Consider the following 43300-nt stretch of genomic DNA (forward strand, 5'->3'; position numbering starts at 1 on the left):
TATTGTAATAGTATTAACGGGAAACCTGAGCCTTAAAGCATTATTATATTCAGCTGTTGCGACATTTGCATTTGCTTTATTTGTTCCCGTATACCTGCTGCTTCTTTTTTATATAGCGGATAAAAAGGAAAAAAGGTTTTTTTCCAAAAGTCCGTACAACTATATTGAACAAAACCTTATTGAGTATAGTTACGATAAGAAGAACAGGTTTAGTTTCTGTAAAAAACAGCATGTATTTAATCATAAAGGTTTAAAATACACAGCTGTATTTTATACAAATGTGTATAAAACTATTTATGGTGATCTTTTGCTAATAATTAAGCATGAGGATAACGACACTAATATTGTTTCTTCAATTGAATACAAAAAAGAAAAATTGAGTGAAAAGGAATTTATTGAAGAGCTTGAAAATATAAAAACTGATGAAAGTAGGATTGTACTTCGGGACATTTAATCCCATACATACAGGACATTTGATAATCGCCAACCACATGGCCGAGTTTACCGACCTGGACCAGGTATGGCTGGTGGTTACCCCACACAATCCGCTTAAAAAGAAAAGTACGCTACTGGAAGACCATCACCGTTTGGAAATGGTTTTCCTGGCAACCGAAACTTACGACAGTCTAAAACCTACCGATATTGAGTTTCGACTGCCACAGCCTAACTATACCGTGCATACACTGGCACACCTGCAGGAAAAATTCCCGTCGTATGAATTTTCCCTGATTATGGGAGAAGACAACCTTAATTCCCTTCACAAATGGAAGAATTATGACGTAATACTGGAAAATCATGATATTTATGTATATCCGCGTATTAATAACGAAAATGCCAACGAAGAGCTTATAAACAATCATAAAATCCATAAAATTGATGCTCCGGTTATTGAGATCTCCTCTACTTTTATTCGTAACAGTATAAGAGACGGTAAAGAGGTAAGACCTTTACTGCCTCAAAAGGTTTGGGAATATATAGACCATAATCTTTTCTACAAAAAATAGCTTCTGTTTAAAAACAGCTATAAAACAGACACTTAACATTCCATTATCAGCAAATCTTAAGGTATTTCGTAACTTTGGGTAAAATACATTTATAATCATGCTGAATTTTGAACTTTATAACCCTGTCAATATGGTATTTGGCAAGGGACAAATTGCAAAACTATCTAAACTTATACCTCAAAATGCAAAAGTACTTTTAGCCTATGGTGGCGGAAGTATTTTTAAAAATGGTGTACACGCTCAGGTTACCGAAGCATTAAAAGGACATGAAGTTACCGAGTTTGGCGGTATTGAACCAAACCCGCGTTATGAAACCCTGATGAAAGCCGTTGCCCTAATCCGTGAAAAGAAACTGGATTATATACTGGCAGTAGGCGGAGGATCGGTAATAGACGGGGTAAAATTTATCTCGGCTGCCGTAAACTTTGAAGGTGACCCGGTTGATATTCTGGTAAAAAGAATACGCATTGAAAACAATGCTATGCCATTTGGCACCGTGCTTACCCTTCCTGCCACAGGCAGCGAAATGAATTCGGGGGCAGTAGTAACTATTGAAAAAACACAGGAAAAACTATCCTTTGGAGGTCCGGCTGTATTCCCGCAGTTCTCTATTTGTGATCCAACGGTTATAGCATCACTACCTAAAAGACAGTTACAAAACGGAGTAATAGATGCCTATACCCATGTAATGGAACAGTACTTAACTTATCCGCATGATGCTTTGCTTCAGGATCGTTTTGCAGAAAGTATACTGCAAACATTAATCGAGATAGGTCCTGATGTTGTTGAAAACCCAACCGATTATAAACTGGCGTCTAACTTTATGTGGAGCTGTACCACGGCGCTTAACGGACTTATACAGAAAGGCGTCCCTACCGATTGGGCTACGCACATGATAGGTCATGAACTTACTGCTCTTTATGAAATAGACCATGCCAGAACACTTGCTATAATAGGCCCTAACCTGTACAGAGTAATGTTTGACTCTAAAAAGGAGAAACTGGCACAGTATGGTAAAAGGGTTTGGGGCATTACCGCAACCGAAGTGGATGAGGCAGCAACAATGGCAATTGAGAAAACCGTTCAGTTCTTCCATACTATGGGCATGGAAACCAAAATATCAAACTATACGGCAAACTATGAGAATACTGCCGAGTTTATCGTAAAACGTTTTGAGGAACGTGGCTGGAAAGGGCTTGGGGAACGCCAAAACGTTACTCCCGAAAAAGTGAAGGCCATTGTTGAAATGAGTTACTAAAAAAATAAAAGGCATTCCGGCTACACCGTGAATGCCTTTTAAAACACCAAAAACAAAAAATTTAACTAACCTTGTTGTAAACTTCGTCTAAAACAAAATTCTATTAAATAACGCACCCGTCTCAACTTAAATTGTATCGAAAGCACTTAATTATATGTTAATATTTACGAATATCTCATTTACCATTAACGCTAACCTAAAAAGCCATTGGCACATGCCTTATTTTTAAGTACATTTGGGCTTTGCAAAAAACAAACAAACAAAATGAATGATACTCCCAAGTTCGCTGTAATAGGTGGTGGAAGCTGGGCAACAGCAATCACAAAGATGCTTTGTGAAAATGTTTCTGAGGTTGCCTGGTATATGAGGAGCACCTATGCCATTGAACACATAAGGCTGCAAAAACACAACCCGAACTACCTTAGCTCGGTTGAATTTGACACCGAAAAACTTAAACTTACAGATGATATTAATGAGGCGGTAGCTTATGCCGATTATATAATATTTGCTATCCCGTCGGCTTTTTTAAGTACCGAACTGGAGAAGCTTACCGAAAGCCTTGACGGAAAAGTTGTTTTTTCTGCCATTAAAGGTATTGTCCCGGAAACAAGCCTTATTGTGGGTGAACACTTCCATGAAAAATACAATATCCCTTATGACAATATAGGGGTTATAACAGGTCCATGCCACGCCGAAGAGGTTGCTTTAGAGAGACTTTCGTATCTTACCATTGCCTGCGGCGACCAAAAAAAGGCTAAGGTAATGGCTAAAAACCTTAACAGCTATTATATTAAAACCAAAATATCTGACGATATTGTAGGTACCGAATATGCAGCCATGCTTAAAAACATTTATGCTATTGCTGCCGGTATTGCACATGGGCTGGGTTATGGAGACAACTTCCAGGCGCTGTTAATGAGTAATGCCATAAGGGAAATGAAAAAGTTTATACGCAAAGTGCATAAAATGAAGCGTAACATAAACAATTCGGCTTACCTGGGTGACCTTTTGGTTACAGGATATTCTGTTTTTTCTAGAAACAGGATGTTTGGTAACATGATAGGAAAGGGCTACACGGTAAAATCGGCCATGATGGAAATGAGCATGGTTGCCGAAGGATATTATGCCACAAAAAGTGCTTATAACCTAAACGAGGAATACAAAGCAAAAACCCCTATTATAGATGCTGTTTACAGTATTTTATATGAAGGAAAAGACGCTAAACCCGTATTTAAAAAGCTTACAGATAAACTGGATTAAAACAACTACCCATGAACCATGACCATCTTATAAATCATCCGGGGATATTAACCGGGTTTACCATTCTTGTTGTCGTGATGCTACTGCTTGACCTTGGTGTTTTTAACAAAAAAAGCCACGAAATAAGCAACAAAGAAGCGTTAACATGGTCTATTGTATGGATATCGCTGGCTATGGCCTTTAGCGGGGTAATTTATTATTTAATGGGTTTCCAGCAGTTTGCACAGTTTCAAAGTGCTTACTGGATAGAAAAAGCCCTATCAGTAGATAACCTCTTTGTATTCATTATGGTTTTCGGGTTCTTTAATGTTCCAAAGTATCTGCACCACAAAGTACTGTTTTGGGGTATTATTGGTGCACTTGTATTCCGTGCCATATTCATATTCACCGGCGTAGAGCTTATAAACATGACCTATTTGCCCGAAATGGAAATTTTCGGACAAATGGTAAGCGTTAATGTAGTTTTAACCTTATTTGGCTTCTTTTTGCTTTTTGCCGGAATCAAATCGTGGGGAGCCCATGAGGATGACGACGAAAACAAAGATTTCTCCAAGAGTCCGGGTGCCAAACTGATATACCGTTTCTTTAAAGTAACTAAAGACTTTGAAGGCGATCGTTTTTTTGTAATAAAGGAAGGGGTAAGAATAGCCACTCCCCTTTTGGTTGTGGTAACCGTTATTGAGTTTACCGACCTGCTTTTTGCAGTAGATTCTATACCTGCAATTTTTGCCATCGCACCGGATGATCCTTTTATTCTTTACACCTCAAACATTTTTGCCATACTTGGATTAAGAGCTCTTTACTTTTTACTGGCCAACTTTATGTATATGTTTAGCAAACTACATTACGGCTTGGCTGTTATCCTGGCTTTTATTGGTGTAAAAATGCTAATCAGTCCGTTTTACCATATTTCCTCTCCGGTATCATTAATGGTAGTAGGCGGTGTATTGCTTATATCAGTAATAATATCGTTTATGTTTCCGGGAGAGCATGAGGAAAAAACCGAAGAGGCTGTAAACAAAGAAGACGGCAACTAGGCCATCTTCTTCATCTATTCTTATTACTTAACAGTTATTTCGTCTATAAATATAAATGCTTGCCCTCCGGCACCCTGATGCCATTGCGGCAGTACCCCGAAGTTATAGGCTTTTACTTTTACGTATCGTGCAGTTATATTATTAAGTTCTGCCGTGAAATGTTCTATCACACTATCCTGCCTTGCCTCTGTTTTTGTCTCAATGGTTTTTACTAAGGTAAAGTCACTGTTGTTATCAGATACATAGTACTCAACTTTTACCGGCATTAATATCCACGAACGGCTATCCTGCAGGAAGCCCGCCTCAATAGTATTTACAGATATTTCTTTCTGTAAATCGATTACTGCTTCAAAATCCTGATTTTGATACCCCTGCCAGTCACCTTTACGCCAGTTGGTAGTACCCTCTATCCCGTCTATAAGTCCTTCAGGACCTCCGGCATGATACATACTGTTGAATTTCGACTTGATGTCAATGGTATAATCATTTGTTTTTTTTACAAATTCAGCATACACATATTTACTTTTTTCTCCGTTTTCATTTTTAGCATAAGCATTTAAAATATGCCATCTTTTTATGACCAATGGCTCTTTATACTCGTTAATTGCCGATTCTCTTTCAAAATGATAATAGACTTTTCCTCCAAAAGGTGCTTTTAAGGTTACTGTCGCTTGATCTTTAAAAGATTTACCTTCAGCCTCAATAACCGGTACCGGGACTATTTTAGTGTAGGGCTGAGCCTGAGTACCAACAACCGGATCAACAAATTTCAAATCTTCCCTGTAATCAGACTTCCTAATAAAAGCTGTTTTTCCGTTTTCCAAATACACTTTTGCTTCTGTAAAATACGGTTCAGTTTTTTGCCAGTAATTATCTCCCGGAGTCACATCATACAGCCCTAAACTGCTTAACACATACCAAGCACTCATTTGCCCGCAGTCCTCATTTCCTATAAGTCCGTCGGGTGTGTTTTTATAAAACTCATTCAGTATATAATGTACTTTTTCGGTAGTCTTTTCAGGTTTGTCAATATAGTTATACAGGTAAGCCATATGGTGGCTTGGCTCGTTACCGTGTGCATACTGACCTATAAGCCCTGTAACATCTACCTGATGACGACCTGTAGTTTTACTTGGCAGGCTAAACATCTCGTCCAGTTTAGTTTCAAATTTTTCATTTCCGCCAAAAGCAGCAATAAGCCCCTCTATATCCTGAGGCACAAAAAAGCTGTACTGCCAGCTGTTACCTTCGGTAAAGTTATTGTTGATTTCACGCGCATCAAAAGGCTTGTCCCAACCTCCGTTCTTTTTAGGACGCATGTGCCCCGTTACAGGATCAAAAATATTTTTCCAGTATTGGGAACGCTTCATAAAGTAGTTATACTCATCTGTCTTACCAAGTATCATTGCCATCTGGGCAATACACCAGTCGTCATAAGCATACTCTACGGTTTTAGATACACTTTCGTGCTCGTCATCAATACTTATAAATCCGTTTTCCTTGTAAGCCTCCAGCCCCAAATGATCCAGCATGGCACTGTGCTTGGCGGCTTCAAAAGCCTTTTCGTAATCAAACCCTTCAATCCCCTTAGCCATAGCATCGGCAATAACCGAAACAGAGTGATACCCAATCATACAATCGGTCTCATTGCTTGCCAGTTCCCAAACCGGAAGCCTGCCGCCCTGCTCATATTGCTTTATAAACGTATTTATGAAATCTGACGTGCGTTTTTTATCAATAAGGGTATATAATGGGTGTGCCGCCCTAAAAGTGTCCCATAGCGAGAATACAGTATAATAATCAAATCCTTCTGCTTTGTGGATGGCATTATCACGCCCACGGTACATACCATCTACATCCATAGCGATGTTAGGCTGCATCATAGTATGGTATAAAGCTGTATAAAAAATAGCCAGTTTTTCACTGTCATCTGAAGTCACTTCAATTTTAGAAAGTTCCTTATCCCAAAGTTTTTTAGCCGCCTTTAGGGTCTTTTTAAAGTTGAAACGCGGCATTTCCTCCTTCATATTTTTGGCAGCTCCTTCATAACCTGTTGGCGATAGTGCTACTTTAACCAATAACTTCTCCCCTTTTTTCACCTCTTTACTAAAACTGATGGCTAATAGTGAACCTGCAAAAAATTTATCGGTCACTTTAGCCGGGGCAAAAGCATTATTGTTTACCGCCGTTACTTTTACCGGAGCACTAAACTCAATTCGGGCATACACATACTGGTCGCGTGCCCATGCCGAACTCTCTCTAAGCACCTCAATGGTTTTCTCATCTATAATTCTTACCTCTCCCATTAAGAGCTTGTCACGATGGTTAAGATCCAGTATAATATTAGCCTGACCTTTTTTAGGAAAGGTATATTGGTGCAAACCTACCCTTGTTGTTGTAGTAAGCTCCGCCTTTATGCCATCGTCATCAAGTATTACCGAATAATATCCGGCAGAAGCAGTTTCATTATCATGCGAAAATAGAGAAGAGTATTCTTTTGCATCCAGTTTAGGTTCGCCCATGGTAGGCATGAGCATAATATCTCCAAAGTCTGAAACCCCTGTACCGTTAAGATGGGTATGTGAAAAACCGTAAATAACCGAATCAGAATAATGGTAACCCCCGCAACCGTCCCAACTACCGTCAATACGGGTATCAGGACTTAACTGCACCATACCGAAAGGCACTGTAGCCCCCGGAAAAGTGTGGCCATGACCACCTGTCCCTATAAACGGATTTACATATTGAGAATAATTGCCCGACTGGGAAAAAACAGCAGTAGTAAACAGCAGTAAAAGCAGTAATGATGATTTATTCATTTTTTAGCTAAAAATTTTGATAAAGATGGAAAAATTAGCTCATAAAAGCAACGCTTACTGTCTATAATAAAAAAGCTCCGGGGATTCCGGAGCTTTTTTATTATGTTTTGCATGCTTATTTGCTAAGAATACCTTTTTTCTCAATAACAGGCAGTTCAACCACTTCATCTTCAGTAATAGATCCTGCTATGAAAATATAGTCCTTCTCATACATTACATTGTCTTTAAAATAAGTTACCATAAACTTATTGTGCAACTGTAAAACGGTTTTGTCCATCATTTCGATCTTTACAGCCGAATTTCCCGGTACTTCCTGGTAAGCATGGCGCATCATGGAAGTTTTGCGTTGTTCACCATCAATTACACCATTAGCGTTTGACACCACTATGGCTGTTTCAATTTTGTCTTTGTTATCATTAATCAGATAAGCATACCATGTGTTCTCATTAAAATCTTCATTCCACTCCTGCATTACTGCAACATAAACATTTTCTACCACAGGTATTGTAATATCTTTCCTCATTTTAGTACCTTTAAATTCCTCTAAATTTTATTAAACATTATTAAACCAAAACACCATGAAAAAATTTTCAGCACTAGCTATTTTGGCCCTATTGGCTTTTACATCATGCAAAAATGGGGAAAAAACGCCGGATGAACAAACCCAAACTGAAACTGTTACCGACTCAACCGGCACAGAAGATGCCTCAACCTCAGTACCTACAGGGGATAACAGTCAAAATTCTTTAGACTGGACAGGGGTATATAGTGGTACTGTTCCCTGTGCAGATTGCCCCGGAATTGAAATTGAACTACAGATAAACGACAACAACACCTATTCCCTATCCGAACATTATCTTGAAAAACAGGAAACAGCTAACATGAATACGGGAAGCTTTACCTGGGATGATACCGGAAGTATTATTACCCTGGATCAAAACGGGATGGGAAGAAAGTTTAAGGTGCAGGAAAACAGTATTAAAGTACTTGCCCCGGACGGCACTGCTATAGAAGGAGAACAAAAAGAAAAATACAGCCTTAAAAAAGTAGGATAAACAAAAAGGCCCGCAACTGCGGGCCTTTTAATTATATGCTTGATTTGAATTGCTCAAGGAAACGTACATCGTTCTCGTAGAACATCCTGATATCGCCAATTTGGTATAACAGCATCGCTATTCTTTCTATACCCATACCAAAGGCAAAACCATTGTACTTCTCGGCATCAATACCACAGTTTTTAAGTACGTTTGGATCTACCATACCACAACCGCCTATTTCAAGCCATCCGGTACCTTTAGTGATCCTGTAATCGGTTTCTGTTTTTAGTCCCCAGTAAATATCCAGCTCGGCACTTGGCTCAGTGAACGGGAAATATGACGGACGTAGACGTATTTTGGATTTACCAAACATCTCTTTTGTAAAATAAAGCAGGGTTTGCTTCAAATCGGCAAAAGAAACATCTTTATCAATATACAAACCTTCAACCTGGTGGAATATACAGTGAGAGCGTGCAGAAACAGCCTCATTTCTAAATACCCTTCCCGGAGAAATGGTACGGATAGGCGGTTTATTCTCCTCCATATAACGCACCTGTACTGATGATGTATGTGTTCTTAAAAGCACATCAGGATTGGTTTGGATAAAAAACGTATCCTGCATGTCTCTTGCCGGATGGTATTCCGGAAGGTTAAGTGCCGTAAAGTTATGCCAGTCATCTTCAATCTCAGGACCTTCAGACACATTGAACCCAATGTTGGCAAATATATCTATCATTTGGTTTTTCACAATAGATATTGGGTGACGTGATCCTACCTGGAAAGGCTCTCCCGGACGCGAAAGGTCGCCATAAACGCCTTTAGCCTCCTCTTTGCTTTCCATAGCATCCTGAAGTTCGGTAACTTTGTTTTGTACTGCTGATTTGAAGGCGTTAATAACCTGTCCGAATTCTTTTTTCTGCTCGTTTGGAACATTTTTAAATTCGGTCATAAAGTCATTTACAATACCTTTCTTACTCAGAAACTTAATCCTGAATGCTTCCAGCTCTTCCTTGTTTTGGGTTTGAAAAGCTTCGGCTTCAGCAATATAACTTTTAATCTTTTCTATCATCGTTGTTCAGTAAAAGTGTGCAAATTTATGCATTTTAAAAATGATGTGCCACCTATTTTTAGGGTATATTTAATATTTATGGATTATAAACCCAATTATGAAATAAGTCCCTTTTCCAAAAAGTAGTCTACAATAGCACCTTTCATTAAAACAGACTGCTCCCCTGCCTTTAACGGCGGAAGCTCTTCCTTAACCGTATAATGCGGCCATCCGTCTTCGTCAAAATAATCAAACTCATAATAACCATAAGGCTCTAACAGCCTGCAAATGGCAATATGCATAAGGTTTATTTTATCGTCTTTTTTAAACTTGCGTTTAAATTTGCCCAGTTCCTGTACCCCTATAAGGTAAATTATGGCATCCAGATCCAGCATTTCACCATCGGCAAAACGTTTGGATAATATATCTACAAGCTGATCCCAGCGTATCTTTAATTGTTCGTCCCTTGACATTGTATCTCTTTTAAAGCGCAAATATAGCTACTTGCTTTGTAATTATAAGTAACAGTTGTATTTGGATTATTACCAAAGTCTGCTAACTTTGTTTTCAATGAGTGTTATTGATATTATATTGGGCGGATTACTGCTTTACGGACTTATAAAAGGACTGTGGAGAGGCTTATTTGTAGAACTGGCCTCACTGGTTTCGCTAATTGCCGGAATTTTTATCGCCCTGAAATTTTCGGGCTTCCTCGCAGATGTGCTTAGCAAGTATGTGGAATGGGAACCGCGCTATATATCCATAACCGCATTTTTAATCACTTTTATAGGTGTAGTGGTGGGAATAATACTTCTTGCCAAGTTTTTTACCAAACTGGCCGATTTTGCCAGCCTGGGACTGCTTAACCGAATTTTAGGCGGGGTGTTTGGCTTCCTTAAAATGGTTTTGATACTAAGTGTATCCCTTAATTTTTTCCTGAAACTGAACAGCAATAACCTACTGGCTAAGGAAGAAACCCTGAAGGAATCCATCTTTTTTTACCCGATGCTGGAAATATCAAACACCATTTTCCCTATTCTGGAAGAATGGTTTACCGACTTTAAAGAACAGCAACTACCGGAAGAAAAACCGGAAGTATTTAGTGAAGAACAGACTATTTAGTTTTTCAGCTCTTTAATATCAGCATCGCTAATCCAGCCTGTGGTCTCGTCTGCAAGTTCGATTTTTTTCCATTTACCCAGTACCTCAACAACGTTTACTTTAGAGCCTTCATGAAGGATAAAGGCATCCGGAGCGTTTGTTAGCGGTTCGCTTTTAACCGATGCTACTTCACTAAACACTATGGCAGGACGCATTTTAGACTCCTGTGTTTTTACAAAAACAGCCGATATTATACTGATAACTATAATTAGCAACGAAACGAATATCCCGGCAAAAAACACTCTCTTTAGTGCTGTAGAACCCACAAAGTAATATCCTATAAAAAACAGTAATACCCCAAAGGCAAAAGCTACTGCTATCCATGCCCAGGTATCATAATGATAAGTACCCACCATACCGTAAAACAATTTGGTAAAGCCCACCTTTGGCACTTCCTTAATATCGTCAATAACCATTTTATGGGCATACCCAAGGTTTATTTTTACATCCTTATCATTAGGTTTTAACAGCAGGGCTTTCTCATAATTGTAAATAGCCGGAGCTACCTCATTAAGTTTATAATAGGCATTACCCAGATTAAAGTATACTTCGGCCGACTCCTTACCTTCCTTAAGGATGCTCTCATAATTTTGTACGGCTGCCTGATAATTGCCTTCTCTGTACTGTTCGTTACCTTTATCAAATACCGACTGCGCAGCCATTAACTGCGTAAAAAACAATAGTATATATGCTAAATTTTTCATTGTATCTCTACTTTGCCTGATTCAAAAAACACGTTACACCTGTTTCTCTAAAGCGGTTATTACCGTTACCGCACTTTCATAATCCTGTTGCATTGCCGTACCCGATGACGGTGCATAACGGGCAAACTCACAACTATCCATTATCTTAATGAAATCGGTTACCGTTTGTGCATCTGCTTTTCGGTTAAGCAACAGTTCCTCTATATTTTGTTTACTCATTTCGGAAGTCTCAATGCGCAGCTTGGCTTTAAGGAAATTATGAAGGGCTTTTTCAAGCGCTACATAAAATGCCTCTTTATTACCCAGCTCTTTTTTGGCTGCCGAAAGGTATTTTTTAGCCAGTTTGTTGTTCTGTCTTATTTTGTTACCTACCACATCACTATCATATGCCTCTTTTTTCTTCCTTGCCAGTACAATTACCGGTATTAACAGGAACGGAACAAAAAGTAACGAGTAAAACAGTCCCGAACCGAAGAAATCTTCTCTGTCCATAGCCACCAGTTTGGTATCCAGATCTACAAACCTAAACTGCTGTGACGACTGTACCGATTGTTTTTGAACAGAAGTACTGTCGGATGGTGTATTTGAAGCCACGGCATCTCCTGTAGCTTCAATCATAATATCCTGAGAAGTTATGGTTTTATACTTACCGGCCTTTGGATCAAAATATGAGAACGAAAGCGGCTTAATAGGGTATTTACCCCTGTTTTGCGGTACTATGGTATAAACATCGGATATTTTACCCGTCATACCCGTTAATGGCACCGATACGTTTTCCTTATGCTCAGGATCAAACATGTCAAGAGCCGATGGTACTACCGGTTTAGGCAGTGTGAACAGCTTAAGGTTACCTTTCCCGCTAACAGTTACATCAAGCTGTAATGATTCTCCCGTTTCTAAATTCGTTTTGGAAGGTGTTACTTTAAAATCAAAACTACCTACAGCCCCTGTAAAATCGTCCGGCCTGCCTTCATCCGGCAAGGCTTTTACATTGATGTATTTACTACCTGAAGATACTACCTTGTCCTCGTTAGAATAACTCACAAAGCCAAAACGGTTACGCTCTGTAGGTACCTGCAAGGTTACATTAAGCAATAAAGGCTCTATTTCCAGCTTACCGCTTTTTTGCGGATATAGCACTGTTTTTTGTAATACCACATAACGATACATTTCCCCGTTATACATTCCTTTTTCTATCTTAAGGTTTTGCGGATCGGTACGATCTGTCTGACTCCAAAAATCGTTGAATTTAGGATTTTCGGTTTCATAGAAATTGGTTACACTACTATTTTGGCTAACGTATAGTTTATACACCACGCTAACCGGTTCGTTAATGTATGGGCTACTGTTGCTTACCTCAGCCACAAGGTGAATACCCTCGGCAGCACTTTGCTTAGCCGCTTCAAACGGATCTAAAATCTTAACCGCATCCCCTATGGTAATAGTAACCGGATCTGTTTTATATATTTTACCCTCTATCTCAATACTAGCCGATCCTATGGTAAAAGTACCCTTTGAAGTAGGTATAAGAGTATAATCGTAGCTTTTGGTGTACGTATGCTTACCGTTTACCCATGAGTTTCTTATACTTTGCATAGGCCCCTGCGCCCTGAATCCATCAAAGGATGGGGGTACAAGGTTATCTCCGTCCTTGTTCATGGTAAAACTTATCCTAAGGCGCTCGTTTACCCCCAGTTTGGTTCGGCTGGGCTCGGCTTTAAACTCAACGTCCTGGGCAAATATACCCTGCGCAAATAACAATAGTATTAGTAAGATGTATCTTTTCATCGTTTTCAATTCCTTAATCTGAACAATATACATTTTTCAAATAAGTATCCAATCTTTTTAAACTGTTACCAGTCTTTTTCTTCCCTGTTTCTTGGTACGCCTTTTACTTTTTCGGCGTTTATCTTGTCCTGAACTTTTTTCTCCTCGTTGTTCATGGCATCAAGCAGGTTTTCCATTCGTTGTTTTGAAGGACTAGCCTGTTGCGGTTTCTGATCCTGATCTCCCTGCTGACCGTCGCCCGGTTTGTTTTGACCTTTATCGTCCTGCTTGTCCTTATCTTCCTTACCGCCTTTATCCTTCTGGTCGTCTCCCTTATCCTTTTTAGGGTCGTTACCTTTATCCTCAGGTTTTTTGTTCTTGTCGTCCTTATTATTTCCCGACTGGTTTTTATCCTGATTCTTGTCGTTTTGATCTTTATTCTGATCCTTATTTTCGTCGTTCTTATCCTCGTTCTGGTTTTGATTTTGCGGCGGATTGTTTTTCAGCATTTCCTTCGCTAAAGCAAAATTATAACGCGTTTCCTCATCATAAGGATCATTTCGCAAAGCATTACGATAGGCCTCTACAGCCGTTTGGTAATCCTTTTGCTCCATGAACATATTACCCAGATTATGATAAGCCCTGTGCTTGTCTTTCTTGGTTTCAGCCTTCTCTATGGCATCAAAATAAGCATACATGGCTTCACTGGGTTTACCCTGCCTGTAAATAGCATTACCAAGATTATACATTGACTGCGGGTTGGTAGGATTTTTAGACTGCGAAATCCTGTAATCTGCCTCAGCCTCTACATATTCCTTTTTAGAGAATTCCTTATTTCCTTTTGAAAGGTATTCGTCTTTTTTGTCCTTCTCCTTTTCCTGAGAGAAAGCCACAAGCGAGCATAAAAGCAAACTATATGTTACTAATCCTTTCATTTATTCTTTTTCGTTAAAAAGGTTTAACTTCCTTATCCATGCCGTTTTCCTGTCTAAAAGGAAAACATCTATAAACAGCAGTAAAAATGCTGCCCCTAAAAACCACTGGTACTGTGAATCGTAAGTAGCAATTTCTTTCGACTCAAATTCGGTTTTCTCAATATTATCCAGTGCTTTCTTTACATATTCTGTTACGTCCCTGGTATTTCCGCCATAAATATAACCACCGTTAGAACGTTCGGCAATAGTTTTAAGCGCATCAGGATATAATTTAGTAATCACTACCTCTCCATCCTTATCTCGCTTGTAACTCTCGGTCACCCCGTTACGTTTTAGCGGAATGGTTCCTCCTTTTTCGGTACCCACACCTATAGTGATAATTTTTATTCCTTTTTCCTTAGCGGCTTCGGCAGCTTCCATCGATCCTTCCCCATGATCTTCACCGTCACTTATAAGTACCAGCAGTTTACTGGTTTGCGGATCATCATAATAAGTGGTGGCCAATTCTATAGCCTGACTAAGGGCTGTTCCCTGGGATGAAACCATATCGGTATTCATGTTTTGGAGGTACATTTTTGCCACACTGTAATCAGATGTAATAGGTAGTACCGGGTAAGCACCTCCAGCATATCCTATTATACCAATCCTGTCGGTTCCCAACTGATTGATGATTTGTGACACTATCTGTTTGGCTTTTTCCAGCCTGTTTGGTGCAATATCTTCGGCAAGCATACTTTTGGATACGTCAATTGCAAAAACAATATCAATACCTTCTCGTTTTACAGTTTCGGTTTTCGTCCCTATTTTAGGGTTTACCAATGCCAATATAATACCCGAAAGTGCCAGCATAAGTACTACAAACTTAAGCACGGGTTTAAACACCGATTTTTCAGGAGTTAGCCGTTTAACCAAATCGGTATCGCCAAACTCACGTTGTTTTTTTCTTTTCCAGTATAAGTTAAAAAGGAACAGCAGTACCAAAACCGGCAGCACCCCAAACAAATACAAATATTTTGACTCGTCTAATTCGTACATAATTAAATAAAACTTCTGTAAACCGTTTTTCTTACAATGATCTCAATAAGTAGCAACCCGAAAGCAAACCACAGGTATGGTCTGTACTTTTCGGTATAATTATAATACTTAAGCTCTTTTATTTCGGTTTTTTCAAGCTTATTGATCTCGTCATAAATTGCTTCCAGCTTGCTGTTTGAGTTTGCCCTGAAATACTGTCCGTCTGTCTTCTCGGCAATCTCTTTCATTAATGCCTCATCAAGCTCTACTTTCATGGTTTTATATACCCATTCTCCGTTTGGTCTCCTTGCAATAGGCATTTCTGCATTGCCGTTAGTACCAAGCCCAATGGTATATACCTTTATTCCGTATTCCTTAGCAATATCGGCAGCCATCCTCGGGTCAATAAACCCGGCATTGTTCACACCATCGGTAAGTAATATTATGATACGGCTTTTCGCCTTACTTTCCTTTAACCTGTTAATCGCTGTGGCTAGCCCTACGCCTATACCGGTACCGTCTTCCAGTACCCTGTCGTCATACTTAACCGATTCTATAGCTGCCTTTACCATTTCTTTATCACTGGTAACAGGGGTTTTGGTGTAGCTCTCCCCGGCGTAAACCACTAGTCCAATACGGTCGTTAGCCCTTTCGTCAACAAACTTCTCGGCAACGGTTTTAAGTGCCTCAAGCCTGTTGGGCTTTAAATCTTTTGCCAGCATACTCCCCGAAACGTCTATCGCCATAACGATATCAATACCGCGGGTAGTTTTTGTTTTACTGTCCACATCTACACTTCGTGGTCTTGCCATTGCTACAATCATAGCACTTAAAGCCAGTACCCTAAACACAAACAGCATTGGTTTTAACCTTGCCAGCAGTGAAGGCTTCACTTTAAATCCGTTTACCGAACTTATTTTAAGCGTAGCCGTTTGCTGTTTTCTTTTCCATATATACCATCCAATAGCCAGTGGCAGTAATGTAAACAGCCAAAAGAAACCGGGATGTAAAAAAGTGACATCTTTCATCTTAGTTTTGTTTTCTGAATTCGACTGAGTTTTTAATCCTGTCCACAATTTTAGGTGCATCCTCATCCGTTGCCGGATACATCATTACTACCTGTTGTATACCGTTTGCCTGTTTAAAATACAGTATCTCATAGTCGTATTTCACACCACCATCACTTAACGGGTTTGGCATCGTCATACTACCATAAGCCCTTAAGCCTTCGGCTCCGTCTGGCGTGGTAAAACTTTCCTGTTTTACCAATATGTCTTTTGCTTTTAAGCCTTCCCATTGCTTGGACATGTCGTCAAAAAGCATATCCAGTTTTACATCAGTAGGTTTCCTATAGCTAAGTGTAGAAACCGCAACATAAAAATTACTAAACATCATACCGTAAGTAAACATTTGCATCTCTTTCACAACAGCAATAGCTTCTTTAGGCAGGGTTTTCTCTACATCTACCCTTTTAAGCACTTTAGGTGTTTCTATATTAACCCCCGGGTTACCATACTGGCTTTTTACCCATTCGGCTTTTAGCAACTGGTTTGTAGGCGAGAAGTTATCTTTAATAAAACCAACTCCTTTAAACACTAAAAAACCTGCAATAAGAAGTACCACTACCCCTATTGAACTGCCAATAACGATATTCTTTTTCCTTTTAGCCTCTTTTTGGCGTTGTTTTTCAAGCCATGCCAGTGTATGCTCTTCATCTTCCTCCTTCTCTTCCGGAATAGATTTATCAATAACCACGATGGTTTTTTCTATTTTCATACGGTCTTCTGCCACTTCAAAATCAAGCGGTTTAGACTTGGCAAATTTTACCATATCTGCCGTGCGGAGTACTTTTTCAAGTTCTTCAAAAGTTTCTCTTGTAAGTGCCATACGTTTACGCAATACCGCAGTACGCATTGCCTCTATAAGTTCACTGGTGGTACTTTCCATTGCAGGCACGTGTATCGCTTCTTCAATGTAAGTACGGGCAATATCGGTAAGTTCACTGTAGTAATCTTTTATGGCACCACGCTGTAAAAGATCTTTCTTCTCTAAATCCTTAAGCTTAACGGTAGCTTTTTCTATAGGGCTTGCAAATACAACAGGTGCCTCTTTTGGAGTGACCTTCCTGTTTTTAAGATATCTGTAAACAAAATAACCGGCTGCACCAAGTGCTGCCAGCCCTAACAGTACATACAGCCACCACCAGCTCATTTTAGATTCGGCTGTGGCTATATCCTTAATGTCATACATTTTTTGTTTCAGCGTATCTACCTTTACATTGGCTACCTCTATACTAAGCGAATCGGTTTGATATGGCTCATTATTAATAATAACCGGAAGACTTGGTATTACATAGCGCCCTGAATCAAACTGTGTAAGTCCGTATTTTTTAATAAGCTCATACAGCGCACCCTTCTTTATCGTATCTGTAGGATAGGATTCCAGCACCTCCAGCTGCCCGAAGTTTTTCCCTTCAGGAAAACCTACGTTAGCTGCCGTATCTACAGTAGTTTTTAAAGTAAGGTGAAATTGCGACCCTATTTTGATTTTAGTGGAGTCGATACTAGTTTCCACCTGCTTTTGCTGTGCAAACGCATTAACCGCAAGCAGCATCAGCAAAAACGAAAATAATTTTGTTTTGGTCATCTTTATCATGATTATTAACCCAAACTATCGTGATTTAAAATAGCCCAACAGCTTAGTAACATACGACTCGTCTACACGGGTACTTAACGACCCGGCACCACATCGGCTAAAGGTTTCATTAAAGTACTTTACCTTACCCTGATAGTATTTTTCATACTCCAGCCTTACCTGTTTTGAGCCGGTATTAACCAGCATGGTCTGTCCGGTTTCGGCATCGGTCATGTTTACAAGGCCAAGGTTTGGTATTTTTTCCTCACGTTGGTCGTATACTCTTACACCGGTAATATCGTGTCTTTTGGCTGCTATTTTCAGATTGTGTTCATAGTCGTCCGACATAAAATCGGATATAAGGAAAACAATGGCTTTTTTCTTCAGTACGCCCGACAGGAATTTAAGCGCCTGCGAAACATCGGTTTTTTTGCTTTTTGGCTGAAACTCTATAAGCTCACGAATAATACGCAGTACGTGTGATTTTCCTTTTTTAGGCGGAATAAAAAGTTCTATTTCATCTGAAAAAAGGATAAGTCCTATCTTATCGTTGTTTTGAGTTGCCGAAAACGCCATAGTTGCAGCAATTTCGGTTACAATTTCCCTTTTGAACTGGTTTTTGGTACCAAAGCTTTCAGATCCACTTACATCGGCCATAAGCATCATGGTAAGCTCGCGCTCTTCCTCAAAAACCTTAATATAAGGCTCGTTGTAACGTGCGGTAACATTCCAGTCTATAGCCCTTACATCGTCCCCAAACTGATACTGGCGTACCTCACTGAAAGTCATACCACGCCCCTTAAAGGATGTATGATATTCCCCCGAGAAGATATGATCACTCAACCTTCGGGTCTTAATCTCTATTTTACGTACCTTTTTTAATATCTCTTTTGTATCCATAATCTTTACAGTCTAAAAGTCTAACGTTTTTAAAGTCATAAAGCACAGCGACAACGCTTATCCTTTTATGACATTTGACTTTATGACGGTTTATGGCACCTCTACCTGGTTTACTATCTTATTGATAATATCCATAGAAGTTATGTTTTCGGCTTCAGCCTCATAGGTAACACCAATTCTGTGACGAAGCACATCGTGTACTACAGCCCTTACGTCTTCAGGCACTACATAACCTCTTCTCTTGATAAAGGCATAACATTTTGATGCCAGTGCAAGGTTGATACTACCCCTTGGCGATGAACCGAAGCTTATAAGTGGTTTCAGTTCGCTTAAGTTGTACTGTTCAGGGTAACGTGTAGCAAAAATCAGGTCAAGTATATACTTCTCGATTTTTTCGTCCATATACACTTCACGAACAGCCTGTTGCGCCCTTAATATCTGCTCCAGCGATACTACCTGGTTTACCTTATCAAACGAACCCGCAAGGTTTTGGCGTACTACCATACGCTCGTCTTCAATTTTAGGATAGTCAATAACGGCTTTCAGCATAAAACGGTCAACCTGCGCTTCCGGTAACGGATAGGTACCTTCCTGCTCTACCGGGTTTTGGGTTGCCATTACCAGGAACGGTTTTTCCAGTTTAAAAGTGGTTTCCCCAATGGTAACCTGTTTTTCCTGCATCGCCTCAAGTAATGCCGACTGCACTTTTGCAGGAGCCCTGTTAATCTCATCGGCAAGGACGAAGTTGGCAAAAATAGGTCCCTTCTTAATACTGAATTCGTTTTCTTTTATGTTATAAATCATGGTACCCACTACATCGGCAGGAAGTAAATCGGGCGTAAACTGTATACGGCTAAAGCTTCCGTGTACCGCCTGCGAAAGGGTATTAATAGCTAAGGTTTTTGCCAGTCCCGGTACACCTTCAAGCAAGATGTGACCCTGACCCAGAAGTCCTATTAAAAGACGTTCTATCATATACTTTTGTCCCACAATAACCTTGTTCATTTCCATAACAAGCAGGTCTACAAAAGCACTTTCTCTTTCTATTTTCTCATTAATTGCCCTTATGTCTAAAGCGGCAGTATTTTCTTCCATAGTATATAGAGTTTAGAAGTGTGAAGTTAATAAGCTTTTTTTACATTACAAATTCATTGCCGAAATTGCGTTTTTGTTGTTAACGTAGTGTTAATGCTACATCAAAACATCCAAGTTATAACAAATCGGTTCATTGTTTTTATAATTTTAAGCCAAAAGAACTGTAAAATCGATAAAAATTGCAGCAATTAAAACGAACACACCGCAGTTTAAGTATATAAAAACGTAAATTTATCACAATAAAAATCTTATTAAAAATATATGGATATTAAGATATCTCCCATTATAGCCGGTGCTATGAACTGGGGTGAGTGGAGCAGGAAGTTCAGTACTGCCGAAATGTCAGAAATGATTCACAAATGCATTGAGTACGGAATCACCACTTTTGACCATGCCGATATTTATGGCGGTTATACTACCGAAGGTGAATTTGGAAAAGCCTTTACCCATAGCGGGGTAAAAAGGGAAGATGTACAAATCATCTCTAAATGCGGTATTCAGCACACTATAGGTACACGCAACAATAAAGTAAAGCATTACGATTATTCTAAAGATTATATTATCAAATCGGCCGAAGGTTCACTTAAAAACATGGAAACCGATTATCTTGATATACTGTTGCTGCACAGGCCGAGTCCGCTTATGGATGCCGATGAAATTGCAGAAGCAGCCGAAAAGCTGAAAGCCGAGGGAAAAATACGTTTCTTCGGGGTTTCTAATTTTACCAATTCCCAAACCGAGCTTATCAAATCGAGAACTGAAGTGTTTTGCAACCAGATAGAGTTTTCGGCAACGCATATCGAGCCTATGCTGGACGGCTCTCTGGACTATATGACACTTAACAATATAAAACCTATGGCATGGAGCCCTATAGGCTGCATTTTTAAAGAAGATACCGAGCAAACCCAACGCCTTAAAAAACTACTGTTGGAACTGGTTGCCAAATATGAGGTAACTGCCGATGTGATTTTACTGTCGTGGATATTAAGGCATCCGGCGGGGATTATACCAGTGTCAGGTTCTACTAACCCTGACAGGCTTAAAAACCAGATGAAAGCCATAGATGTACAACTGGAGCTGGAAGACTGGTTTGCCATTTGGACAGAAAGCATAGGAAATAAAGTACCTTAATAAATAATACAGAAACTAAACAAGAATAGCATAACATTAACTACTTACCACTATGAAAACAGCATTAATAACGGGAGCTACCAGCGGTATAGGCAGAGCCACGGCAACCTACTTCGCAAAAAATCATTTCAGGCTTATTTTATGCGGAAGGCGTGAAGAACGCCTGGCCGAGCTTCAGGATGAGTTTTCCGGATTAACACAAGTACACACACTTAATTTTGACGTTAGGGATAAAGAGGCTGTTGCCGAGGCAATACAGTCAATCCCGGATGATATGAAAAACATAGACATACTGATAAACAATGCCGGTAATGCCCATGGCCTAGACCCTATTGAAAACGGAGATGTAGACGACTGGGATGCCATGCTGGATATTAACGTGAAAGGGCTACTGTATGTTTCTAATGAGGTTATACCGGGCATGGTGGAACGTCGCAGCGGACATATTATAAACATTGGCTCTATAGCAGGGAAAGAGGTTTACCCTAACGGTAACGTGTACTGCGCTTCAAAACATGCCGTTGATGCTATTAATCAGGGTATGCGAATGGATTTAAACCAATATGGTATTCGAGTGGGAGCAATAAACCCGGGGCTTGTTGCAACAGAATTCTCTGAAGTACGTTTTAAAGGAGATACAGAACGCGCCGAAAACGTATACAAGGGGTACTCTCCGTTAAAAGCCGAAGACATTGCCGATATTATCACCTTTGTAGTAACAAGACCATACCATGTTAATATAGCCGACCTGTTGGTACTGCCAACTGCACAGGCAAGCGCAACTATTTTAAACAAAAAAGTGTAAACCAGAAACAAGGAACAAGTAACCTCAAAAACAATGATTAACAAACGACTTCTCATAAAAAACCTGCTGGCTCACAACGATGAGAGCAGTTTTTATGACAAGAAGCGTCAGCTTAATCTTCATACGAAAGAAGGGAAAGCCAAGTTTGTTAAACACATATGCGCATTATCTAACTCCAACCCATCTAACAACTCTTATATTGTTGTGGGTGTGGAAGACCATGATAACGAAATAACAGGGACTGATTTTTATGATGACAGCCGCATTCAAAATTTAGTGAATGCCTTTTTGGAAAACCCACCCCGCATTCAGTATGAAAATGTACCTTTCCCACAACTCTCAAAAGAAAAAGTGGTGGGACTGGTAACCATACGCCCCAACAACAAGATTTCTTACTTTAAAAAGAATATTTACACCATACCTATGGGTACGGTTTTTATGCGACTGGGCAGTAATTCCATTCCGGTAGAGGAAGTCCCTTCATTAAACTATCAAAATACATCTACGGTTATTGATATAGAGAACAATTCCCGCAACAGTATTGCCCATACGTTAGAAGGTGTACTCGATTTTCTCAACACCCGCCATAAGGATATGACATCGGGCTATAAAGTGTTCAAAGAACTGTTTATAGTGTGCTGGGCAGGAAATAAAAAAGTGGTTAGAGGCAAAACCTATTATTCCAGAGTGGATATAGAACTGATAAACGAACAGGTAAAGCTGTTCTATTCTGCTCTAGATGAAGTGAGCATTGACCATACCGATGATACTTTTTCCATTACCGAATACGTATCACTTGGACTTAATGACAAAACCAGTTATTATCCGCTGGAAGAAGTAACCATTCGTTTTCATGATAATGGATACTACAAGATTGATTCTAACCTGATATTCGATCCGCCACAGTACAATCGTAAAATGATGTATCATATTTACAATTCCAATCTCTCCCTTTTGGCAAAACTGGAAAAAGGCATATCACTATCAGAAAGGGAAAAAAGGGATATGAATAACCTCCCTTCCACTTTTATGATTTGCTATCTAAACGGATTTGAAGATGCTAAAGACAGACTGGTAGACGCTAAACCGCTACTAAAGGCTTATGAAGACCCATCGGTATATGTTTCCTTTAAAGAAGCCATGCGCGTATTACGAAAAATGAAATACTCATAAATAAAAAAGGCAGGTTTAAAACCTGCCTTTTTATTATTACTTCTTAATAAATTTCATGTTTTGTACTTTAGCCTGAGTACTGAGCTTTACAAAGTATAAGCCCGGCTGAAGGGTTTGTACATTTATATCTCCCTGCGGATTATTTTGCTCCATGCAAAGTTTTCCGTTTACATCATATACCTGTATCGATGTTAGTTCCTCTCCGTTTTGTGAACCAAAATAAAGCCTGTCACTAACCGGATTAGGGTATAAAACTAAATTATTGGCAGTATACTGATTAACATCTAAAAATTCTACTATTTCGGTATTAGCGGTATTAGTTACAATAGCCGGATTAAAGTCAAAATAAATATCGGCAGTACTATCAAACATATCTCCTAAGACTACCGAACTGTTTGGTTTAACCCTATAAGTTATATAACCATGACTTCCTGGCTCGTTTGATGTACTATCGGCAAGATAAATACCGTCAAAACGAAATTCCAGTGTGTTTCCCTCTCTGGTTACAATATAATCATGGCTCGATGTTAATGGTTCAAAAGTGCTCCAGTCAAAATTATCGTCAAGTACATTTTCCAGTCTTACATTTACAGCAGGAGCTGTTCCGGTATTTTGAAAACGAATAGTATAATGTAGATAACCTTCTGCCTGATCTATTGTAATTTCATCTCCTTCATGTGCTGCAATATCATTCGGATCAAAAGAGTTAACTATTATCTGATTTAATACCGTTGTATTATCTTCCGGAGTATTTTCTGTTTCTGCTACTGTAATTTCAGATGTAAAAACAAGTTCATCGTCTGCCTCATTATCCGGCGGAGGTAACACATAAAAAGAAACAGGGATATTTTGAATTGAAAGCGGAGATAAATCGGTAAGATTAAAACTTAAAACATTATCTGTAAGCGTATAATCGACAGGAGAGCTTTCAAAACTCAACCTTTCATCATCAAATGTTACAGTAACTGTTGCCGAAGACACACCTACTGTTCCGTTATTTTTTATTGATAAAATATAATTGCTGTTAAAGCCAGGTTGAGCCTGCAATGTAGGAACAAGAACGACAGCTAAATCAGTAACAGCGATAGGCATACCATAACAAAAACCTACCGTAACATTATCACTACTAAAGTCAATATTTTCTTCATACAAAGGCATCACTTCAAACCCTTCAGGAGCATTTACCTGTATAGATACATTTGCTGAATCATAGGCAAGTTGCCCTACATTATAATGCCCGTTACCATCTGTGTAAACAGATATTTGTTCGTCTCCAATAGTTACAACAACTTCTGCCCCCATAATAGGCGCATCGCATAATTCATCACCATCACTATCGTAAGTTATAACCCCTTCAAAACCGTTTAGGTTGTCAAAATAATAAGGACCAACCCATGAGCTATATACACCTTCAGAACATACAGATCTTAAATAAAACTTATATGCTCCAAGCGAAATATCATCAATAACAAATGTACTTTCATTAGTCACTACACCACTTCCTGTAGGTTGAGCATCTGCAGGCAAGATTTCTATTTCCCATTGTGTTTCGTCATTTCCAGTCCAGGTTACTGTTGCCGATGTATCAGTAACCTCAGCAACTGTTATGTTTTCAGGTGGTGTGCAATTATCTGCAATCAATACATTGTCTATTATCCAAGTGTTACCATCTTCTCCCGAATTTATTTCTGCAACAAAAGCAATATAAAAATCCTGACCTACCATATTTTCAGGAAAATTAACCTGAACACCGGTAAAAACTTCAGCAGAAGGTTCTATTGTCTGAAGTAGCATATAGTTAGATAGTAAAGAAGGATCTAAATCAGCCGGACATACTCTTACAGAACAAGACCCTCCCTGCGGACCAAAATCGAGATACATTGATTTAAACTGTAATGATGTGCCCGAAACAATATTAACAACCGGAGTAACGAGCCAGTCTTGCGCTACACCTGACTCTGGGGCATACAAGTTAACATAAGCAGAATGATAACCTCCATAAGCAGGTATTCCATTCATTATTTGGTCACCGTGTTTCCAGTAAAAGTTATTGCCAATTCCATTATCATAAGTAGCCCATCCTTCTGGAGGGAAAGTATTTTGTTCAAATCCTTCCACATACTGCTGGGCAAAACAGCCCATTGACATTGCTAAAAACAATGTAAGTAATTTCTTTTTCATAAGCGGTTAAATTGGTTTTAATCCAAAATTACATTTTTATACAATATGAAAATAAGTATTTGCTTACATTTTACTAAATCCTAAAAATTTTAATTTATTGAATTAATTGTAGTTATACAAAAAGAGCAGGCTGTAAACCTGCTCTTTTTTTATTGTTTAACGAACTTCATATTTTTTGTCCCTGTTGCGGTACTCATTTTAATAAAATAAAAACCGGGCTGGAGTTTGCTCACATCTACATTATCCAGTGGATTATTCTCTTCAATGCAAAGTTTACCGTTTATATTAAATACCTGCACAGTTGTTAACTGTTCATTACTCGGCATTTTAAAATAAAGCCTGTTAGTAACGGGGTTAGGATATAAAATAATATTATTAAAATCTTCAAACTCATTGTAACCTAATTGGTCAATCAACTCAACAAAACAAACGTCAACACTTACTTGTGGCTGAGTATTAAAATTAACAGGCATATTAATTGATTCAATATCTTCAAACCCTTCAGGAGCTTCCACGCTTATAGATATATCAGCTTCTGTAAAAAGTAGCGGATAGAAAAGATAATATCCGGAACTATCTGTAACACTTGTAACCTGAGTACCACCATTAATTGTAAGTGTAACCTGCGCACCTTCATACAGTGTATCACATACTTCATCACTATCACTATCATAACTTACCACGCCATATATACCATTATGAAGTGTAATAGTATATGGTCCGGACCATAAACTTTTACTGGTTTCTGAACACAAAGCTCTTACATAAAATTTATAATCTCCTGTTGTAAGTTCTGTTACAGTATAATTAGTTTCGTTCACCTCAAAACCGGTGCCCGTAGGAGCTTCGCCTGACATAAGAAATTCTACTTCCCATGCAGATGCTTCGTCATCAGTCCAACTTAAATTAATTGAACCCGGCACTGTTACGGTGGCATTAAGATCATACGGTTGCGGACAATAGTCTTCTACAAAAGAGACATTATCTATTAACCATCTGTCTCCATTATCTGCCTCCATTACAAAAGCAAAATAGACCTGCTCACCAACAAAATCAAGAGGAATAGGAACATATAATTCATTATAATACATTTGCTCTGGGTTTATCTCGTACTCAGTCCATTCCATAACAACGGTATAAACCCCTAAATCAGACGAATCAGAATCTGTACTCATCATTAATCTTAAAATTGAGCCATCATCACCATTAATAGACAATCTGGAATAGAAGTGGATAGCAGGTCTTTCTCCCGTAACTGTGATTAAAGGCATAACAAGCCAGTCTTGTGGTAAACCATCGGTGTCTAAAACATTTTCGCGATCTAAAAAGGCGGCATGTTCCCCTTCATAAGCAGGTGTAAAAAGATTTTCTGTTACGCTTTGTTCCCATGACTTTATTTGGCCAATACCATTATCATATACAGCCCAACCCTCAGGAGGAAAGGTCTCGCCTTCAAAGCCTTCTACAGAATTTTGTGCAAAACATCCCAGCGATGCTGCTAAAAATAAGGTAAGATTTTTTTTCATTAAGGTGATTTTAAATTGGTTTGAGCGATAAAAATACATTTTTAAGTAATTAAAAACACCTCTTTTACTTTACATTTTTTTTAGTATTTCCTGTCCTGTATTTTTTTGTAAACTTGTAAAATGAGCAGAACACTTGTAATTGGCGATATACATGGTGCTTTTAAAGCACTGCAGCAAATACTGGAAAGGGCAGCCGTAACCCGAAATGACCTCCTTATTTTTTTAGGGGATTATGTAGACGGATGGGGACAGTCTCCCGAGGTTATTGATTTCTTAATAAAACTTAAACAGGAGTACCAATGCATATTTATGCGTGGTAATCACGATGACCTACTTACAGACTGGCTTAAAACAGGCAGCCATACTGAACAATGGTTTATGCATGGCGGCAGGGTGACAACTCAGTCTTACCTCAAGGTTACTAATAGCCAAAAGGAGCAGCATATCGACTTTATGGAAAGTCTGCAAAACTATTATCTGGATAACGATAACCGATTGTTTGTACATGCCGGGTTTACCAACCTTAACGGTGTGCAAAACGAATACTTCAGTAAGATGTTTTACTGGGAAAGAACCCTTTGGGAAACGGCTTTAGCACTGGATGAAACCATGCCGAAAGACGATCCTTATTACCCAAAACGTTTTACGCTGTACAGGGAAATATTTATTGGACACACTCCCGTTACTCGAATAGGTGAAACCACCCCCATAAACAAAGCCAATGTTTGGAACGTGGATACCGGAGCAGCTTTTAAAGGTCCTTTAACCATAATGGATGCTAACACCAAAGAATACTGGCAAAGCGAACCAGTGCATTTACTGTATCCTGATGAAAACGGACGCAACTAATCACAATGATTTATAAATAACAAAAGACGGCACAAGGCCGTCTTTTTTGCATCAGGAGCTTTTTTCAGATTTCTTTTTCTTCTCCTTCTTTTTGTCTGATTTATTTTTAACAGACTTCTTCTCGAGGTCTTTTTTGTCTTTAACCCTTTTAATGTGTCCGTCCATATCATCCATGAAATAGTTATTGAGACATATTTTCTTAGCATCAGTATAATACTGTATAGCCGTAGCATACATGTCATATTTTTCATAGAGTAAACCTTTAAGGTAAATTAATGAGGCCTCATCTATACCCGGCACTTTCATCCCGATATCAATAATGGTCTCTGCCTCTTTAAATCGTTTAAGGTTTATTAAAAGACCTGCAAACTGGCTGTAAACAGGAGTATAGTCTCTATCGAGATATAATGTCATCCTGTAATAATATTCGGCCTGTTTAAAATCTTTAAGCTGCTCTTCATAAATACGCCCCATAAGGCAATGTGCACCCGCGTGCTCATCATCTCCGGCTATTACATATTGCAGCTTTTCTATACATTCTTCCACATTATAAGGGTAATTGTCCAATGCCTGGATATACATCACCTCATAGGTACTAATTCCCATTGTTATTGTTTTATGGCTACTATCGTAGCCGTTATTTAATTATCCTTTGTCCATACGGACGATTTTTGGCGTAAACATCCCAACCACATCTATAAGGTTGGTTTGATGCGCTATTACTCTATTGATGTCCTTGTAAGCCATAGGCGCTTCGTCCATACCGGCTCCTATAAGTGTAACACCATGATTTTTAAGTACTTTTTTAAGATCACTTCTGGTAAGTGTCCTTTTTGCTTCGGCACGCGATAAAACCCTTCCGGCACCATGTGATGCCGAACTTAACGACTGCTCATTACCTTTGCCCTTCACGATATAACCCAGCGCTGTCATAGAACCCGGTATAATACCCAGCACATTTTTTTGTGCAGGGGTTGCTCCCTTTCTGTGCACAATAAGCTCCTGTCCGTTAATAATTTCTTTCCAGGCAAAATTGTGATGGTTTTCTACCATGGCAAGCGGCCTTGCTCCAAGCTCTTTTGCTATCCTTTTATGGATATCATGATGACATGCCGATGCATAATCTCCGGCAAGGTTCATGGCAAGCCAGTACTCCTGCCCATCGTGTGTATTTAAATCCAGCCATGCCAGGTGCTGCGCCTCTTTAGGAAGCGGGGTTTGCTTAGTTGCTAAATAAGTATAGTTCTTGGCAATATTAGCACCAAGTCCTCTTGATCCACTGTGCGAAAGCACCCCTACATACTGACCGGGCGGAACTTTAAGTACATCATCCTGAGTAGTAACTTCAATGATACCAAACTCTACAAAGTGGTTTCCGCCACCCGATGAGCCCAATTGTTTATAGGCCTTATCTTTAAGCTTTTTCACAAAAGGTATATCCCTGAATTCAGTACGTTCAAAAATCTCGTGGTCATTAGGTTTATAATGCACCTCATTCATCCCGAAGCGTGTTTGCTTTTCAAGGATATTTACATACTTATCCTTATGCCCTTCAATAAACGAAGGGTTAATATCATATATGCTAAGGCACATACGGCAACCTATATCTACCCCAACACCATAAGGTATTACGGCATTTTCTGTTGCAAGCACCCCGCCTATCGGTAGTCCGTAACCGTGGTGACCATCAGGCATAAGTGCCCCCGCTTTTGCCACAGGTAATTTAAGGGCAGTATACAACTGGTCTTTAGCACTTTTTTGTATTTCCTCTTCTCCAAAAATGGTAAACGGTGCCCTTGTGGCATTAAGGTGCCTAAATTCGGTTTTCCTTACATCAGTAAGTGCTTCAGCTATTTTACCGAAAACACCATCCTGTTTATAATTTTCGGGTGTAAGTAGCACTTCTTTAAGCATCTTAAGTACTTTTTCTTTAGGTTCCCGCTTGTAATGTTTAAGCATCGCCTCCATGGCAATACTTATTGATTTGTTTTGCGGATATCCTATAGCTATGAGGTCTTTGCCTCTTAATTTTAATTTTCCCATAATTTTAAATTTTACATTTTGCCGGTATTAATGCATCCGGCTGCATTTTGCCATAAGTAAAACCATCTTTAAAATAAAGAAGATGATATAACGTATTTCAACATCTTCAATACTAAAATTAACACCCCTATAAGGGTTAAACGGTTTGTATGGCTCATAGTTTTCAACAGGCCTTTGTTGTTCTCTGGGCTGCACGACTAACACCTGTTGTTGAACCTGTGGTAACGGCTGAGGTATAGGTTCAGGTTCGGCGTCATAAGATTCTAAATTAAATACAATACCCTCCTGTTGAGCCCATTTTACAATAACATCATGAGCTTCCTGACTTATCATATCATTGTATTTTGCCTGAGCCTGAACTATCTCTTTCTCTTCAGGAAGCACCTCTATAGTAGCAAGTGTTTCATAAATAGTATCACCTGCTGTAAACTTCCTTAATGAGAAAATCGCACTCTCACCTACAGAGCACTGATACACATAATCGGCGACGCAGTGTTCCATTTCCTCACCTTCATCATACAATGCTTCAGAGCTTGTAAGCTGACTGATAACAAAACGGGCTTCATCTTCTTCCATACAAAAGTTACCTATAGCGGCAGGTTTCCATTGATTATTGCTTTCGGCTGCTTTCTTTTTAAGCATATCTCTATGCCAGCCCAAAGCCTGTACATACAAAACATCCCAGGTTCTGCCTTTCATTGTAAAGGCATCATTTTCAGCCTTCATGTAAAACAAATAATCAAGGGTTATCTGGAACAAGTCCAACCTCATATCACCTTCGGCAACAGCAAAGAACTTTACCAATTCTGTACGGAACGCCTCATTATCAAAGCTTTCAGACAAGGCAGACCATGCAATAAGTTCGGCACGTTCATTAGTCGCATTAAAACCCAAAGCCTGAGCCATCCTTATAGCCCTTGGTATGGTTAATGCCTTTTTAATATTCCTGAACTCGTGAGCCATCCTTTTGGTAAACTCTACCGGGAAGCCACTAAGTTTCTGCACACTATCACCCCTGCCTAACTGTATATACCATAACATATGTACTTTATTTTCACCACCAAAGGCGTTTTCCATAAACTGGGGTACATCATAATTGGTAAAACAGTGTTTTATGAAAGACCTCAACTGATCTTCGGCCACAAAGCTTTCTTTTTTCCATGAATCAACACTCCTAACCATCATTTTACCAAAGGCACTCATGTTAGCCAAGACCTCAATAAAATCAGGACTCTTTAACAAGGTGTAGCAACCTTCACTGTATAAATGAAGTAATACACTCCTAAAAGTTTCCCTTTTCCAGGTATGATTAACAGCGCTCATTGTTGAGAAATGATAGCAAATAACACTTTCTATAGTGTTTTCTTTCTCTAAAATTTGCTGCGGCTGCTTAAAGGCCCTGTTTACAAGGGCTACAAAACCTGCACCCCTTAATTCGGCTGCTGCCATAGCCATTGTAGTTTGTGTTTCCATAGTTTACTGCTTTGCGGCAGCACTGTTCTAGGTGATGCCAGTTTTTCTGATTCTGATCATTTATCGATTTTAAATTTTATGCTTAAATAAAAAAGCCCGGTCCTTAACAAGAACCGGGCTTATACCTACAAAAAAGGCACTATTCCTCCTTTCAGGAATTATCCGGTTCATAAAATACAGTATCCCCCCATAGGTTTTGGGCACTGTAAAGTGATATGTTTACATTACTTTTTTTCATTGCATAAAAAAACCCGGAGCTTTTCAGTTCCGGGTTGCTATATTTAGAAATGGTTGTGACTATCTAAAAATATTGTGCGCAATAAAACCCGGCACTGCATGAAGGAAACTTCCTCCAAGCTCAAGCTGATATGTAGATTTTATTAAACGCATTTTTACTTTTGTTTTAACTGTTATTTTTATTTTGTGGTGCAAATGTAGAGTATTTTCTTAATAATCAAAACAGTTAGTGTTATTTAAATTTAGAATAAATAACTTATTTACAACAACATACAGTAAAACCTATCCAAAAACACCTTTATTTTCCCCCTTTTTATAAAAAAACTATTGTTATAATTTGGTTAAAAGCATCGCCAAAAAGCCTGCCTCATTAACATTCTTCGTAAATTAGTATAAACTCTTGTTATCCAGTAATGAACATAACAGAAATATATAACCATGTACGCAGGCAAAGTGAAGAAATATGCAGTTTGCTGAATACCGAAGACTATGTCCCGCAACCCGTAAATTTTGTGAGTCCACCTAAATGGCATCTCGCACACAGCAGTTGGTTTTTTGAGGAATTCCTGCTTAAAAAACACCTGCCTGACTATAAAATTTACGATGAGGACTTTTGTTTTCTGTTCAATAGCTATTATAACACGGTAGGCAATCGCTCCTTTAGAGCCGAAAGAGGCCATATAACGCGTCCTACGGTTGCACAGGTGTATGATTACCGAAATTATGTAGATATGCACATACAGCTGCTCCTGCAGCTTAAGGACCTACAGATACACGAGCTGGTAGAACTGGGTATAAATCACGAACAGCAACACCAGGAACTGTTACTAACCGATATCAAATATATTTTGGGCTGCAATCCCATTTTCCCTGTATATGACGAAAACATTAATTGGGAAAACCAGCAAAACTCTGATTCCGGATTTTTGACCTTTTCTGAAGGTATTTATGAAGTGGGGCATAATGGTGACGGATTCAGTTTTGATAACGAGCATGGCAGACATAAGATATACCTTGAAGAGTTTGAAATATCGCAAAGCCTTATAACCAATGCCGAATACCTTGAATTTATTGAGGCAGGAGGTTACAGCAATTTTAATTACTGGCTGGATGAAGGCTGGGCATGGGTTAATGAAAATGAGATTAAGGCACCGCTGTACTGGCACAAAATAGATAACGAATGGCACATGTTCACCATGGCCGGAATTCAAAAAGTAGACCCAGAAGCTATAGTAACCCATATCAGTTTTTATGAAGCCGCCGCTTTTGCCGAATGGAAAGACATGAGACTCCCTACCGAATTTGAATGGGAGGCCGCATCCTTTAAACTGGACTGGGGCAAACGCTGGGAATGGACCAACAGTGCCTACCTACCCTACCCTAATTTTAAAAAAGCAAAAGGCGCCATAGGCGAATACAACGGCAAATTTATGATCAATCAAATGGTTTTGCGCGGAGCATCGTGCGCTACCGCAAAACACCACAGCCGATCAACCTACAGGAATTTCTTTCACCCTAACGAACGCTGGCAGTTTACCGGAATACGTTTGGCAAAAAAATAATAAAATGAACACAACTGCACTTACCCCCTTTGCAGAAGACATACTGCACGGACTAAAATTGGATGAAAAGCACATCCCGTCCAAGTATTTTTATGATGACAACGGCAGCCGCATTTTTATGCAGATTATGAAAATGCCCGAATATTATCCCACAGGTTGTGAGTTTGAGATACTCACAGGGCAGTCGGGTAATATACTGGACAGCCTTAATTTTGAAGGTCCGTTTAACATTGTAGAATTTGGATCGGGTGACGGAATGAAAACCCGACAAATGCTAAAAACCTTTTTAGACCGTAAAGCCGATTTCACCTATATCCCTATCGATATATCTCAGGAGGCCCTTAACGCCCTTGAAAAGAATATTAAAACGGCACTGCCTGATGTGAAGATGAAACCCAAAACAGGCGATTATTTTGATGTGCTTAAAAGCATGGCCGATACTAAAGTGCCGAACCTGTTCCTGTTTATGGGCGGTAACATAGGCAATTATCTTATAGACGAAGCTAAAGACCTGCTAAAGAAGTTTAACGACGGTATGAAAAAAGGCGATATGCTGCTTTTAGGCATGGACCTGCGTAAAAACCCGCAGGTTGTACAAAAGGCTTATGATGATCCTCATGGTATTACCAAGGCATTTAACATGAACCTGCTGAAAAGGATAAACAACGAACTGGATGCAGATGCCAACCTGGATCAGTTTGATTTTTACAGCTTTTACAATCCCGAAAACGGAGAGGTACACACTTACCTTATCAGCTTAAAAAAACAGCATTTTCACAGCAATGTACTGGATACTGATTTCAGCTTTGAGAAAGACGAGCTTATATGGACAGAGCTTTCCAAAAAATTCAGTTTAGACGAAATAAATAAACTTGCTAAATCAACCGGATTTCAGGTGGTCAAGAATTTTATGGACTGCAGGCATTATTTTACCGATTCTCTTTGGGTTAAATAATACCTAGTCGTTAGTGGTAACAAAAGCTCCTTTATCACTTACAACACTATTACCCCATTGTATGATAGCGTCCAGTACGGGAATAAATGTTTTGCCGAAATCAGTTAGGCTATACACCACCTTTATGGGTGGTTTTTTACCATATACCTTTCTGGAAATAAAGCCGGCCTTTTCCAGTTGTTTCAATTGCAGGCTAAGGGTCATTTCGGTCACGGTAGGCATTTCCTTTCTCAGTTCGCTATATCTTTTCTCAGCATCTTTGAGATGATAGAGTATAACCGTTTTCCATTTTCCTCCTACCAAATCCATAGTAAGACTTACCGTACACGGATATTTTTTACCGTTTAGAAGTACATGATCCCCAATACATTCCTTTTTCATACCACATTGATTTTTAACCTATCGAAGTTGATAGTTATTGCAAATCTATAGTACTAAAAATAATTTTGCAACTATAATTTTTATAGTATAAAAATGGCATTAATAATTTTAGCACACCCCAACATTAAAAAATCTGTAGCAAATAAAACCGTTATAGATGAATTACAGCAAAACAATCCGGATATCGAAGTAAGAAACATATATAAACTCTATCCTGATTTTAAAATTGATCCTAAAGCCGAACAGAAAGCCTTACTGAAACACAACACTATAGTATTTCAGTATCCTTTTTACTGGTATAATATGCCTGCCATATTAAAACACTGGTTTGATGTGGTATATGAATATCAGTTTGCTTTTGGCTCAAAAGGAGACAAACTAAAAGGGAAAAACTTTTTATCAAGTTTCACCATTGGCGGAGCCGAAAATGAGTACAAAACTTTTGGCGAACATAATTTCAGAATTCATGAGTTTTGCAAAAACCTGGAACAAACAGCCTATAAAAGTAAAATGACTTACATAGATCCCATTTACTTTTACGAAACCTCGCTAACAGCAGGATTTAGCAGTAGTGATATAAAGGTAAAAGCCAAAAATCACGCACAGAGGCTACTTACCCTTTTAGAAGAATTGGCTTAATGAACAATAAAAAAAGGCTGCCTATTGGCAGCCTTCTTAACACATAACACTTAAACAGTTTATTAACTATAAATCAAATCGGATTCCTTGTGCCAATGGCAGTTCAGATCCGTAATTTATGGTGTTGGTCTGTCTTCTCATATAAGCTTTCCATGCATCAGATCCACTCTCGCGGCCACCTCCGGTTTCTTTTTCACCACCAAAAGCACCACCAATCTCTGCACCCGATGTACCAATGTTTACATTGGCAATACCACAGTCAGATCCTGCATGTGAAAGGAATAATTCCATCTCTCTCATATTACTTGTAAAGATAGAAGACGATAATCCCTGAGGAACATCGTTTTGCATAGCAATAGCTTCCTCTAAATCATTGTATTTCATTACATACAATATTGGAGCAAAGGTTTCATGCTGCACAATTTCAAAGCTGTTTTTAGCTTCAATGATACAAGGCTTAACATAGCATCCGCTTTCATAACCTTCACCTTGCATAACACCACCTTCTACAATAACATTACCACCTTCCTGTTTTGCTTTTTCAATAGCATCAAGATAGTTTTGAACCGAATCTTTATCGATAAGCGGCCCAACGTGGTTATTACTGTCTAACGGGTTTCCTATTTTTAACTGACCGTAAGCACTTTTAAGCACCTCTACAGTCTTGTCATAAACACTTTCGTGAACTATTAATCTTCTTGTTGTAGTACAACGCTGACCTGCAGTACCTACAGCACCAAATACAGCACCTACAAGTACCATGTTTATATCAGCATGTTCAGATACTATAATAGCATTGTTACCGCCTAACTCAAGGATAGTGTTACCAAAACGCTCGGCAACGGTTTTAGATACGTGACGTCCTACACGGGTAGAACCTGTAAACGATACCAATGGTAAACGCTTATCGGTATTCATACGGTCACCGTTATCTCTACCGTTTATAAGGCAGCTAACACCTTCCGGTATGTTGTTTCTTTCTAAAACTGTTTTTATGATGTTTTGGCAAGCTATACCACATAGAGGAGTCTTTTCACTTGGTTTCCAAATACAAACGTCACCACAAACCCAAGCAAGCATAGAGTTCCAGCTCCATACCGCTACCGGGAAGTTAAACGCAGATATGATACCTACAATCCCTACCGGGTGATACTGTTCGTACATGCGGTGCATTGGTCTTTCACTGTGCATTGTAAGTCCGTAAAGCTGGCGTGATAAACCTACTGCAAAGTCACAAATATCTATCATCTCCTGTACCTCACCTAAACCTTCCTGAAGGCTCTTACCCATTTCATAAGAAACAAGTTGTCCCAGTGGTTCTTTGTACTTGCGTAGTTCTTCACCCATTTGGCGTACAATCTCACCTCTTTTTGGTGCCGGTACAAGCCTCCATGATTTAAAAGCTTCCTGAGCTTTAGCCACAGCTGCTTCATAATCCTCTTGAGTAGATGCTTTTACCTTAGCAATAAGGGTACCGTCTACCGGAGAGTATGATTCTATAATTTCTCCGTTAGCAAAGCTGTTGCTTCCTGTAGAAGTACCTTCGTTTATTTCCTGTATGCCCAGCTTAGAAAGGGCTTCCTGAATACCAAACTGATCAGTAAGTGTTGCCATTTTTTAACTTTTATGCTTTTAATTGTTATATTTTACAAATATATGCCTTTTTTAATTTTAATCATTAAAAGAGCCATTTTGTTTATAAAATAATAATACTCAGCCCTCAAAATAAGATTAAAACAAATTTTTATCCCTGAAAGCAGGTACTCCCGCAAAAAATTAATTTGGTAAATAACCTATGATTATAACAAATCAACAACCTGTTAAATACTATTTTTTAGCCACAAATCTTGGATCGGCTTCCATTACTGTTCCGCATTTATCGCAGGTACGCATTTCTTCACTGTTATAAAAATGCTCAAAATGCGGTAAAAAGTCTTTTTCAATATCATGCAGTTCAAAATACACCTCATGCAGTTTGTGGTTGCAGTTTTCACAAAACCATAAAAGTCCGTCGGTAAAACCTCTTCCTGCACGCACCCTTTCAATCACAAGTCCTATAGAGCCTTCACTCCTAACCGGCGAATGCGGCATTTTTGCCGGATGCAGGTACATATCCCCGGCGTTAAGTTCCATTTCCTTGCGTTGTCCGTCTTCCTGAACTATGACCTTAATACTTCCTTCAAGCTGATAGAACAGTTCTTCGGTTTCATTATAGTGATAATCCTTTCGGGCATTAGGCCCTGCGACTATCATTACAATATAGTCGTCTGACAAAGGATAAATGTTTTTATTGCCTACCGGTGGTTTTAAAAGATGACGGTTTTCTTCGATCCACTTATTAAGATTAAAGGGTTTCATGGTTGCCATGATAAGGTATTTAAAATTCTACACTAAGGTACGGAAAATAGGGACTGAAGAAACTTATTTTCCTATCTCTTTAATAAGATAAATATATACCGGAAAATGATCGCTGTAACCTACCTCGCCATCCCATGTTCTAAGCGGATATCCCTTATACTTTCCCGAGGTTTGGGTAATATATGTTTTATTATAAACCCCTGCTTTCCAAAATTCAAGTGTATTGAAATCGTCATGAATTATGGGTTCTGAAAGTACTATCTGGTCAAAAATATCCCAGTTATCCCTGTAAGCTACAGATCCCATCCCGTTACGCGCCAGTTCTCCCATTGGGTTATACAGTTCCAAAGGCTTAACCTGTTCTTTCCTGTCCTTAGCACCAAGTTCCTTGCGAACACTGTTGTTATAAGGACCATCGTTAAAATCGCCCATAGTAACAATCTTAGCATAAGGGTCTAAGTCATAAAGCGAATCTACTATTTTACGGTTAAGTTTGGCTGCGGCTTCCCTGTAAGGACGTGTTTTCTTTTCACCTCCTCCCCTTGATGGCCAGTGACTCACTATAAAACTGAACTCCTCTCCCTCTAAAAGCCCGGTAACCAGTAGCTGACTGCGGGTAAAATACTTCCTGTATTTTGTATCTGTTATGGTGTCGGATGCATTTTCAACTATCTTGCCTTTCTCATCAACAGTAAACACAAGTGGTAGGCTTTTATAACTTTCGGGCCTGAACTTTTTCTTGTCATACAACAGGGCAACATCAATCCCTCTTCTGTCGGGCGAATCAAAATGGATAATACCATAATCAATTTTTGCCAGTTTCGGGTTTTGTACCAAATCTTCCAGCACCTGCCTGTTCTCCACTTCAGCAAGCCCTATTATACTCGGCAGATCGGGATTAGTATCAGAGCCTATATCTGCAAGAACCTCTGCTATATTATCCAACTTATCCTGATATTTCCCGGAATTCCAAAAGTATTCGCCTGCCGGTAAAAACTCCTCATCGTTGGTTTTTGGATTGTTTATGGTATCAAAAAGGTTTTCGGTATTGTAAAAGGCTACTGTATGCACAATAAAACTCCTGTCCTGTGCCGAAAGGCAGGAAAACAGTAATAAACCCAGTATAGTTATCGTAATTTTTTTCCTCACATGTAAATTTTATAACAAGCTTACTTTCAAAGTTAAAATTTTATTGTCAAAAAATATATATTTACGTTTTAAGAAATTATTTACCAATCACCTTACCTTTCATGAAAAAACTATTCTTTAGTTTTTTACTGCTTTTGTATACCTGTATTTGCGCTGCACAACAAAGCGCAATGGTACAATGTAGAGTAATGGACATGCAAAGCGGCTATCCTGTTGAGAATGCCGTTGCCACACTGCAAAGCACTAACCAAACAGCCATTACCAATTCTGAAGGGATACTGGCCATCGAGGTCCCAGCCGGAAAACAAACCCTTATAATAAGCAGTAACGGATATGTTTCCCAAACTTTTAATCTTACGGTTATCCCCGAAAGGAATCTCGACTTAGGGATTGTATTGCTGGAACTGGATCTTACTACCGAACAGCAACTCAACCTTATCACCCTTACCGAAAACGACCTGAATGAAAGTATAGTAACCGATAATACATCGGGACTGCTTCAGGCTTCTAAAGATGCATTGCAACAGGCGGCAGCCTACAGTTGGTCTCAGGCACGATACAAAACCCGCGGACTGGACAGTCGCTATGCCACTACCATGATAAATGGTGTAACAATGAACAAAATAAGCGATGGCAGACCGCAATGGAACAACTGGAGCGGACTTAATGATGCGACCCGCAATCAGGAATTCAATCTGGGTACTACCCCTTCTGACTATAGTTTTGGCGGACTGCTGGGAACACAGGAAATAAACACACGCGCATCGCAGTTCAGAAAAGGAACAAGAATATCATTTACGGCAACCAACACCTCCTACAACTGGAGAAGTATGGCTACCTACGCTTCGGGCATGAATAAAAAAGGTTTTGGCTATGTAATATCAGCCTCACACCGCTGGGCGGAAGAAGCAAACTTTGACGGTACTGACTACGGGGGCAACTCGCTTTTTGTAAGTATGGAGAAAAAGTTTAACGACAATCACAGCATCAACTTTACCGGTATCTATGCACAAAGCAGTCGTGGCAAGAATTCAGCAAACACTCAGGAAGTAACCAACCTTATGGGTAAAAAATACAACTCCTACTGGGGTTATCAGGACGGTAAAAAAAGGAACAGCCGTGATATTGATATTGCCGAACCTGTTTTTATTTTAAGTCATTACTATAAAATCAATCCCCATAATACCCTTCAATCTAACGTTGCTTATCAGTTTGGTAAAATAGGTAACAGCAGGATTGATTTTCAAAACGTACCAAACCCCGACCCTTCCTATTACCGAAACCTGTCCAGCTACTATACTTCACAGTATGAAAACAGTCCGGCTTTAGTGCCAAACAATGCCTATCAGCCAGGCTGTCTGGGAGGTATTTACACCGGTAACAGTCCCGAAAATACACTACTGGCACAACAGGCTTTGGGAAGTTTTACAGCAAATCCGCAAATAAACTGGAACAATATGTATTTGGCTAATACCCATGCAGTGACAAATACTAATAATATTGAAGCAGGCAGGGAACCATCGGTAAGCAGGTATGTTTTGTATGAAGACCGCAATGATGATAATACACTTTCCATAAACTCAACATTACAGTCGCAACTATCGCCGCATATTGTTTTTAACGGAGGTGTTTCCTTTAAGCATTTAAAATCTCATAACTATAAAAAACTACTGGACTTACTGGGCGGAAGCCATTATAATGATATTAGTCCGTTTTTTAGCGGGAGTCAGGCTCAGTCAGACCTAAACAATCCTAACAGAACTGTAGGAGTTAACGATACCTATGGCTATAATTACAATTTGTTTGCCAGTCAGCTGGATGCCTTTACGCAGTTTAGGTTTACCTATCGTAAAACTGATTTGTACCTATCACAAAGCTATTCCCGTTCTGATTATCAAAGGGAAGGTTTATACCGAAACGGAATTTATGCCAATTCTTCGCTTGGTAAAAGCAACAGGATAAGCTTTGATAATTTCGGTTTTAAAGGTGGAGTGCTTTACAAAATAACCGGGCGTGTGCTCTTTGCAATAAACGGAATGTACATGACAAAAGCACCTGCTCTGCGCAATACCTTCCCTAATGCCCGCCTAAACAACAGTATTGTTCAGGGTATAGAAAGCGAAAACATAGCCTCGATTGATGCCAGTTATATTATCCGTGTGCCGAAGTTTAAAGTACGCCTTAGTACTTTTTATACACTGATTAATAACGCTACCGAAACCTCTTTCTTTTTTGCCGAAGGGGTATATCAGGGAGAGAATACCGAAACCAATGCTTTTATTGCCGAAACCGTTACAGGGATTAATAAAAAGCTTATGGGTACGGAGGTTAGTACCGAATATAACTTTAACACCATGTTTAAAGTGCTGTTTAGTATGGCATATGGTCAATACACCTACAACAGTAACCCTACGGTTTATATTAATAACGATGCCTTTGCTTCACTACAACAGGAAGTTAATACACCGGGCAGCATTACCGGACCAACAACAAGTTTTGGAACTTCCAGACTTAAAGATTATAAACTGCCGGGAATGCCACAGCAGGCGCTATCTCTTGGATTTGAATACCGTGACCCAAAATACTGGTGGGCAGGAATAAACGCCAATTACCTTACGGGGAGTTACCTGGACATCTCGGCACTACTGCGTACAGATAACTTTTTGAAGAATCCGCAGGATGTAAACAGCTTTCCTTTTCCCGAAGCCACACAAAGTCGCACCCGTGAACTCCTGAAGCAGGAACAGTTTGATGATATATTTCTGCTTAATGCCGTAGGCGGAAAATCGTGGCGGGTTAAAAAGAAAACCTACTTAGGCTTTTTTGCCAGCATTAATAATATATTCAACAGCATATATAAAACCGGAGGTTACGAACAGGCCAGGAATGCCAATTACAGACAGCTTAATCAGGATATTTCCAGCGGAACACCTTTCTTCGGGCCCAAATACTTTTACAGCTACGGTCGCACTTTTTACCTTAATATTTATTACAATTTCTAAGCATGAAAAAATATATCGCACTATTGCTCTGTATTACAATAACAGCCTGTATCAATGACGATGATTACAGTGTACCCAACCTGGAATGTATCGAAACTTCTTTGGTGAAAACAATAGAAGTACAGGACATTAATGCTACAGAAAACATACAGGAATACACCAATGATGATGTGATTGAAGCCTACGTTACATCGAGCGATGCGTCAGGAAATTTCTATAAAACTCTTTCACTGCAAACCGAAAATGGTGATTTCGGGTTTAGTGTTTTGGTTAATGCTACTTCTACATTTATTAATTATGAACCGGGACGAAAAGTACTCATCAAACTTAAAGGTACGTATTACCGAATTTACAATAGTTCACTGCAAATAGGCGACCTATCTGTTTACAATGGTTTTGCTACCCTTACCGGATTTTCGCCTACTGAATACACCAATATACTTAACCGCTCCTGCACTGTAATAAGCGAAGAAAATATGATTCAGTACACTTCGTTAACCCAACTGCAAAATGACAATTACCTGCATCGCCTTGTGGAAATAAACAATGTACAGTTTGCCGATGATGCTGTAGGACTTCCTTTTTATGATTCAGCCAACGATATTGGTGGAGGAACCAACTATCTGCTAACCGATGAAAACGGAAATACCCTTACTTTTAGAACCAGTAGTTTTGCTTCCTTTGCAGGAAATAGCATCCCTCAGGAAAGCGGAAAAATAAGGGGTATCTTAACCAAATATGGCGATACTTACCAGCTTATGATCCGTACACAGGAAGACATACAACTTACCGAAGAACGGTTTTAAATAAAAAAGGCTGCTAAATGCAGCCTCTATTAATTATTCTATACCTAAAAATTTAAAGGGTTTACTGTCCTTAAAGTCTTTTACAGCATTACCGGCATAGGTTTCCCCTCCGGCAACGGTAAGTTTTTTTACTTTTCCCTTTTCAGAAAAATCGATATCCTTAAAATCAACCCAAAAAACATTTGGCGTGAGTACCGACTCGTAATAGTACACCAGATTCTTATGATCTGAGACCGTTCTCCAGCGCGTAGAAGAGATATTCGGCTGATTTGGGGTAGATATACCATAAGGCACAGAACAGTTCCTTATAACGCTGAAAACACTCGCTACAGCTACACGGGTATTATCTGTTTTAGGAACAGCATCAGCATAAAAAGAAGCTCTTACAAAACGGTCGGCAGCCCTATTGGTTCCCGGTAGCATAACAGTACCTCCTATCTCTCTCCAGTATTCGTTTAAAGCCAGTTGTTTATCAAATACAGGCGAATTAGTCATTACCGTGTAGGAAGCGTCATGATGAACAACCAGTTTTCCGTTTATGTATTCAAAAATAGCACTGTCACCCTGAGCATCCGATATTGAAAGGTGTAGAGTTGCCTTACGCCCCTGTCCGGGTACATTATCGGTTACCACAACAAACTCCTCTTTAGACAGACCTTCTACCGCCTCGCTTACCGTAGCATAATTATCCAGTACATACTGTACCCATACCGATATGGCAAGCCCCGGTTTTGTATGATCCCATTCGGGGTATTCCGACTCCACCAACCAAAGCAGGTTAGCTACCAGCCCTTTCTCGTTCATACCATCGGTACTGCAAATTTCGTAAGCACTGGCAACAACACTACCATATTTTGATTTCCAGCTTACCGTGTTTTTACCCGTCTCCCCTGTTCTTTGCATCCCTTTTGGAAAAATCCACAGGTTTGTCATTATATCCTCGCTCCAGTCCATAGACCTTGCCGTAAGGTATAAATCATTTTTCCCTTTATAAACTACCCGTGTACAGGCAAATAAGTTATAAATACTACCTGTAAAAAACAGCAGTAATACATAACCTAATAAAGATGTTTTCTTAGTCATAATCAGTTGGTTTAATCAGTTACCTTAAATTTAGTCAAAAAAAGATAACCTATTACAAACCAACATACTTATATAAAAAACGAACAGCCTGTACCAAAAGGCACAGGCTGTTTTGTTTTATAATTATGAGGAAATATTATTTCTTCACGATAATAAACTCAGATCGTCTGTTTTGAGCGTGTTGCTCTTCAGTACAGTTTTCTTTACAGTCCACTTTAGGCTCGCTCTCACCATATCCCTGTCCGGAGATACGCTCTTTAGCAATACCTTTTGA

Annotated in this window: 39 protein-coding genes (1 of these 39 cut by a window edge); 16 read left to right on the top strand and 23 right to left on the bottom strand. The window is 39.2% G+C overall.

Annotated elements, in window-relative coordinates; translation table 11 throughout:
- The 5 genes from GN157_RS17605 to GN157_RS17625 form a co-directional block, all read left to right on the top strand.
- Window positions 1-454, top strand: the 3' portion of a protein-coding gene (locus GN157_RS17605; protein ID WP_157484782.1) for a hypothetical protein. Its footprint begins 83 nt before the window's first position; only the last 454 of its 537 coding nucleotides appear in the window; its start codon lies off the left edge, out of view; the stop codon is at window positions 452-454.
- The gene (gene nadD / locus GN157_RS17610) at window positions 423-1004 is read left to right on the top strand and encodes a nicotinate (nicotinamide) nucleotide adenylyltransferase (protein WP_157484783.1); all 582 of its coding nucleotides are present in this window, start codon (window positions 423-425) and stop codon (window positions 1002-1004) included. The genes GN157_RS17605 and nadD overlap by 32 nt, the downstream gene beginning before the upstream one ends.
- A 97-nt stretch (window positions 1005-1101) precedes the next feature.
- Window positions 1102-2262 (top strand): iron-containing alcohol dehydrogenase, encoded by a 1161-nt coding sequence (locus tag GN157_RS17615; protein WP_157484784.1) that lies wholly within the window; start codon window positions 1102-1104, stop codon window positions 2260-2262.
- A gap of 264 nt (window positions 2263-2526) precedes the next feature.
- Window positions 2527-3522, top strand: a complete 996-nt coding sequence (locus GN157_RS17620; RefSeq protein WP_157484785.1) for an NAD(P)H-dependent glycerol-3-phosphate dehydrogenase — start codon at window positions 2527-2529, stop codon at window positions 3520-3522.
- A gap of 11 nt (window positions 3523-3533) precedes the next feature.
- On the top strand, window positions 3534-4559 hold the full coding sequence (locus tag GN157_RS17625; RefSeq protein ID WP_157484786.1) for a TerC/Alx family metal homeostasis membrane protein: 1026 nt from the start codon (window positions 3534-3536) through the stop codon (window positions 4557-4559).
- Window positions 4560-4582: 23 nt separating this feature from the next.
- On the opposite strand, the gene GN157_RS17630 is transcribed toward GN157_RS17625, so the two are convergent.
- Both GN157_RS17630 and GN157_RS17635 read right to left on the bottom strand, forming a co-directional pair.
- Window positions 4583-7378, bottom strand: a complete 2796-nt coding sequence (locus tag GN157_RS17630; protein ID WP_157484787.1) for a GH92 family glycosyl hydrolase — start codon at window positions 7376-7378, stop codon at window positions 4583-4585.
- A 115-nt stretch (window positions 7379-7493) separates the two neighbouring features.
- Complete coding sequence (locus tag GN157_RS17635; protein ID WP_157484788.1) at window positions 7494-7901, bottom strand: hypothetical protein; 408 nt, start codon at window positions 7899-7901, stop codon at window positions 7494-7496.
- A 55-nt stretch (window positions 7902-7956) separates the two neighbouring features.
- Here GN157_RS17635 and GN157_RS17640 point away from each other — a divergent pair, with 55 nt between their 5' ends.
- The gene (locus tag GN157_RS17640) at window positions 7957-8433 is read left to right on the top strand and encodes a copper resistance protein NlpE (RefSeq protein ID WP_157484789.1); all 477 of its coding nucleotides are present in this window, start codon (window positions 7957-7959) and stop codon (window positions 8431-8433) included.
- Window positions 8434-8464: 31 nt separating this feature from the next.
- On the opposite strand, the gene pheS is transcribed toward GN157_RS17640, so the two are convergent.
- Window positions 8465-9484: a phenylalanine--tRNA ligase subunit alpha gene (pheS, locus tag GN157_RS17645; protein ID WP_157484790.1), complete on the bottom strand. Its 1020-nt coding sequence runs from the start codon at window positions 9482-9484 to the stop codon at window positions 8465-8467.
- A 95-nt stretch (window positions 9485-9579) separates the two neighbouring features.
- A complete protein-coding gene (locus tag GN157_RS17650; protein ID WP_035133146.1) occupies window positions 9580-9936 on the bottom strand; it encodes a hypothetical protein in 357 nt (118 codons plus the stop codon).
- 97 nt (window positions 9937-10033) lie between these two features.
- Between GN157_RS17650 and GN157_RS17655 the strand changes: the two genes are divergently transcribed.
- The gene (locus GN157_RS17655; RefSeq protein ID WP_157484791.1) at window positions 10034-10585 is read left to right on the top strand and encodes a CvpA family protein; all 552 of its coding nucleotides are present in this window, start codon (window positions 10034-10036) and stop codon (window positions 10583-10585) included.
- Here the strand turns inward: GN157_RS17655 and GN157_RS17660 are convergent.
- The 8 genes from GN157_RS17660 to GN157_RS17695 form a co-directional block, all read right to left on the bottom strand.
- Window positions 10582-11328, bottom strand: coding sequence for a tetratricopeptide repeat protein (locus tag GN157_RS17660; RefSeq protein ID WP_157484792.1), 747 nt, complete (start codon window positions 11326-11328; stop codon window positions 10582-10584). The genes GN157_RS17655 and GN157_RS17660 overlap by 4 nt on opposite strands.
- Before the next feature lie 33 nt (window positions 11329-11361).
- Window positions 11362-13116 (bottom strand): BatD family protein, encoded by a 1755-nt coding sequence (locus GN157_RS17665; RefSeq protein WP_157484793.1) that lies wholly within the window; start codon window positions 13114-13116, stop codon window positions 11362-11364.
- A 65-nt stretch (window positions 13117-13181) separates the two neighbouring features.
- Complete coding sequence (locus GN157_RS17670; protein ID WP_157484794.1) at window positions 13182-14030, bottom strand: tetratricopeptide repeat protein; 849 nt, start codon at window positions 14028-14030, stop codon at window positions 13182-13184.
- On the bottom strand, window positions 14031-15065 hold the full coding sequence (locus tag GN157_RS17675; RefSeq protein WP_157484795.1) for a vWA domain-containing protein: 1035 nt from the start codon (window positions 15063-15065) through the stop codon (window positions 14031-14033).
- A 2-nt stretch (window positions 15066-15067) separates the two neighbouring features.
- Window positions 15068-16072: a vWA domain-containing protein gene (locus tag GN157_RS17680; RefSeq protein ID WP_157484796.1), complete on the bottom strand. Its 1005-nt coding sequence runs from the start codon at window positions 16070-16072 to the stop codon at window positions 15068-15070.
- Window position 16073: 1 nt separating this feature from the next.
- Window positions 16074-17690: a BatD family protein gene (locus GN157_RS17685; RefSeq protein ID WP_231749162.1), complete on the bottom strand. Its 1617-nt coding sequence runs from the start codon at window positions 17688-17690 to the stop codon at window positions 16074-16076.
- A 24-nt stretch (window positions 17691-17714) separates the two neighbouring features.
- Complete coding sequence (locus GN157_RS17690) at window positions 17715-18578, bottom strand: DUF58 domain-containing protein (protein ID WP_035133131.1); 864 nt, start codon at window positions 18576-18578, stop codon at window positions 17715-17717.
- 90 nt (window positions 18579-18668) lie between these two features.
- A complete protein-coding gene (locus tag GN157_RS17695) occupies window positions 18669-19673 on the bottom strand; it encodes an AAA family ATPase (RefSeq protein ID WP_035133130.1) in 1005 nt (334 codons plus the stop codon).
- Between the two features lie 261 nt (window positions 19674-19934).
- Between GN157_RS17695 and GN157_RS17700 the strand changes: the two genes are divergently transcribed.
- The 3 genes from GN157_RS17700 to GN157_RS17710 are packed head-to-tail and all read left to right on the top strand — an operon-like array spanning window position 19935 to window position 22782.
- Complete coding sequence (locus GN157_RS17700) at window positions 19935-20804, top strand: aldo/keto reductase (protein WP_157484797.1); 870 nt, start codon at window positions 19935-19937, stop codon at window positions 20802-20804.
- Between the two features lie 52 nt (window positions 20805-20856).
- Entirely contained in the window at window positions 20857-21609 is a 753-nt protein-coding gene (locus tag GN157_RS17705) for an SDR family NAD(P)-dependent oxidoreductase (protein WP_157484798.1), read from the top strand.
- 33 nt (window positions 21610-21642) lie between these two features.
- Window positions 21643-22782: an ATP-binding protein gene (locus GN157_RS17710; protein WP_157484799.1), complete on the top strand. Its 1140-nt coding sequence runs from the start codon at window positions 21643-21645 to the stop codon at window positions 22780-22782.
- A 36-nt stretch (window positions 22783-22818) separates the two neighbouring features.
- Here GN157_RS17710 and GN157_RS17715 read toward each other — a convergent pair whose 3' ends face one another.
- Both GN157_RS17715 and GN157_RS17720 read right to left on the bottom strand, forming a co-directional pair.
- A complete protein-coding gene (locus tag GN157_RS17715; protein ID WP_157484800.1) occupies window positions 22819-24963 on the bottom strand; it encodes a T9SS-dependent choice-of-anchor J family protein in 2145 nt (714 codons plus the stop codon).
- Between the two features lie 149 nt (window positions 24964-25112).
- Entirely contained in the window at window positions 25113-26489 is a 1377-nt protein-coding gene (locus tag GN157_RS17720) for a T9SS-dependent choice-of-anchor J family protein (protein WP_197429486.1), read from the bottom strand.
- A 120-nt stretch (window positions 26490-26609) separates the two neighbouring features.
- Here GN157_RS17720 and GN157_RS17725 point away from each other — a divergent pair, with 120 nt between their 5' ends.
- Window positions 26610-27338 carry a metallophosphoesterase family protein gene (locus GN157_RS17725; RefSeq protein ID WP_157484802.1) on the top strand — a complete coding sequence of 243 codons (729 nt, stop codon included), beginning with the start codon at window positions 26610-26612 and terminating at the stop codon, window positions 27336-27338.
- A gap of 51 nt (window positions 27339-27389) precedes the next feature.
- On the opposite strand, the gene GN157_RS17730 is transcribed toward GN157_RS17725, so the two are convergent.
- From GN157_RS17730 to GN157_RS17740, 3 genes are read right to left on the bottom strand one after another with little or no spacing between them, the layout of a single operon-like run.
- Complete coding sequence (locus GN157_RS17730) at window positions 27390-27944, bottom strand: tetratricopeptide repeat protein (protein ID WP_157484803.1); 555 nt, start codon at window positions 27942-27944, stop codon at window positions 27390-27392.
- Window positions 27945-27983: 39 nt separating this feature from the next.
- Entirely contained in the window at window positions 27984-29381 is a 1398-nt protein-coding gene (locus GN157_RS17735) for an RtcB family protein (protein WP_157484804.1), read from the bottom strand.
- 27 nt (window positions 29382-29408) lie between these two features.
- On the bottom strand, window positions 29409-30854 hold the full coding sequence (locus tag GN157_RS17740) for a PcfJ domain-containing protein (RefSeq protein WP_157484805.1): 1446 nt from the start codon (window positions 30852-30854) through the stop codon (window positions 29409-29411).
- 650 nt (window positions 30855-31504) lie between these two features.
- On the opposite strand from GN157_RS17740, the gene egtB reads away from it, so the two are divergent.
- Complete coding sequence (egtB, locus tag GN157_RS17745; RefSeq protein ID WP_157484806.1) at window positions 31505-32653, top strand: ergothioneine biosynthesis protein EgtB; 1149 nt, start codon at window positions 31505-31507, stop codon at window positions 32651-32653.
- A gap of 4 nt (window positions 32654-32657) precedes the next feature.
- A complete protein-coding gene (locus tag GN157_RS17750) occupies window positions 32658-33608 on the top strand; it encodes an L-histidine N(alpha)-methyltransferase (RefSeq protein ID WP_157484807.1) in 951 nt (316 codons plus the stop codon).
- A 3-nt stretch (window positions 33609-33611) separates the two neighbouring features.
- On the opposite strand, the gene GN157_RS17755 is transcribed toward GN157_RS17750, so the two are convergent.
- Window positions 33612-33989: a winged helix-turn-helix transcriptional regulator gene (locus GN157_RS17755; RefSeq protein ID WP_157484808.1), complete on the bottom strand. Its 378-nt coding sequence runs from the start codon at window positions 33987-33989 to the stop codon at window positions 33612-33614.
- 93 nt (window positions 33990-34082) lie between these two features.
- Between GN157_RS17755 and GN157_RS17760 the strand changes: the two genes are divergently transcribed.
- Window positions 34083-34628 (top strand): NAD(P)H-dependent oxidoreductase, encoded by a 546-nt coding sequence (locus GN157_RS17760; protein ID WP_157484809.1) that lies wholly within the window; start codon window positions 34083-34085, stop codon window positions 34626-34628.
- Window positions 34629-34694: 66 nt separating this feature from the next.
- On the opposite strand, the gene amaB is transcribed toward GN157_RS17760, so the two are convergent.
- The 3 genes from amaB to GN157_RS17775 form a co-directional block, all read right to left on the bottom strand.
- Window positions 34695-36242 carry an L-piperidine-6-carboxylate dehydrogenase gene (amaB, locus tag GN157_RS17765; protein WP_157484810.1) on the bottom strand — a complete coding sequence of 516 codons (1548 nt, stop codon included), beginning with the start codon at window positions 36240-36242 and terminating at the stop codon, window positions 34695-34697.
- 213 nt (window positions 36243-36455) lie between these two features.
- Window positions 36456-36995 carry a 3-hydroxyanthranilate 3,4-dioxygenase gene (locus GN157_RS17770; RefSeq protein ID WP_157484811.1) on the bottom strand — a complete coding sequence of 180 codons (540 nt, stop codon included), beginning with the start codon at window positions 36993-36995 and terminating at the stop codon, window positions 36456-36458.
- Window positions 36996-37049: 54 nt separating this feature from the next.
- Window positions 37050-38135: an endonuclease/exonuclease/phosphatase family protein gene (locus GN157_RS17775; protein WP_317163558.1), complete on the bottom strand. Its 1086-nt coding sequence runs from the start codon at window positions 38133-38135 to the stop codon at window positions 37050-37052.
- A 101-nt stretch (window positions 38136-38236) separates the two neighbouring features.
- Between GN157_RS17775 and GN157_RS17780 the strand changes: the two genes are divergently transcribed.
- Window positions 38237-41137 carry a carboxypeptidase-like regulatory domain-containing protein gene (locus GN157_RS17780; protein ID WP_157484812.1) on the top strand — a complete coding sequence of 967 codons (2901 nt, stop codon included), beginning with the start codon at window positions 38237-38239 and terminating at the stop codon, window positions 41135-41137.
- Between the two features lie 2 nt (window positions 41138-41139).
- Window positions 41140-41943, top strand: a complete 804-nt coding sequence (locus GN157_RS17785) for a DUF5689 domain-containing protein (protein ID WP_157484813.1) — start codon at window positions 41140-41142, stop codon at window positions 41941-41943.
- A 33-nt stretch (window positions 41944-41976) separates the two neighbouring features.
- Here the strand turns inward: GN157_RS17785 and GN157_RS17790 are convergent, their stop codons facing one another.
- Together GN157_RS17790 and GN157_RS18105 are read right to left on the bottom strand one after the other, a co-directional pair.
- Window positions 41977-43026 (bottom strand): linear amide C-N hydrolase, encoded by a 1050-nt coding sequence (locus tag GN157_RS17790; RefSeq protein WP_157484814.1) that lies wholly within the window; start codon window positions 43024-43026, stop codon window positions 41977-41979.
- A gap of 136 nt (window positions 43027-43162) precedes the next feature.
- Window positions 43163-43300, bottom strand: a 138-nt coding sequence (locus GN157_RS18105) for an OmpA family protein (protein WP_197429471.1), incomplete at its 5' end; no start/stop codon positions are given.

This window comes from Flavobacterium rakeshii (assembly GCF_009741375.1).
Lineage (GTDB): Bacteria > Bacteroidota > Bacteroidia > Flavobacteriales > Flavobacteriaceae > Flavobacterium > Flavobacterium rakeshii.

Excerpts from the sequence above, each read along its gene's own strand:
- nadD (WP_157484783.1), top strand. The coding sequence starts at position 423 with ATGAAAGTAGGATTGTACTTCGGGACATTTAATCCCATACATACAGGA.
- GN157_RS17615 (WP_157484784.1), top strand. The coding sequence starts at position 1,102 with ATGCTGAATTTTGAACTTTATAACCCTGTCAATATGGTATTTGGCAAG.
- GN157_RS17620 (WP_157484785.1), top strand. The coding sequence starts at position 2,527 with ATGAATGATACTCCCAAGTTCGCTGTAATAGGTGGTGGAAGCTGGGCA.
- GN157_RS17625 (WP_157484786.1), top strand. The coding sequence starts at position 3,534 with ATGAACCATGACCATCTTATAAATCATCCGGGGATATTAACCGGGTTT.
- GN157_RS17630 (WP_157484787.1), bottom strand. The coding sequence starts at position 7,378 with ATGAATAAATCATCATTACTGCTTTTACTGCTGTTTACTACTGCTGTT.
- GN157_RS17635 (WP_157484788.1), bottom strand. The coding sequence starts at position 7,901 with ATGAGGAAAGATATTACAATACCTGTGGTAGAAAATGTTTATGTTGCA.
- GN157_RS17640 (WP_157484789.1), top strand. The coding sequence starts at position 7,957 with ATGAAAAAATTTTCAGCACTAGCTATTTTGGCCCTATTGGCTTTTACA.
- pheS (WP_157484790.1), bottom strand. The coding sequence starts at position 9,484 with ATGATAGAAAAGATTAAAAGTTATATTGCTGAAGCCGAAGCTTTTCAA.
- GN157_RS17650 (WP_035133146.1), bottom strand. The coding sequence starts at position 9,936 with ATGTCAAGGGACGAACAATTAAAGATACGCTGGGATCAGCTTGTAGAT.
- GN157_RS17655 (WP_157484791.1), top strand. The coding sequence starts at position 10,034 with ATGAGTGTTATTGATATTATATTGGGCGGATTACTGCTTTACGGACTT.
- GN157_RS17660 (WP_157484792.1), bottom strand. The coding sequence starts at position 11,328 with ATGAAAAATTTAGCATATATACTATTGTTTTTTACGCAGTTAATGGCT.
- GN157_RS17665 (WP_157484793.1), bottom strand. The coding sequence starts at position 13,116 with ATGAAAAGATACATCTTACTAATACTATTGTTATTTGCGCAGGGTATA.
- GN157_RS17670 (WP_157484794.1), bottom strand. The coding sequence starts at position 14,030 with ATGAAAGGATTAGTAACATATAGTTTGCTTTTATGCTCGCTTGTGGCT.
- GN157_RS17675 (WP_157484795.1), bottom strand. The coding sequence starts at position 15,065 with ATGTACGAATTAGACGAGTCAAAATATTTGTATTTGTTTGGGGTGCTG.
- GN157_RS17680 (WP_157484796.1), bottom strand. The coding sequence starts at position 16,072 with ATGAAAGATGTCACTTTTTTACATCCCGGTTTCTTTTGGCTGTTTACA.
- GN157_RS17685 (WP_231749162.1), bottom strand. The coding sequence starts at position 17,690 with ATGACCAAAACAAAATTATTTTCGTTTTTGCTGATGCTGCTTGCGGTT.
- GN157_RS17690 (WP_035133131.1), bottom strand. The coding sequence starts at position 18,578 with ATGGATACAAAAGAGATATTAAAAAAGGTACGTAAAATAGAGATTAAG.
- GN157_RS17695 (WP_035133130.1), bottom strand. The coding sequence starts at position 19,673 with ATGGAAGAAAATACTGCCGCTTTAGACATAAGGGCAATTAATGAGAAA.
- GN157_RS17700 (WP_157484797.1), top strand. The coding sequence starts at position 19,935 with ATGGATATTAAGATATCTCCCATTATAGCCGGTGCTATGAACTGGGGT.
- GN157_RS17705 (WP_157484798.1), top strand. The coding sequence starts at position 20,857 with ATGAAAACAGCATTAATAACGGGAGCTACCAGCGGTATAGGCAGAGCC.
- GN157_RS17710 (WP_157484799.1), top strand. The coding sequence starts at position 21,643 with ATGATTAACAAACGACTTCTCATAAAAAACCTGCTGGCTCACAACGAT.
- GN157_RS17715 (WP_157484800.1), bottom strand. The coding sequence starts at position 24,963 with ATGAAAAAGAAATTACTTACATTGTTTTTAGCAATGTCAATGGGCTGT.
- GN157_RS17720 (WP_197429486.1), bottom strand. The coding sequence starts at position 26,489 with ATGAAAAAAAATCTTACCTTATTTTTAGCAGCATCGCTGGGATGTTTT.
- GN157_RS17725 (WP_157484802.1), top strand. The coding sequence starts at position 26,610 with ATGAGCAGAACACTTGTAATTGGCGATATACATGGTGCTTTTAAAGCA.
- GN157_RS17730 (WP_157484803.1), bottom strand. The coding sequence starts at position 27,944 with ATGGGAATTAGTACCTATGAGGTGATGTATATCCAGGCATTGGACAAT.
- GN157_RS17735 (WP_157484804.1), bottom strand. The coding sequence starts at position 29,381 with ATGGGAAAATTAAAATTAAGAGGCAAAGACCTCATAGCTATAGGATAT.
- GN157_RS17740 (WP_157484805.1), bottom strand. The coding sequence starts at position 30,854 with ATGGAAACACAAACTACAATGGCTATGGCAGCAGCCGAATTAAGGGGT.
- egtB (WP_157484806.1), top strand. The coding sequence starts at position 31,505 with ATGAACATAACAGAAATATATAACCATGTACGCAGGCAAAGTGAAGAA.
- GN157_RS17750 (WP_157484807.1), top strand. The coding sequence starts at position 32,658 with ATGAACACAACTGCACTTACCCCCTTTGCAGAAGACATACTGCACGGA.
- GN157_RS17755 (WP_157484808.1), bottom strand. The coding sequence starts at position 33,989 with ATGAAAAAGGAATGTATTGGGGATCATGTACTTCTAAACGGTAAAAAA.
- GN157_RS17760 (WP_157484809.1), top strand. The coding sequence starts at position 34,083 with ATGGCATTAATAATTTTAGCACACCCCAACATTAAAAAATCTGTAGCA.
- amaB (WP_157484810.1), bottom strand. The coding sequence starts at position 36,242 with ATGGCAACACTTACTGATCAGTTTGGTATTCAGGAAGCCCTTTCTAAG.
- GN157_RS17770 (WP_157484811.1), bottom strand. The coding sequence starts at position 36,995 with ATGGCAACCATGAAACCCTTTAATCTTAATAAGTGGATCGAAGAAAAC.
- GN157_RS17780 (WP_157484812.1), top strand. The coding sequence starts at position 38,237 with ATGAAAAAACTATTCTTTAGTTTTTTACTGCTTTTGTATACCTGTATT.
- GN157_RS17785 (WP_157484813.1), top strand. The coding sequence starts at position 41,140 with ATGAAAAAATATATCGCACTATTGCTCTGTATTACAATAACAGCCTGT.
- GN157_RS17790 (WP_157484814.1), bottom strand. The coding sequence starts at position 43,026 with ATGACTAAGAAAACATCTTTATTAGGTTATGTATTACTGCTGTTTTTT.